This is a genomic window from Arthrobacter sp. Soil762 (assembly GCF_001428335.1).
Lineage (GTDB): Bacteria > Actinomycetota > Actinomycetes > Actinomycetales > Micrococcaceae > Arthrobacter.
Genome location: NZ_LMSG01000001.1, coordinates 399409 through 456435, shown reverse-complemented (window position 1 = coordinate 456435; position 57027 = coordinate 399409). Strand labels below are relative to the sequence as shown.

The 57027-nt window shown below is 65.3% G+C and carries 54 protein-coding genes, 2 tRNA genes and 1 riboswitch (2 of these 57 cut by a window edge); of the genes, 44 read left to right on the top strand and 12 right to left on the bottom strand.

Translation table 11 applies throughout. From position 1 onward, the window contains the following. From ASG77_RS02120 to ASG77_RS02060, 13 genes are all read left to right on the top strand, one after another. Positions 1-2406 carry the 3' portion of an Rne/Rng family ribonuclease gene (locus ASG77_RS02120; protein ID WP_056340545.1) on the top strand. Its footprint begins 873 nt before the window's first position, so 2406 of the gene's 3279 nt are visible here — the last part of the coding sequence; its start codon lies off the left edge, out of view; its stop codon occupies positions 2404-2406. Between the two features lie 101 nt (positions 2407-2507). After that, positions 2508-2605, top strand: a riboswitch (TPP riboswitch). Beyond that, positions 2588-4186, top strand: a complete 1599-nt coding sequence (gene thiD / locus ASG77_RS02115) for a bifunctional hydroxymethylpyrimidine kinase/phosphomethylpyrimidine kinase (protein ID WP_156380152.1) — start codon at positions 2588-2590, stop codon at positions 4184-4186. Its footprint overlaps the riboswitch before it by 18 nt. A 272-nt stretch (positions 4187-4458) precedes the next feature. Further along, positions 4459-4767 carry a 50S ribosomal protein L21 gene (rplU, locus tag ASG77_RS02110; protein ID WP_018773353.1) on the top strand — a complete coding sequence of 103 codons (309 nt, stop codon included), beginning with the start codon at positions 4459-4461 and terminating at the stop codon, positions 4765-4767. A 61-nt stretch (positions 4768-4828) separates the two neighbouring features. Further along, positions 4829-5092 (top strand): 50S ribosomal protein L27, encoded by a 264-nt coding sequence (gene rpmA, locus ASG77_RS02105; protein WP_056340543.1) that lies wholly within the window; start codon positions 4829-4831, stop codon positions 5090-5092. Between the two features lie 116 nt (positions 5093-5208). Continuing rightward, the gene (gene obgE / locus ASG77_RS02100) at positions 5209-6795 is read left to right on the top strand and encodes a GTPase ObgE (RefSeq protein WP_056340540.1); all 1587 of its coding nucleotides are present in this window, start codon (positions 5209-5211) and stop codon (positions 6793-6795) included. Between the two features lie 10 nt (positions 6796-6805). Next, a complete protein-coding gene (gene proB, locus ASG77_RS02095; protein WP_056341544.1) occupies positions 6806-7954 on the top strand; it encodes a glutamate 5-kinase in 1149 nt (382 codons plus the stop codon). A 26-nt stretch (positions 7955-7980) separates the two neighbouring features. Continuing rightward, positions 7981-9333, top strand: a complete 1353-nt coding sequence (locus ASG77_RS02090; protein ID WP_056340538.1) for a glutamate-5-semialdehyde dehydrogenase — start codon at positions 7981-7983, stop codon at positions 9331-9333. Positions 9334-9408: 75 nt separating this feature from the next. Then, on the top strand, positions 9409-9639 hold the full coding sequence (locus tag ASG77_RS02085; protein ID WP_056340536.1) for a hypothetical protein: 231 nt from the start codon (positions 9409-9411) through the stop codon (positions 9637-9639). Then, positions 9578-10309, top strand: a complete 732-nt coding sequence (gene nadD / locus ASG77_RS02080) for a nicotinate-nucleotide adenylyltransferase (RefSeq protein WP_256468649.1) — start codon at positions 9578-9580, stop codon at positions 10307-10309. Before ASG77_RS02085 ends, nadD begins: the two co-directional genes overlap by 62 nt. Before the next feature lie 7 nt (positions 10310-10316). After that, the gene (locus ASG77_RS02075) at positions 10317-11612 is read left to right on the top strand and encodes a hypothetical protein (protein WP_056340530.1); all 1296 of its coding nucleotides are present in this window, start codon (positions 10317-10319) and stop codon (positions 11610-11612) included. A gap of 47 nt (positions 11613-11659) precedes the next feature. Next, a complete protein-coding gene (gene rsfS / locus ASG77_RS02070) occupies positions 11660-12061 on the top strand; it encodes a ribosome silencing factor (protein WP_056340527.1) in 402 nt (133 codons plus the stop codon). Positions 12062-12161: 100 nt separating this feature from the next. Beyond that, a tRNA-Ala gene (locus tag ASG77_RS02065) sits at positions 12162-12234 on the top strand. 143 nt (positions 12235-12377) lie between these two features. Beyond that, a tRNA-Ala gene (locus tag ASG77_RS02060) sits at positions 12378-12453 on the top strand. Positions 12454-12555: 102 nt separating this feature from the next. On the opposite strand, the gene ASG77_RS02055 is transcribed toward ASG77_RS02060, so the two are convergent. Beyond that, a complete protein-coding gene (locus ASG77_RS02055; protein WP_056340524.1) occupies positions 12556-13875 on the bottom strand; it encodes an SAM-dependent methyltransferase in 1320 nt (439 codons plus the stop codon). Positions 13876-13959: 84 nt separating this feature from the next. Here ASG77_RS02055 and ASG77_RS02050 point away from each other — a divergent pair, with 84 nt between their 5' ends. From ASG77_RS02050 to ASG77_RS02020, 7 genes are all read left to right on the top strand, one after another. Continuing rightward, positions 13960-14313: a zinc ribbon domain-containing protein YjdM gene (locus ASG77_RS02050; RefSeq protein WP_082575780.1), complete on the top strand. Its 354-nt coding sequence runs from the start codon at positions 13960-13962 to the stop codon at positions 14311-14313. An 18-nt stretch (positions 14314-14331) separates the two neighbouring features. Next, positions 14332-15411, top strand: coding sequence for an FAD-dependent oxidoreductase (locus ASG77_RS02045; protein WP_056340521.1), 1080 nt, complete (start codon positions 14332-14334; stop codon positions 15409-15411). A gap of 17 nt (positions 15412-15428) precedes the next feature. Beyond that, positions 15429-16589 (top strand): class I SAM-dependent methyltransferase, encoded by a 1161-nt coding sequence (locus ASG77_RS02040; protein ID WP_056340518.1) that lies wholly within the window; start codon positions 15429-15431, stop codon positions 16587-16589. A 182-nt stretch (positions 16590-16771) separates the two neighbouring features. After that, complete coding sequence (locus ASG77_RS02035; protein WP_056340516.1) at positions 16772-17974, top strand: ROK family transcriptional regulator; 1203 nt, start codon at positions 16772-16774, stop codon at positions 17972-17974. Positions 17975-18094: 120 nt separating this feature from the next. Then, complete coding sequence (locus ASG77_RS02030) at positions 18095-19444, top strand: extracellular solute-binding protein (RefSeq protein WP_056340512.1); 1350 nt, start codon at positions 18095-18097, stop codon at positions 19442-19444. 75 nt (positions 19445-19519) lie between these two features. Further along, the gene (locus tag ASG77_RS02025) at positions 19520-20365 is read left to right on the top strand and encodes a carbohydrate ABC transporter permease (protein ID WP_442854231.1); all 846 of its coding nucleotides are present in this window, start codon (positions 19520-19522) and stop codon (positions 20363-20365) included. Further along, a complete protein-coding gene (locus tag ASG77_RS02020; protein ID WP_056340506.1) occupies positions 20362-21246 on the top strand; it encodes a carbohydrate ABC transporter permease in 885 nt (294 codons plus the stop codon). The genes ASG77_RS02025 and ASG77_RS02020 overlap by 4 nt, the downstream gene beginning before the upstream one ends. A 30-nt stretch (positions 21247-21276) precedes the next feature. Here ASG77_RS02020 and ASG77_RS02015 read toward each other — a convergent pair whose 3' ends face one another. Beyond that, a complete protein-coding gene (locus ASG77_RS02015; protein WP_056341538.1) occupies positions 21277-21480 on the bottom strand; it encodes a hypothetical protein in 204 nt (67 codons plus the stop codon). Between the two features lie 154 nt (positions 21481-21634). On the opposite strand from ASG77_RS02015, the gene ASG77_RS02010 reads away from it, so the two are divergent. The 8 genes from ASG77_RS02010 to metE all read left to right on the top strand — a co-directional run bounded on the left by ASG77_RS02010 (position 21635) and on the right by metE (position 30654). Then, positions 21635-22642, top strand: coding sequence for an AAA family ATPase (locus tag ASG77_RS02010; RefSeq protein ID WP_056340504.1), 1008 nt, complete (start codon positions 21635-21637; stop codon positions 22640-22642). A 7-nt stretch (positions 22643-22649) separates the two neighbouring features. Further along, positions 22650-23534, top strand: a complete 885-nt coding sequence (locus ASG77_RS02005; protein WP_056340501.1) for a DUF58 domain-containing protein — start codon at positions 22650-22652, stop codon at positions 23532-23534. After that, positions 23524-23994 carry a hypothetical protein gene (locus ASG77_RS02000; protein ID WP_056340498.1) on the top strand — a complete coding sequence of 157 codons (471 nt, stop codon included), beginning with the start codon at positions 23524-23526 and terminating at the stop codon, positions 23992-23994. Before ASG77_RS02005 ends, ASG77_RS02000 begins: the two co-directional genes overlap by 11 nt. Continuing rightward, complete coding sequence (locus tag ASG77_RS01995) at positions 23985-25013, top strand: vWA domain-containing protein (protein WP_056340496.1); 1029 nt, start codon at positions 23985-23987, stop codon at positions 25011-25013. The genes ASG77_RS02000 and ASG77_RS01995 overlap by 10 nt, the downstream gene beginning before the upstream one ends. Further along, on the top strand, positions 25010-26047 hold the full coding sequence (locus ASG77_RS01990) for a vWA domain-containing protein (protein ID WP_200950611.1): 1038 nt from the start codon (positions 25010-25012) through the stop codon (positions 26045-26047). The genes ASG77_RS01995 and ASG77_RS01990 overlap by 4 nt, the downstream gene beginning before the upstream one ends. Continuing rightward, positions 26044-26916: a hypothetical protein gene (locus tag ASG77_RS01985; RefSeq protein ID WP_235564240.1), complete on the top strand. Its 873-nt coding sequence runs from the start codon at positions 26044-26046 to the stop codon at positions 26914-26916. Before ASG77_RS01990 ends, ASG77_RS01985 begins: the two co-directional genes overlap by 4 nt. Before the next feature lie 376 nt (positions 26917-27292). After that, the gene (locus ASG77_RS01980; RefSeq protein ID WP_056340489.1) at positions 27293-28258 is read left to right on the top strand and encodes a methylenetetrahydrofolate reductase; all 966 of its coding nucleotides are present in this window, start codon (positions 27293-27295) and stop codon (positions 28256-28258) included. A gap of 56 nt (positions 28259-28314) precedes the next feature. Further along, positions 28315-30654: a 5-methyltetrahydropteroyltriglutamate--homocysteine S-methyltransferase gene (gene metE / locus ASG77_RS01975; RefSeq protein ID WP_056340487.1), complete on the top strand. Its 2340-nt coding sequence runs from the start codon at positions 28315-28317 to the stop codon at positions 30652-30654. A 240-nt stretch (positions 30655-30894) separates the two neighbouring features. On the opposite strand, the gene ASG77_RS01970 is transcribed toward metE, so the two are convergent. Then, positions 30895-31401 carry a DUF2004 domain-containing protein gene (locus tag ASG77_RS01970; protein ID WP_056341533.1) on the bottom strand — a complete coding sequence of 169 codons (507 nt, stop codon included), beginning with the start codon at positions 31399-31401 and terminating at the stop codon, positions 30895-30897. A gap of 45 nt (positions 31402-31446) precedes the next feature. Continuing rightward, entirely contained in the window at positions 31447-32364 is a 918-nt protein-coding gene (locus ASG77_RS01965; protein ID WP_056340483.1) for a LysR family transcriptional regulator, read from the bottom strand. A 180-nt stretch (positions 32365-32544) separates the two neighbouring features. On the opposite strand from ASG77_RS01965, the gene ASG77_RS01960 reads away from it, so the two are divergent. The 7 genes from ASG77_RS01960 (at position 32545) to nrdF (ending at position 40394) form a co-directional block, all read left to right on the top strand. Further along, positions 32545-33927: an NAD(P)/FAD-dependent oxidoreductase gene (locus tag ASG77_RS01960; RefSeq protein ID WP_235564238.1), complete on the top strand. Its 1383-nt coding sequence runs from the start codon at positions 32545-32547 to the stop codon at positions 33925-33927. Next, on the top strand, positions 33924-34655 hold the full coding sequence (locus ASG77_RS01955; protein ID WP_056340477.1) for a DUF1365 domain-containing protein: 732 nt from the start codon (positions 33924-33926) through the stop codon (positions 34653-34655). Before ASG77_RS01960 ends, ASG77_RS01955 begins: the two co-directional genes overlap by 4 nt. Continuing rightward, on the top strand, positions 34652-36025 hold the full coding sequence (locus tag ASG77_RS01950) for a class I SAM-dependent methyltransferase (protein WP_082575778.1): 1374 nt from the start codon (positions 34652-34654) through the stop codon (positions 36023-36025). Before ASG77_RS01955 ends, ASG77_RS01950 begins: the two co-directional genes overlap by 4 nt. A gap of 353 nt (positions 36026-36378) precedes the next feature. Then, the gene (gene nrdH, locus ASG77_RS01945; RefSeq protein ID WP_013601222.1) at positions 36379-36624 is read left to right on the top strand and encodes a glutaredoxin-like protein NrdH; all 246 of its coding nucleotides are present in this window, start codon (positions 36379-36381) and stop codon (positions 36622-36624) included. A gap of 56 nt (positions 36625-36680) precedes the next feature. Beyond that, entirely contained in the window at positions 36681-37154 is a 474-nt protein-coding gene (gene nrdI, locus ASG77_RS01940) for a class Ib ribonucleoside-diphosphate reductase assembly flavoprotein NrdI (RefSeq protein WP_200950610.1), read from the top strand. A gap of 53 nt (positions 37155-37207) precedes the next feature. Beyond that, entirely contained in the window at positions 37208-39328 is a 2121-nt protein-coding gene (nrdE, locus tag ASG77_RS01935) for a class 1b ribonucleoside-diphosphate reductase subunit alpha (RefSeq protein ID WP_056341526.1), read from the top strand. 91 nt (positions 39329-39419) lie between these two features. Then, the gene (gene nrdF / locus ASG77_RS01930) at positions 39420-40394 is read left to right on the top strand and encodes a class 1b ribonucleoside-diphosphate reductase subunit beta (protein WP_024368367.1); all 975 of its coding nucleotides are present in this window, start codon (positions 39420-39422) and stop codon (positions 40392-40394) included. A gap of 165 nt (positions 40395-40559) precedes the next feature. On the opposite strand, the gene ASG77_RS01925 is transcribed toward nrdF, so the two are convergent. Beyond that, complete coding sequence (locus ASG77_RS01925) at positions 40560-42086, bottom strand: HNH endonuclease signature motif containing protein (RefSeq protein ID WP_056340470.1); 1527 nt, start codon at positions 42084-42086, stop codon at positions 40560-40562. A gap of 346 nt (positions 42087-42432) precedes the next feature. Between ASG77_RS01925 and ASG77_RS01915 the strand changes: the two genes are divergently transcribed. Then, positions 42433-42681, top strand: coding sequence for a type II toxin-antitoxin system Phd/YefM family antitoxin (locus ASG77_RS01915; protein ID WP_056341524.1), 249 nt, complete (start codon positions 42433-42435; stop codon positions 42679-42681). Next, on the top strand, positions 42678-42938 hold the full coding sequence (locus ASG77_RS01910; RefSeq protein WP_056340464.1) for a type II toxin-antitoxin system RelE family toxin: 261 nt from the start codon (positions 42678-42680) through the stop codon (positions 42936-42938). The genes ASG77_RS01915 and ASG77_RS01910 overlap by 4 nt, the downstream gene beginning before the upstream one ends. Positions 42939-43150: 212 nt before the next feature. Here ASG77_RS01910 and ASG77_RS01905 read toward each other — a convergent pair whose 3' ends face one another. Then, positions 43151-44365, bottom strand: coding sequence for an aminotransferase class I/II-fold pyridoxal phosphate-dependent enzyme (locus ASG77_RS01905; RefSeq protein WP_056340460.1), 1215 nt, complete (start codon positions 44363-44365; stop codon positions 43151-43153). Positions 44366-44556: 191 nt separating this feature from the next. Between ASG77_RS01905 and ASG77_RS01900 the strand changes: the two genes are divergently transcribed. Continuing rightward, positions 44557-45294, top strand: coding sequence for a VOC family protein (locus ASG77_RS01900; RefSeq protein WP_056340458.1), 738 nt, complete (start codon positions 44557-44559; stop codon positions 45292-45294). A 26-nt stretch (positions 45295-45320) separates the two neighbouring features. Here ASG77_RS01900 and ASG77_RS01895 read toward each other — a convergent pair whose 3' ends face one another. Next, the gene (locus ASG77_RS01895) at positions 45321-46400 is read right to left on the bottom strand and encodes a PDDEXK nuclease domain-containing protein (protein ID WP_056341522.1); all 1080 of its coding nucleotides are present in this window, start codon (positions 46398-46400) and stop codon (positions 45321-45323) included. A 180-nt stretch (positions 46401-46580) separates the two neighbouring features. On the opposite strand from ASG77_RS01895, the gene ASG77_RS01890 reads away from it, so the two are divergent. Then, a complete protein-coding gene (locus ASG77_RS01890; RefSeq protein ID WP_200950607.1) occupies positions 46581-46964 on the top strand; it encodes a cupredoxin domain-containing protein in 384 nt (127 codons plus the stop codon). Positions 46965-47077: 113 nt separating this feature from the next. Continuing rightward, on the top strand, positions 47078-47365 hold the full coding sequence (locus ASG77_RS01885; protein WP_235564237.1) for a hypothetical protein: 288 nt from the start codon (positions 47078-47080) through the stop codon (positions 47363-47365). 7 nt (positions 47366-47372) lie between these two features. Here the strand turns inward: ASG77_RS01885 and ASG77_RS01880 are convergent, their stop codons facing one another. Both ASG77_RS01880 and ASG77_RS01875 read right to left on the bottom strand, forming a co-directional pair. Beyond that, a complete protein-coding gene (locus ASG77_RS01880; protein WP_056340452.1) occupies positions 47373-48902 on the bottom strand; it encodes an FAD-dependent oxidoreductase in 1530 nt (509 codons plus the stop codon). 148 nt (positions 48903-49050) lie between these two features. Next, positions 49051-49521 (bottom strand): DUF4383 domain-containing protein, encoded by a 471-nt coding sequence (locus ASG77_RS01875; protein ID WP_056340449.1) that lies wholly within the window; start codon positions 49519-49521, stop codon positions 49051-49053. Positions 49522-49726: 205 nt separating this feature from the next. Here ASG77_RS01875 and ASG77_RS01870 point away from each other — a divergent pair, with 205 nt between their 5' ends. Beyond that, on the top strand, positions 49727-50545 hold the full coding sequence (locus ASG77_RS01870; protein WP_056340446.1) for a CPBP family intramembrane glutamic endopeptidase: 819 nt from the start codon (positions 49727-49729) through the stop codon (positions 50543-50545). Positions 50546-50622: 77 nt separating this feature from the next. Here the strand turns inward: ASG77_RS01870 and ASG77_RS01865 are convergent, their stop codons facing one another. Then, positions 50623-51486: an SDR family NAD(P)-dependent oxidoreductase gene (locus ASG77_RS01865; RefSeq protein WP_235564235.1), complete on the bottom strand. Its 864-nt coding sequence runs from the start codon at positions 51484-51486 to the stop codon at positions 50623-50625. 355 nt (positions 51487-51841) lie between these two features. Continuing rightward, positions 51842-52906 (bottom strand): FAD-dependent oxidoreductase, encoded by a 1065-nt coding sequence (locus ASG77_RS01860; RefSeq protein ID WP_056340443.1) that lies wholly within the window; start codon positions 52904-52906, stop codon positions 51842-51844. 58 nt (positions 52907-52964) lie between these two features. Between ASG77_RS01860 and ASG77_RS01855 the strand changes: the two genes are divergently transcribed. Continuing rightward, positions 52965-53858, top strand: coding sequence for a ribonuclease Z (locus ASG77_RS01855; RefSeq protein ID WP_056340440.1), 894 nt, complete (start codon positions 52965-52967; stop codon positions 53856-53858). A gap of 172 nt (positions 53859-54030) precedes the next feature. Here ASG77_RS01855 and ASG77_RS01850 read toward each other — a convergent pair whose 3' ends face one another. Continuing rightward, positions 54031-54528 carry a MarR family winged helix-turn-helix transcriptional regulator gene (locus ASG77_RS01850; protein WP_056340437.1) on the bottom strand — a complete coding sequence of 166 codons (498 nt, stop codon included), beginning with the start codon at positions 54526-54528 and terminating at the stop codon, positions 54031-54033. Positions 54529-54661: 133 nt separating this feature from the next. Here ASG77_RS01850 and ribA point away from each other — a divergent pair, with 133 nt between their 5' ends. After that, positions 54662-56530, top strand: a complete 1869-nt coding sequence (ribA, locus tag ASG77_RS01845) for a GTP cyclohydrolase II RibA (protein ID WP_056340434.1) — start codon at positions 54662-54664, stop codon at positions 56528-56530. 72 nt (positions 56531-56602) lie between these two features. After that, positions 56603-57027: the beginning of a dienelactone hydrolase family protein gene (locus ASG77_RS01840; protein WP_056340432.1), read on the top strand. The gene runs 553 nt beyond the window's last position; 425 of the gene's 978 nt are visible here — the first part of the coding sequence; it begins with the start codon at positions 56603-56605; the stop codon falls past the right edge of the window.

Below are 57027 nucleotides of genomic sequence, written 5' to 3'. Positions count from 1 at the left end.
GCCGATGAGGGCGTGACGTCCCGCCGTCGTCGTCGCCGCCGCCGTGGCGACCAGGATCTGGAACTGACCGGAGGCGAAGGCGACGACCCGCCCAACACGGTGACCCGCGTCCGCGCACCGCGCGCCGCGACCGAAGCGCCGGTCAACAACCGCGTCACGTCCGTCAAGGGCTCCACCCGCCTCGAAGCCAAGAAGCAGCGCCGCCGCGAGTCCCGCGACACCGGCCGCCGCCGCACCGTCATCACCGAGGCCGAGTTCCTGGCCCGCCGTGAATCCGTCGACCGGCAGATGATTGTCCGCCAGCGCGACGACAGAATCCAGATCGGCGTCCTCGAAGACGGCGTCCTGGCCGAGCACTTTGTCTCCAAGACCCAGCAGGACTCCCTGATCGGCAACGTTTACCTCGGCAAGGTGCAGAACGTCCTGCCGTCCATGGAAGCGGCGTTTGTTGACATCGGACGCGGCCGCAACGCCGTCCTGTACGCCGGTGAAGTGAACTGGGAAGCCGTTAACCTCGAAGGCAAGCAGCGCCGGATCGAAAATGCGCTCAAGTCCGGCGACACCGTCCTGGTCCAGGTCACCAAGGATCCCGTGGGCCACAAGGGTGCACGCCTGACCAGCCAGATCTCGCTGCCCGGCCGCTACCTGGTCTATGTGCCCGGAGGCTCCATGACCGGAATCTCCCGCAAACTGCCCGACGTCGAGCGAAACCGCCTCAAGCGCATCCTCAAGGACCGCCTCCCGGAGCACGCCGGCGTCATCGTCCGCACCGCTGCCGAAGGCGCCTCGGAAGAGGAGCTCACGCACGACATCAACCGGCTGCGCGCGCAGTGGGAGGGCATCGAAAGCCAGTCCACGTCCACCAAGATCCTTGCGCCGGAGCTGCTCTACGGCGAACCTGACCTCACCATCAAGGTGGTCCGTGATGTCTTCAACGAGGACTTCTCCAAGCTGATCGTCTCCGGTGAAGAGGCCTGGGACACCATCGAGGCCTACGTCACCTACGTGGCCCCGGATCTCGTGGGCCGCCTGGAAAAGTGGACCAAGGACCAGGACATCTTCGCTGCGTGGCGGATCGATGAGCAGATCCACAAGGCCCTGGAACGCAAGGTCTTCCTGCCTTCGGGCGGCTCGCTGGTGATCGACCGCACCGAAGCCATGACCGTGGTGGACGTCAATACCGGCAAGTTCACCGGCAGCGGCGGCAACCTCGAGGAAACCGTCACCAAGAACAACCTCGAGGCAGCTGAAGAAGTGGTCCGGCAGCTCCGGCTCCGCGACATCGGCGGCATCATCGTCATCGACTTCATCGACATGGTCCTCGAATCCAACCGCGACCTTGTCCTGCGCCGCATGGTGGAATGCCTGGGCCGCGACCGGACCAAGCACCAGGTGGCCGAAGTGACCTCGCTGGGCCTCGTGCAGATGACGCGCAAGCGCATGGGCACCGGGCTCCTGGAAGTCTTCGGCGAGCAGTGTGAAACCTGTGCAGGCCGCGGAATCGTCACCCACGACGACCCCGTGGAACACCGCCGCGCCAACACGGTAGCCGCTGAGCACCACGTGCAGCGGGTTGACAGCCGCCCGGAACCCCAGCGCACCGACAGCGTGCGGACTGACAGCCAGCGCCCGGACAGCCAGCCGGGTGGCCGCACTGACCGGAAGCGCCGCCGCGGACGGGGCGGCCAGGCGCTGGAAACAGCACCGGCAGCTCCGGTGCAGATCCACACGGTCCACCCGGAAGCCAGCGATGCCGAGCGCCATGCGAAGGCGGAGGCCACGCGGGCAGCGCTTGCGAACATTGCGGCCGCAGCCCACGCTGCGCATCTGCATGACGACGAGGTGGCTCACGCATCAGCTGCCGCGGGACGGCAGCCTGCGGCTCCGGTGCCGGCTCCGGTTGGGCAGTCCGAAACGGACTCCAACGGCCGCCCGGCCGCAGTGCTGACATTCGGCGGCGAGCAGGTGGTGCTTCCGTTCGTTGCGCACCACGATGACCAGCCGCACGCACCTGCCCTGACACTTGACCGCCTCGCGGAGGCCTTCGCCCACCTTGGTGAGCCGGCTCCTGTAGCGGAAAGCACGCCGCCGGCAGTCCAGGCAACTGAAAGCCGGGCGGCCGAACCTGCCCGCCAGCAGCAGCCAGCCGCGGCGGAGAAGGATTACTCCGACCACACCGAGGAGCCCCGCGCCCGCCGTCCCCGGCGGAACCGGAGTGCCAGCCGTGCCCAGGGCGCAGCCAACGCCACGTCCGTAGAACATCACGAAGCCGCTCCGGTGGCTGCCGCCGGACACACCCACGCCGCCAAGGCGCCGGAGCCCGTCAAGGCTCCTGTGGCCGACAAACCGGTTGCCGCCAACGCGCCCATCATCCTGGGCGTAGGAGTTCCGGCCTCGGAGCTCTGACCAAGCAGTAGGGCAAGCCAAGACAACGGCGCCCGGACGTGCCTGTGAATCACAGGCTGCGTCCGGGCGTCCGGCGTTAAGTCCCGGGGAACGCTAGGCTGGTGACTGACACGGGGTGCCGCGCAGAGAGCCGGCTGAGATCCACACCCGTTGAACCTGTCCGGTTAGCACCGGCGAAGGGATGTCTCCTTTGGCTTCAACTTCTGTCCTTCCCCCTGCAACATCCGCGGCGGCTCTGCCGGAAACCACAGCAACCCGGGCTGAGATCCGGCCCGCATCAGGCCGCTCTTCTGCGGTCCGGGTGCTGCGTGACGTTCCGCGGGTGCTGTCCATTGCCGGATCGGACCCTTCAGGGGGCGCGGGCGTCCAGGCCGACCTCAAAAGCATTGCTGCCCTTGGCGGCTACGGCATGGCGGCCATCACCGCGCTGACGGTCCAAAACACCCAGGGGGTCCAGGCGGTTCACGTCCCGCCTGCGTCCTTCCTGGGCCAGCAGCTCGATGCCATCAGCGATGACATCACCATCGATGCGGTCAAGATCGGCATGCTGGGCGACGCTGCGGTGATAGGCGTGGTCCGCGACTGGCTGGAAAAGGTGCGTCCCGCCGTCGTCGTTCTTGATCCGGTGATGGTGGCCACGAGCGGCGACCGGCTGCTGCAGGAGTCTGCCGAGGCGGCCCTGCGGGAGCTGCTCCCGCTCGCGGACCTGATCACCCCCAACCTGGCCGAACTGGCCATCCTGGTGGGGGAGCCGCAGGCGAGGGAATGGCACGACGCGCTCGGGCAGGGGCAGCGGTTGTCCGCCGCGACCGGTGCCACCGTCCTGGTCAAGGGCGGCCATCTCGACGGCGGTGCGTGCCCGGATGCCCTGGTCAACGCTGCCGGGCTGCTCGCCCAGGAGGTGGTGGAAGTGAGCGGGGACAGGATCCCCACGCGCAACAGCCACGGCACCGGCTGCTCGCTGTCGTCGGCCATGGCCACGGCTCACGCCCGGCTGGGGGATTGGGAAGCCGCATTACGGCAAGTGAAACCCTGGCTGGTGGGCGCGCTGCAGGCCGCTGACCAACTTGAGGTGGGCGCGGGCAACGGCCCCATCAACCACTTCCACCACATGCAACAGGTTCCGGCAGCCGGCGAGTTCGCAGAGACGCTGCGCCGGGCGTCGGAGCCGGATCTTGCAGCCATCTACGGACTGGATTTCATCCGCGACCTGGCGGCCGGCACATTGGCTGAGGAACAGTTCGCCTATTACCTCGCCCAGGACGCCATCTACCTCAACGGCTATTCGCGGGTCCTCGCCCGGGCCAGCGCGCTGGCGCCCACGGAAGCCGCCCAGCTGTTCTGGGCAAAGTCGGCCCAGCAATGCCTCGAGGTCGAGTCCGAACTGCACCGCACGTGGCTAAGCACCAGGACAGTGGACTCCGTCCTGGGACCTGTCACCAAGTCCTACGTGGACCACCTGCTGGCTGCCTCGGCCTCCGGCAGCTACGGTGTCCTCGTGGCGGCCGTGCTGCCGTGCTTCTGGCTGTATGCCGAAGTGGGACAGACTCTCCACGCGGAGTTCCTGGCTGCCGGCGCCCCTGCAGCGCATCCTTATGCCGACTGGCTGCGGGCCTATGCTGACGAGGATTTCGCGCAGGCCACCCGTGACGCCATCGCTGTGGCTGACGACGCCGGCCGGAGCGCTTCCGCGGATGAACGGGCGGCGATGCTGGTGGCGTTCAGGCAGTCGTGCCGGTTCGAAGTGGAATTCTTCGACGCGCCGCGAATTCATTCCTGACAGTTTGAGGCCCGCGTGGCCTGTACGATAGTCAGGCACGGTTTCGGATTGTCAGTGCAGTATCCGCTTGTGGGTCCTATCACAGACAACCTGCCGTAACCAGCCTCATTTGCGGCCGAAGGCAAAATTAGCGTATTCTAGATCTTCGGTGCTTACGCCAACACTTGGGTTACGACCCCACGGCGTTGAGGCACAGCGAGAACCCAGCCGATTATGGAATCGGGTTCAGCACGCAAATTTAGTAATAAACGTCGAGAGAAGTGAGTTCCCAAGTGGTGTACGCGATTGTCCGCGCAGGCGGCCGCCAAGAGAAGGTTTCCGTTGGAGACTTCGTTACCCTGAACCGCGTCCCCGGTGGAGCCGGCAGCACTTTTGAGTTGCCCGCACTGCTCCTGGTAGACGGTGACAAAGTCACCTCTGCTGCTGCGGACCTGGCCAAGGTAACGGTTACGGCTGAGATCCTCGAAGACCTCCGTGGTCCGAAGATCGTCATCCAGAAGTTCAAGAACAAGACCGGTTACAAGAAGCGCCAGGGTCACCGTCAGGAATTGACCAAGGTCAAGATCACGGGTATCAAGTAACTCTTCGTTACTGTTCAGGTTCTTCAGCAGATTCCCCAGAATTTAAAGGCAGGCATTTCAAATGGCACATAAAAAAGGCGCGAGTTCCACTCGCAACGGTCGTGACTCCAACGCCCAGTACCTCGGCGTCAAGCGCTTCGGCGGCCAGGTAGTTTCCGCAGGCGAGATCATCGTTCGCCAGCGTGGCACCCACTTCCACCCGGGCGCCGGCGTTGGGCGTGGCGGCGACGACACCCTGTTCGCACTGGCCCCGGGAGCCGTCCAGTTCGGCACCCGCCGCGGTCGCCGCGTTGTCAACATCGTTGCTGCTGCAGCTGCAGAGTAACAAATAGTTCTGAAACGGTGGAGCGGGCCATTTGGTCCGCTCCACTATTCTTTTAACCGCATTACAATCGTCTTGGCGCCCTTGGGCGTCCAGGAAACAGCACTGAGGAGATCCACGTGGCGAGCTTTGTAGACCGGGTAGTACTGCACGTATCCGGCGGTACCGGCGGCCACGGCTGTGTCTCCGTCCACCGGGAGAAGTTCATCCCACTGGGCGGACCCGACGGCGGTAACGGCGGCGACGGCGGCAACGTCATCCTGCGCGTTGACCACCAGACCACTACCTTGCTCGACTACCACCACTCCCCGCACCGCCACGCCACCAACGGCGGGTCCGGGATGGGCGACTGGCGCGGCGGCAAGAATGGCGAGACCCTCATCCTGCCTGTGCCCGACGGCACCGTGGTCAAATCCAAGGACGGCACCGTCCTGGCAGACCTGGTCGGCGAAGGAGCAGAATACGTGGCGGCCGCCGGCGGCCAGGGCGGCCTGGGTAACGCTTCGCTGTCCTCGCAGAAGCGCCGTGCCCCGGGCTTCGCCCTGCTGGGCATCGAGGGTGACGCCCGTGACGTTGTGCTGGAACTGAAGTCCATCGCGGATATCGCGCTGGTGGGTTTCCCCTCTGCCGGCAAATCCAGCCTGATCGCGGCCATGTCCGCTGCGCGGCCCAAGATCGCCGACTACCCCTTCACCACGCTGATCCCGAACCTGGGTGTTGTCCAGTCGGGCGATGTCCGCTTCACCATTGCAGACGTTCCGGGCCTCATCGAGGGTGCCAGCGAAGGCAAGGGCCTTGGCCACCACTTCCTGCGCCACGTGGAGCGCTGCGCCGCCCTGGTGCACGTACTGGACTGCGGCACGCTGGAATCGGACCGTGACCCGTTGGCAGACCTGGCCATCATCGAGGCCGAGCTGGAAAAGTACTCCGTAGACATGAGCTTCGCGGGTGCCGACGGCGAAGTGGTTCCGCTGAACCACCGTCCGCGCCTGGTCGCCTTGAACAAGGTGGACCTTCCGGACGGCAAGGACATGGCTGAATTTGTCCGCCCGGAACTCGAGTCACGCGGCTACCGGGTCTTCGAGATCTCGGCCACCAGCCACGAGGGTCTCCGCCAGCTGGGCTTCGCCATGGCGGAAATCGTGCAGGCCGCCCGTGCCGCCCTCGCGGCCGCCCCGCCCAAGGTCCAGCCGCCCATTCTGCGGCCCCGCGCCGTCAACGAAGCAGGCTTCAAGATCCGCCGCGAGGAAAAGAACCTCGAACCGCTCTTCCGCGTCCTTGGCGACAAGCCTGTCCGCTGGGTCAAGCAGACCGACTTCACCAACGAGGAAGCCATCGGCTACCTCGCCGACCGCCTGGCCAAGCTCGGCGTCGAAAACGAACTGTTCAAGCAGGGCGCCAAGCCGGGCGACGCAGTCGTGATCGGCGAAGATGACGGCGTTGTCTTCGACTGGGAGCCCACCATGATGGCCGGCGCCGAAATGCTCGCATCACCGCGTGGCACGGATATCCGTTTCGCGGACGTCGGCGACCGCCCCACCCGCGGGCAGAAGCGTGACGAGCAGCAGGAACGCAAGGATGCCAAGGCCGCCGCCCGCGCCGAACTCGAAGCCGAGCGCAAGGCCGGGATCTGGACCGAGTCGGTCAGCGGCCGCCGCGCTGCCAAGCCGGTCAAGGAGAGTGGACTGGGCGTTGAAGATGAGTGAGGCCACTGAAATGACCGAAAATTCCGCAGTAATCATCGAGGAACCCAAAGACGACCGCAGTGTGCTCGCCCGGGCCCGCCGGATCGTTGTGAAAGTAGGGTCCTCGTCGCTGACCAGCATCAAGGGCGGCATCTCGGAAGAGTCCCTGACCGCCCTCTCAGATGTCTTGGCCGCCAAACATAATGCGGGCACGGAAATTATCCTGGTTTCCTCGGGAGCCATTTCCGCAGGGCTTGCGCCCCTCGGCCTGGTGAAGCGTCCGCGTGACCTCGCGACCCAGCAGGCTGCCGCCAGCGTGGGCCAGGGCCTGCTCATGGCGCGCTACACGCATGCATTCGGCGCCCACGGTGTCACAGTCAGCCAGGTGCTGCTGACTGCAGATGACCTCATGCGTCGCAGCCACCACGCGAACGCGTTCCGGGCACTGAACCGCCTCCTCAACCTCGGCGTAGTGCCGGTGGTCAATGAAAACGACACGGTCGCTACGCACAAGATCCGTTTCGGCGACAACGACAGGCTCTCAGCGCTCGTGGCCCATCTGGTCCGCGCCGACGCCCTGTTGCTGCTGTCCGACGTCGACTCGATATACGACGGCCCGCCCGCCAAGGGCGCCAAGCGCATCTCCCAGGTGGACGGCCCCGAAGATCTTGAGGCAGTGACGATCGGGAAGCCGGGCAAGGCAGGCGTAGGCACCGGCGGAATGCAGACTAAAGTCGAGGCTGCCATCATGGCCGCCGATTCTGGCATCCCGGCGCTGGTCACCTCCACCGCGAACGCCGCAGCCGCCCTGTCCGGTGAGGACGTGGGGACCTGGTTCACCGTCAACAGTGGCCGGAAGTCCGTGCGGATGATGTGGCTCGCCCATCTGGCGCATGTCCAGGGCCGGCTCTTTCTTGACGACGGCGCCGTGCATGCTGTGCGGGACAATCGCAACTCGCTGCTCCCCGCCGGAATTTCATCGGTGGACGGCACCTTCGAAGCCGGCGATGCCGTCGAGATGGTGGCCGGCGACGGTACCGTCATCGCGCGCGGTTTGGTCAATTACTCTTCCGAAGAGCTTCCCCAGATGCTGGGCCGCTCCACAGTGGAACTGGGCGAGTCCCTGGGCCGCGGATTCGACCGTGAGGTTGTCCATATCGATGACCTGGTTCTGGTCTGAGCGGTCCGCTCGCTTAGACTGGAAGGATGACTGAGGCACTGATTTCCCAAGCCCCTGGCAATTCCAACGCTTCGAATGCGGTTCATTCCGGGCCGGAACAGGGGAGTACACCCACTCCGGCGGAGGTTGAGGCAGCCGTCCACATCATCGCTGACCGCTCACGGCAGGCTGCCCGCCAGATGTCCGGGGCCAACCGCGCCCTGAAGGACAGGGGCCTCCGGGCAATCGGTGCTGCACTGCTGGCCCGGAAGGACCAGATCCTGGCCGCCAACGCCAAGGATGTTGCCGCCGGCAAGGCCAACGGCACCTCGGCGGCCATGCTGGACCGGCTGACGCTTACTGACGCCCGCATTACCGGGCTCGTTGACGCCCTGGAAAACCTTGCCAACCTGCCCGACCCGGTAGGCAACGTGGTCCGCGGCCAGACGCTGCCCAACGGTCTCCGCCTGCGCCAAATCAACGTGCCCATGGGTGTCGTCGCAGCCATTTACGAGGCCCGGCCCAACGTCACTGTTGACATCGCCGGTCTCGCGCTCAAGAGCGGCAACGCCGTTATCCTCCGCGGCGGCACCGCCGCTGCCGCCACTAACGACGCCTTGGTCCACGTTCTCCGCGAAGCCCTGGACGGCGTGGGGCTTCCCGCCGATGCCGTGCAGACAGTGGACCAGTACGGACGGGAAGGCGCGAATGCGCTGATGCGGGCCCGCGGCCGGGTTGATGTCCTGATTCCGCGCGGGGGCCGGGACCTGATCCAGTCCGTGGTGTTGAACGCCGCCGTGCCGGTCATCGAGACCGGCGAGGGCAACGTGCATATCTTCATCGACGAATCCGCCAGTGAGGACATGGCGGTGGAGATCCTGCTGAATGCCAAGACCCAGCGGCCCAGTGTCTGCAACACCGTGGAGACGCTGCTGGTCCATTCGCGGTCCACCGTGCTGCCCGCCGTCGCCGCCGCGCTGCGCGGCGCCGGGGTCACCCTCCACGCCGACGAGCGCATCCGTGCGGCGCTGCCTACATCTGTTGAGTCCGTGCCGGCAACGGATGAGGATTGGGGAACCGAGTACATGGACCTGGACCTCGCCGTCGCAATGGTGGACAGCCTGGATGACGCCGTCAAGCACATCCGGACCTGGTCCACGGGCCACACCGAAGCGATCCTCACCAACGACCTCGCCAACGCGGAGCGGTTCATTGCGGAGATTGATTCGGCGGCGGTCATTGTCAACGCGTCCACGCGGTTTACCGACGGCGGCGAGTTGGGCCTGGGTGCCGAGGTTGGCATCTCCACGCAGAAGCTGCACGCCCGCGGCCCGATGGGACTGACCGAACTCACCACGACCAAGTGGATCGTGCAGGGCGAGGGCCAGGTCCGCGGGTAGCAACGCGGTATTATAGACAGAAGTCCGGAACGGCGGGACAATCCGCTGCCACATCCTTGAACCTTAGGGGAGAAAATGCTGCTCCAGCAGATTGCCATGACCGTTGCCGAAGGCGGAGAACACGCACCCGCTCCGATCTGGGCTGAGCCGTGGGTCTTCGGCGTATCCATTTTCGCCATCCTGCTGGTGATGATGTTCGTTACGCTCTCCTACTCGAACCTGGGCAACCGGCACACCGTAACGGATGAGCACGCCGATCCGCACCGCCAGCACCCCAACAAGCACGACCACGGCCAAGGCCACTGAAATTTCCCGTGTTCTGCACCGTGACGGTGCGCAAAGGCGGCTGCGGCTGGGCGTGATGGGCGGGACGTTTGATCCCATCCACCACGGCCACCTTGTTGCAGCCAGCGAAGTGGCCGCCAAATTCGGCCTGGATGAAGTGGTCTTTGTCCCCACCGGGCAGCCGTGGCAAAAGTCGCACAAGCAGGTCAGTGAGCCTGAACACCGCTACCTCATGACGGTGATCGCCACGGCATCGAACCCCCGCTTCACCGTCAGCAGGGTGGATATTGACCGGCCCGGTCGCACGTATACCATTGATACCTTGCGGGATCTCCGGACCCAACGTCCGGATGCGGATCTGTTCTTCATTACCGGTGCAGATGCGCTGGCGCAGATTCTGTCCTGGAAGGACATCGACGAGCTGTGGTCACTGGCCCATTTTGTCGGTGTGACCCGGCCGGGACATGTGCTTGATGGCATGGGCCGCAAGGACGTCAGCCTCCTTGAGGTGCCTGCCATGGCCATCTCGTCCACGGACTGCCGTGTCCGTGTAGCCGGGAACAACCCCGTCTGGTACCTCGTGCCGGACGGAGTGGTCCAATACATCGCCAAATATGGTCTGTACGCCGAGGGATCAGATCCCGAGGACGTCCGAACTACCGAAACAGACGAGCCAGCCAGTACTGAATGAGTCCTCAATGAGTCAGGAAAAGCCCCCCGTCCGCAGCCGCCGCGAATTGCGGCAGGCCAGAGATGAGAACACGGCTCCCGGGTCCAGCGGCCCGGGCCAGGTTTCGCCTGCCTCAAAACAACGGCGCGCGGCTGACGCCGCGGTGGATTCCGTCCCCGAGCAGTCCCAAGCGCAGCGGTCCTCGCAGATCCGGGCCCGCGACCGCGCGGCGCTGCGTGCCATCAAGGAACTCGAGGAGAAAGAGGGCCAGCTGTCCGCAGGAGGCCCTCCCACCCGCAGGCAGTTGCGTCTCCAGCAACTGAAGGAACAGGCCGTCACCTCGGCCAATCCCATCATTCCTGCTCCCATGGGGCAGCCCTTGCCAGGCCAACCTGCGGCGAGCCAATCCGGGCCGAGCCAACCTAAGCCAGGCCAAGCCAAGCCAGCCCCAGCGAAGCCAGGTCACGACACTGGTGTATCCGCCGATACCGGGCCCGCCGCGCCGGCGAACAGTGCAGGTGTTCCGGCTGGCATGAGCGTGGAGCAGGCACTCGCAGCCCGCACGCTTATTGCCGAGCAGGCCAAGAACCAGCTGGCCAAGATGGAACACATCGCCTCGCTGGACCCCGAAGCAGTCGATCCGGACATCCTTGCGGAACAGATCGCCTTGGCCGAGCGCGCTGCGGTGCTGAACCGCCGGGCGATGGCCAAGCGGAAGCTGGCCGAGCAGGCCGCCCCTGCACAGCCAGTATCAGTACCCACGCAGGCTGCCAATACGCAGGCCGCGGCCACCCAATCCGTTCCCCAGACGGGCCCGGCCACCGCCGACAACCTGGCCATGGTCACGCCGCTGGAATTCGTGCAGGTACCCGGCGTCGACCATCCTGTGATGAAACCCCCGGCTACCTCCTACGTGCCGTTGGCGACCCAGGCCGGGCCTAAGGTCCGGCCTGGCGGCAAGGGCCGCCGGCCGTCCGCTACGTCCAATGAGCCGGCCGCGGGTTCTGCGCAGGCGGCCGCTTCGGGCCGTTCCCGGGTGATCGCCCGTGCGGAAGCTGCTGCCAGGGCCGCCGCGGCACCGAAGCGCGTGGTCCCCGTCCAGCCCGTCGTGGCCGATACACCAGCGGGGGAGCCGGATGATCTGTTCGATGACCTGCCGCGCATCCCGGCACGGTCAGCGCACGGGCTGGAGCCGCTGGATGCGGCAACGGCCGGCCTGGCCCGTGCGAAGCGGCTCAGGCTTATGCAGGTCCTCGTCCTGGCTTTTGGGATCGTGGCCCTTATTTCCGGCGTTATCCTCATCGTCAGCGGCATCTCCAGCTGACCAGGCAACGCCCTTTTACGAAGCTTTTGAAAACTACAAGGAGTCCCATGACTGCAACAGATTCATCCATCGCCATTGCCCGCCAAGCCGCCAAGGCAGCCGCGGACAAGATTGCCCACGACATTGTGGCCCTCGATGTCAGCGAACGGCTGGCACTGGCAGACGTCTTCCTCATCGCATCCGCCCCGAGCGAGCGCCAGGTCAACGCCATCGTTGACGGCATCGAAGAAGAACTTTCCAAGCAGGACCTCCGTCCGGTACGCCGCGAAGGCCGCTCCGGCGGGCGCTGGGTACTTCTGGATTACTCGGACATCGTCATCCACGTCCAGCATGAAGAGGACCGCGTTTTCTACGCCCTGGAGCGCCTGTGGAAGGACTGCCCGGTAGTTGACCTGCAGCTGGGCGAAGACGCTTCAGCCAAGGCGACGGCGGCCTCCGACTCCGAATAGCAGGCCTTGCTGGCCCGAATATGCCCGATTTGGAATTTTCGGAAAAGCTGGTCTAAGATATTTGAGTTGCTCCGGGGAGACCGCGGAGTAACGAAGGTCCGGGGCTGTGGCGCAGCTGGTAGCGCACCTGCATGGCATGCAGGGGGTCAGGGGTTCGAGTCCCCTCAGCTCCACCGGATAATCCGCCGGAATCGAAAGATTCCGGCGGATTTTTTTATTGCAGGAAAATGCGCCTCCCGATTGGCGCAGCGCGCAGATTTCTATTAAGCTGATCAGGTTGCTTCGGGCGGTCTGAACGGCGGAGGAGCACAGGTTTGGGGCTGTGGCGCAGCTGGTAGCGCACCTGCATGGCATGCAGGGGGTCAGGGGTTCGAGTCCCCTCAGCTCCACCAAACAGGACGCAGGTCCGCAAAAAAATGAGCCACCCGGTCGGGTGGCTCATTTTTTGTCTCCCAAGCAGGGAGCCGGAGAAGTGGGCGCCGAGTAGTGAGCGCCTAGACCCATTCACTCCGGCGCAGCGGCGGCCCGTCCCCGCCGGCACGCTGGACGAGGATCTGGTTGACGCCCGTGATCCCGGTTTCAAAGCCCAGGGCACTTGAGGCCATGTAGAGCCGCCACACCCGCGCCCGGCCCAGGCTGGTGAGCCGGACGGCTTCGTCCCAGTTCTCTTCGAGCCTGCGCACCCACGCCCGCAGGGTCAGCGCATAGTGCTGGCGCAGGGCCTCCACGTCCAGCACCTCGAACCCGCCGGATTCCAGCGCACTGACCATCTCGCCCAGGCTGATCATCTCGCCGTCCGGAAAGACATAGCGCGGAATGAACGAATCCGGGTCCGGCTTCGTGGGGCCGGCGTTCCAGGAGATGGCGTGGTTGAGCAGCCGGCCGCCGGGACGGAGCAGGCCGTGCAGCACGTCGACATAGTGGGGTGTCTGTTCCCGGCCCACATGTTCGGACATGCCGATGGAGCTGATGGCGTCGAACGGCCCGTCGGCGATATCCCGGTAATCCTGGACCCGGATGTCGATGTTTTCGGTCAGCCCGGCGTCGGCAGCACGTTTGCGCGCCAGCACGGCCTGTTCGGTGGAGAGCGTCACGCCCACCACCGAGACGCCGTAATGCTGCGCCGCGTGCAACGCGAAGCTGCCCCAGCCGCACCCCACGTCCAGTACCCTCATCCCGGGCTTCAGCCCAAGCTTCCGGCAGACGAGATCCAGCTTGGCCTTCTGCGCGTCATCCAGTCCCGCCGGAAGGCCCCGGCCGGCAGGGGTGCCGCCGCCGTCGGGTCCATCCGCCCACACAGCGCACGAGTAAACCATTGAGGGTCCCAGCACGAGGGCATAAAACTCGTTGCCGACGTCGTAATGGTGCGAGATGGCCGCGGCGTCGCGCTTCCGGGTGTGGAGCCGGCCCTTCCGCGTGACCTTGGCCTCCTCCGGCGGCGGAGCAGGGTTGGGACCCAGCGCGCCCAGCCGGACCGCCGTGCTGACCAGCGTGGCCAGTTCACGCGGAGTCAGGGGCCGGAAGGGGCCGGGCTCGGAAAACTTGCCCACCGAGCTGAGCGCCGTGACGGCTGCAAAGATGTCGCCGGGGGCATCGATGTCCCCGGCGACGTAGGCGCGGCTGAGCCCGAGCTGCCCCGGCGACCACAGGATCCGGCGCAGGGCGCGGCGTGACCTGAATTCGAGGACCGGGGCCTCGGGCGGCCCCGCCTCGGACCCGTCCCACGCCCGCAGCCTCAGCGGTATCTCCGTCGTCCCCAGGACGATGCCCAGTGCGTTCGCCAGCAGCGACGCTGCCCCTTTTTCTGTTTTCATGGTTCTCGCCTTTCGTCCGCCTAGGCCCAACAGTACGACGCCGGCGCGCGCCTGTCAGCGCAGTGGCGCGATTATCATGGGGGAGTGAATGAGACATTGCCACCGTGCCCCGAATGCTCCAGCGCCTACACCTACGAGATGGGTGCGCTCCTGGTCTGCCCGGAATGCGGCCACGAGTGGTCCGCCCAGGCGGCGGAGGCCACGGCAGAGGCCGGGCCGAGGGTCATCAAGGATGCAGTGGGCAACATCCTCGCCGACGGCGACACGGTCACGGTGATCAAGGACCTGAAAATCAAGGGCAGCTCCGGTGTCATCAAGGTAGGCACCAAGGTCCGCGGAATCAGGCTCATGGACGGTGTGGGCGACCACGACATCGACTGCAAAGTGGACGGCGTGGGGCCGATGCAGCTCAAATCCTCCGTGGTGAAGAAGGTCTAGCCGGAACCGGTCAGGGGCATGGACTACGGAACCACCGACGTTGTGGTCATCGGCGCGGGCCAGGCGGGACTTTCTGCCGCCTACCACCTGCAGCGCCGGGCGCTGGCCTACAGGGTCCTCGACGCGGAGGACGGTCCGGGCGGCGCCTGGCGCCACCGCTGGAAGAGCCTGGTGATGGCCACGGTCAACGGCATCAGTGACCTTCCCGGCATCGCGAAGCCTGACGTGGATCCCACGGAACCCAGCTCGGAGTTCCTGAGCCGGTACTTCGCCGGCTACGAGCGGGACCTCGGAATTGAGGTCCTGCGCCCGGTCAAGGTCACCTCCGTCGCCAGGGAAGACGCTGATCCGGCAGGGCGCCTGCGGATCAGCACCGACGGCGGCGACTGGTCAGCGAAGGCCGTCATCAACGCAACCGGTACGTGGACCCGGCCGTTCTGGCCCATCTACCCGGGCCGATCCACGTTCCGGGGCCGGCAACTGCACGTGGCCGATTACGTCTCCGCCGAGGAGTTCCGCGGCCTGCACGTCATCGTGGTGGGAGGCGGAATTTCCGCCGTCGGGTTGCTGGACGAGGTCTCGCAGGTGACCAGCACCAGCTGGTTCACCCGGCGGGAACCCGACTGGCGTGACGCGGCATTCGACGCCCAGGCCGGCCACAACGCCGTCGCCCTCGTGGAGGAACGCGTGCGGCAGGGCCTGCCGCCGCAAAGCGTGGTGGCCGTGACCGGCCTCATCTGGACCCCTGCGCTACGGGCGGCAGCGCAACGCGGTGCGCTGGACCGTCGTCCCATGTTCACCGCCATAGAGCCCGACGGCGTCCGGCTCGCCGACGGGAGCCTGCTCCGTGCCGACGTCATTCTGTGGGCCACCGGATTCCGTGCCGAGCTCGAACACCTGGCGCCGCTGCATCTGCGGGGACCCGGCGGCGGCATCGCCATGGAAGGGACCCAGGTGGCAGCTGAACCACGCGTCCATCTGGTGGGGTACGGGCCGTCGTCGTCCACCATCGGCGCCAACAGGGCGGGCCGGGCGGCCGTCACCGCAATCCTCAAACTGCCCGCGCTTGTACCAACCGCATCAACAACCAGTACATGACCAGACGGCAGGAACCAGTGGCACAGAACACTCTTGAGGACATCTTCGGCACGCTCCGGCGCCACCCGGATGTCGAAGCCCCGAACCTCCAGGCCTGGGACGCCACGGACAGGCTGCTGCTCGAAGCCGCCGCAGCGCGCACGGATCCGGATACGCTGCTGGCTGTGATCGGCGACCGCTACGGTGCTCTCACCCTGGGTGCGCTTGGCACCCTGGGAGTCCGCCGGGTCCGTGTGCACGAGGATCTCATCACGGGGGAGCGCGCCCTGCGGAACAACGCTGCGGCTGTGGGGCTCGCAGCGGCGGATCCCGGAGCCACTGACGCCACTGGGTTCGAACAATTGCCGCTGGGGGAGGAGCTGCTGTCCGGCGCGGAGCTGGTGCTGCTTCAACTGCCGCGCACGCTGGCGGAGCTTGAGGAAATCGCAGCCGCCGTGGCGCGTTATGCCGCCCCTGACGTGGTGCTGCTCGCCGGCGGGCGGATCAAACACATGTCCCTGGGAATGAACGCGGTCCTGGAACGCCACTTCGAGACGGTCCAGCCGCAGCTGGCGCGGCAGAAGTCCCGGATCATCCTGGCCAGCGGCGCCCGGCAAACTGAGACGCACGAGTGGAGTCCCGCCGTCGAACGCCTTGCCGAGCTGGACCTGGACGTTGCTGCGCACGGTGCCGTCTTTGCCGGGGCGAAACTGGACATCGGGACCAGGTTCCTCCTGACCTTCCTGCCGGAGATGCCTGAAGCCGGGCACGCCATCGATCTGGGCTGTGGCACCGGCATCCTCGCCGCCATGTACGCCCGCCAGAACCCGGCATCAAGGGTCACGGCCACGGACCGGTCCGCCGCCGCGGTCGCATCCGCCCGGGCCACGGCGCAGGCCAACGGCCTCGAGGAGCGGATTACCGCCCTCCAGGATGACGCGATGAGCACGCTCCCTGCCGGAAGCGCCGAGCTGGTCCTGCTGAATCCGCCCTTCCACCTGGGCGCCAGTGTGCATGCCGGAGCGGGCATCAAACTGTTCGAGGCGGCAGCGAGGGTCCTGGCTCCGGGCGGTGAGCTGTGGACGGTGTTCAACCGGCACCTGCAGTACCTCCCGGCGCTGGAGCGGCTGGTGGGTCCCACCACTGTGAGGGGCGGCAATCCGAAGTTCACGGTGGCGGTCAGCACCAGACGGCCGTAGGCGCGCCAGCACGGCAAGGTGGCGCCCCCGGCCGCGGCGCGGCCCCACCTTCCGGCTCTGGGCGTTGATCAGGAGGTAACGTACCATTCAGACATCATGAATACGCGGCCGAAAACCTAGGGGAGACCGTGCAAGAAATCCGCCAGTCCTCGGCGCCACGGCGCGGGACCAATCTTCCGCGCATGGGCGACTTTAACCTCACGGTCATCCTGGATGCCATCCGCCGGTCATCCGGGGGGCTCAGCCGCGTGGAGCTCGCCCAGATTGTGGGCCTTTCGCCGCAGACCATCTCCAACATCTCCCGCCGCCTGCTGGACCAGCACCTTATCGTCGAAGCCGGTAAAGAAGGCAGCGGCCCCGGCAAGCCGCGCACCATGCTTCGCCTCAACCCGGGTGGCATGTATGCCATCGGCGTCCACCTGGACCCCGCCGTTACGACGTTCGTTGTCCTCGATCTTGTGGGCGCCGTTGTACAGCATTCACGGATTAGGACACCCGGCGGGAATGATCCTGCCGCCGTCATTTCCACCATGGCCACCGAGATCGAGCAGCTCGTTGCGGAGTCCGGCGTGGACACCAGCCGGATCGCCGGCCTCGGCCTGGCCGCTCCGGGACCCATCGACCTGGACAACGGCACCGTGGTGGACCCGCCGCTGCTGCCGGGCTGGGACCGCGTGGAACTCCGGGACGCCCTGGCCAAAGCCACCGGCTATTCCGTCCTGGTGGATAAGGACGTCACCAGCGCCGCCGTCGCCGAGACATGGGCCGGCGGGCCCAGCGGCTCGGGCAGCTTCATCTTTATGTACATGGGCACGGGTATCGGCTGCGGCATCGTCCTCAACGATGAGGTGGTCCGTGGAACGTCAGGAAACGCCGGCGAGATCGGCCACATCGTGGTGGACCCCGATGGCCCGGTCTGCGACTGCGGACTGCGCGGCTGCGTTAAGTCCTCCGCCATCCCGCAGGTGCTCGTGGCGGAGGCCGTTGCCGCCGGCATCCTGGACGGCTCCGGAAAGCACACCAGCGGAGCCGAAGTGCAGCAGAGCTTCTCCCAGCTGTGCGACCTTGCCGATGCCGGCGACGCCAAGGCCCTGGCGATCATCGACAAGTCAGCCGTGCTGGTGGCCCGGGCCGTCTCCGTGGTCACCAATACGCTGGATGTGGAGCGGGTTGTGTTCGGCGGGCCTTTCTGGAGCCGGATCGCCGACCGCTACCTGGAGAAGATCCCGGCGCTGGTGGACGCCAACAGTGCGGCCCGCCTGATCCACACCATCGAGGTTGTCGGCACGGGAGTCGGTGAGGACGTCGGCGCCGTTGGCGCTGCCTGCCTGGTCCTGGAGCATACACTGGCGCCCCGGGCGCAGCGGCTTCTCCTGGAAGTCTGAACCGGACGTCTGAACAGGGGCTCCTTGCCACGGGCCGGAGCCCCGTCTAGCATGTGGATATCGCCGCGGCTGGGGCCCGCAGGTACAGGGGACGGCAGCCATTGACTGAATGGAGCACCAATGCGCCGGGCCCTCAAAATCACCTCACTCATCGCTGCAGCGGGCTTTGTGCTGACTGCGTGTTCCCCCGCCGCCCCCGAAGCGGAGACCAAAACGCTGAAGGTGGTCTATCAAAAGACCGATTCCTTCACTGCCCTGGACACGCTCTTCCAGTCGGCCAAGCAGGAGTTTGAGGCCGCCAACCAGGGCGTCACTGTTGCCCTGGAGCCCATCCAGGCGAACGACGACGACTACGGCACCAAGCTTGCCCTCGCTGTCCGTTCGCCCTCCACCGCCCCGGACGTCTTCTATGAGGACACCTTCAAGGTGCGTTCCGACGTCGACGCCGGGTACCTCCTGAAACTGGACAGCCACCTTGAGGGGTGGAAGGACTGGGATACCTTCGATGATGGCGCCAAGGCAGCCGGCCTGGGGGACGACGGCGGCACATACGCGGTCCCGCTGGGCACCGACACCCGAGCTATCTGGTACAACAAAAAGGTGCTCGCCGCCGCGGGCGTCAGCGTCCCGTGGGAGCCCCGCACCTGGCAGGACATCCTGGACACCGCCCGGAAAATCAAGGCCAGTGATCCCACCGTGGTGCCGTTCAACATGTATGCCGGCAAGGCCACCGGTGAAGGCACCGTAATGCAGAGCTTCTACGAACTGCTCTACGGAACGGAATCCGAACTCTACGATGCCGACGCCAAAAAGTGGGTAGTCGGTGCCCCGGGGTTCACCGACTCGTTGGCGTTCCTCAAGACCCTCTACGACGAAAAACTGGCCGTCTCCCCGGCGGAGGCCCTCGACGCGAATGTGTGGAAGAAGGTCTTCGGCGAATGGCTTCCGCAGGGCAAAATGGGCGCAACCGTGGAAGGTTCCTACACGCCGTCGTTCTGGCAGAAGGGCGGCAGCTACGAGTGGGCCGAGTACGGCCAGGACATGGGCGTCACGGCGTTCCCCACCCAGAACGGCCAGGCACCCGGCGGCGTCAGCATGTCCGGCGGCTGGACCCTTGCCGTAGGGGCGGAGACCAAAAACCCGGACCTCGCGTTTGAGTTCCTCGCCACGGCGCTGAACCAGAAGAACTCCCTGGCCTTCAACATCGCCAGCTCCCAGATCGCCGTGCGGAAGGACGTCGCCGCCGATGCCGGCTACCAGGCGGCCAACCCGTTTGTGAAGGACGTGTCCGAGCTGGTGGCCGTCACGCACTACCGTCCCGCAACCGCCGACTACCCTCGGATCTCCGCGGCCGTCCAAGAGGCCACGGAAGCTGTGATTACCGGGGCGAAATCCCCGGAGCAGGCGGCCGCCGACTATGACACGGCGGTGAAGGGCATCGTGGGTGAGGCCAAGACCGTCGCCGAGTAACCTGTGGCGGTTTCCCTCAGGCGTGACCGGTCCGGCCACCGGCGGCGTCACTCCGGACTCCGGCGCCAGGCACGGCTGATCCCCGTACTCCCGGCAGTGGTTCTCCTGCTCGTGTTTTTGGCCGGTCCCGTGCTGTGGGCCTTCCACGCGTCATTCACCAATGCCGCCCTGACCGGCCGCAATGCCCGCAGTCCCGGTTGGATCGGGTTCGACAACTACGCCAGGCTCCTGTCGGACCCCATGCTGCCGCTCTCGCTGGGCCTGACTGTCCTGTTCGTGGGCGGCTCTGCCATCCTGGGCCAGAACCTGCTGGGGCTCACCCTCGCGGTGCTGATGCGGCGGGCCCGCCGGACGGTGGCTGCCGTTGTCGGTACTGCGGTGGTGGCTGCGTGGGTGCTCCCCGAGATCGTGGCCGCCTTCGCCGCCTACGCCTATTTCAGCCGGGACGGGACCCTGAACCAGCTGCTGGGCGGGCTGGGGCTCGGGCAGACCGACTGGCTGTATTCGTTCCCGATGGTCGCCATCCTGCTTGCCAACATCTGGCGTGGCACTGCGTTCTCCATGCTCGTCTACCGCGCCGCGCTCAATGACATCCCCGGTGAGGTCACGGAGGCCGCGCTGATGGACGGTGCCCGTGGCTGGCAGCGGCTGGCCTTCATCACCATCCCCATGATCCGCGGCAGTATCGCCACCAACCTCATGCTCATCACCCTGCAGACGCTGGCGGTGTTCACCCTCATCTGGGTGATGACAGCGGGCGGCCCCGCCAACGCCAGCACCACGCTACCGGTGCTGGCGTATCTGGAAGCCTTCAAGTTCGGCGACATCGGCTACGGCACGGCGGTGGCGTCGGTGCTGATCCTCATTGGCGTGGTGTTCGGTGCCGCCTACGTCCGGCTCCTGCGGGAGAGCAAACCATGACGACGACGGCGGGGACCTCCGCGCTGGGCCAGCTGCGGTCCGGGACGGGCGCGGTTTCCCGTGCCCGGCAGCGTGCCCGGATACCGGCGGATGTGTCCCTGATCCTGATCGGCGCCTGCTTTGTCCTGCCGCTGCTCTGGCTCGTGTTTGCGTCCCTTGATGCCTCCGCCGGACACGAGGCAAGGCTCCCGGGCAGGGTCTCCCTGGATAACTTTGCCGCCATCATGACACCGGGGCTGCTGTTCCAGCCGCTTTGGAACAGCATGGTGCTGTCCGCCGGCACGGCCGCCGTGAACCTCGTGGCAGCAGTACTGGCTGCCTACCCACTGTCCCGCTACCAGTCCAGGTTCAACAAGCCGTTTATGTACACCGTCCTGTTTGGAACCTGCCTTCCCATCACGGCCATCATGGTGCCGGTGTATGGGTTGTTTGTGCAGCTTCAACTGCTGGATTCGATGCCCGCCACGATCTTTTTTATGGCCACCACCACGTTGCCCATGGCCATCTGGATGACGAAGAACTTTATGGACGCAGTCCCGGTGTCGTTGGAGGAAGCGGCCTGGGTGGACGGTGCGTCAGGATTAACGGCGCTGCGGACCATCGTCCTGCCCCTGATGCGGCAGGGGCTTGGCGTGGTGTTCATTTTTGTGTTCATCCAGGCTTGGGGGAACTTCTTCGTCCCGTTCGTCCTGCTCCTGTCCGAAGCCCGGCAGCCGGCGGCGGTGTCGATCTTCAGCTTCTTCGGACAGCACGGCGCAGTGGCGTACGGCCAGCTGGCCGCCTTCTCCATCCTGTATTCAGTCCCGGTGCTGGCCCTGTACGTCATTGTGGCCAAGGGCGCGGGGAGTTCCTTCGCGCTCTCGGGTGCAGTGAAGGGCTAGCTACGCCGGGCTATGGTGCGCGCCGGAACCTCAGTCGATGTCCTCGACCACCACGCCGAAGGGGATGCTGTCATCGAGGTGGGCCTGGTGGCCGGTAGGACCCGCGTTGTAGGTAACCCGGACACCATGGGATTTGTCGGCAGCGGACTGCTGCAGAACAGGCTTGACGGCAAGGATGAACCGCTCGCTCTTGTCGGCGAGAAACTCTTTGTAACTGGCTGGAAGCTCACTCATGGCAAAAGGATAGACCTGCAGAGCCGCGATGGGGAGGGGTCCCCATTGCGGCCGGGCCGGGAGGTGCTTGGATAGGATGGCGGACGGAGTGCAGCCGCACGGCAGCACACCCGGGCTAACATCCGTAGACCACCAGCCATCAGGGGGAAATCCATTGCTTCAGACCAGTGCGCCCGCACGAATCGAACCGGCGGAACTGGCCCGTGCACAGCAGGTGGTGGCGAACATTTCCCGCACCTTCGATGCCAAAGTGGTGGGCCAGGCACGGCTGCGTGAATCCCTGCTGGTGGGCCTGATGACCGGTGGGCACATCCTGCTGGAAAGCGTTCCGGGCCTGGCGAAGACCACCGCCGCCCAGACCGTGGCCGAAGCAGTCAGCGCAGAGTTCCGCCGGATCCAGTGCACGCCGGACCTGCTGCCCAGCGACATCGTGGGCACGCAGATCTACGACGCCGCCAAGGGCACCTTCGTCACCCAGCTGGGGCCGGTGCACGCCAACATCGTCCTGCTTGACGAGATCAACCGCTCCAGCGCCAAGACCCAGAGCGCCATGCTGGAGGCCATGCAGGAGCGGCAGACCTCCATCGGGGGAGAGGAATACCGGCTGCCGTCCCCGTTTATGGTGCTGGCCACCCAGAACCCCATCGAGCACGAAGGCACGTACCAGCTGCCGGAGGCGCAGATGGACCGCTTCATGCTCAAGGACGTGCTGGACTACCCCACGCCGGCCGAGGAAACGGAAATCATCCGCCGGATCGACGCCGGGGTCTTCAGCGCCGAACAGAAGCCGGCGGCCGCCGCCTCTTTGGACGCCGTCATCGGCGTGCAGGAGCTGGTGAAGCGGATCTATATCGACCCGGCCGTCATCAACTACATCGTGGGGCTGGTGTTTGTCACCCGGAACGCCGGGCAGTACATCGACCAGCGGCTCGCCGGCTTCATCGAGTTCGGCGCCAGCCCGCGCGCCAGCATTGCCTTCAGCCAGGCCACCCGGGCAGTGGCACTGATCAACGGCAGGGACCACGTGATCCCGGAGGACGTGAAGTCCCTCGCCCACCGAGTGCTCCGGCACCGCCTCATCCTGGGGTTCGACGCCGTTGCCGAGCAGGTGCCGGTGGAGACGATCATCGACGCGGTCGTAGCCTCCGTCCAGACTCCCTGAGCCAGCAGTGACCAGTCTCCTGCAGCGCGTGAAGTCGAAGATGGCCATCTTCGCCCACCGGAAAGCCCGCGGCATGCTCGACGGCGAATACGGATCCGTTTTCCGCGGCCGCAGCCTGGACTTTGATGACCTGCGCGCCTATATCCCCGGGGACGACGTCCGCGACATCGACTGGAAGGCTTCCGCCCGCTTCGGATCGCCGCTCATCAAGCGGTATGTCGCCATACGGCGCCAGACCGTCCTGCTGATTGCCGATACAGGACGGGGCATGGCTGCCGAGTCCCGCGACGGCGAAACCAAGAAGGACATCGCCGTGATGGCATTCGGTGTGGTGGGTTACCTGGCGCACCGGCACGGCGACGTAGTGGGCCTGGTCTGCGGAGACGCCAACGGGACCCGCTCCATTCCCGCCAAAGCCGGTGAGCCGCATCTGGAACGGCTCCTGCGCGAGGTTGACTCATCCACCTCCCTGGACTCTGGCCACAGCAGGATCGAGGGCCAGCTGGAATACGTGGCCCGCAACGTCAATGGCCGGTTCCTGCTGTTTGTGGTGTCCGACGAACATGCCGCCGGCCCCGACACCGAACAGCTGCTGCGCCGGCTGCGTGCCCAGCATGAGGTCCTCTGGCTCACCATCCGGGACGCTGACCTCGCCGGGGAAGGACACTCCGGCCAGGACGCCTTCAGCGTGGCAGACTCGTCGATGCTGCCAGCACAGCTGGCAGCATCCCCGGCAGTCGCGGCGGCCTATGCCAAGGCAACAGGGGAACGGGATGCGGCCCGGCAGGCCATGCTCCGCCGCGCCGGCATTACCCAAGGCCACGTGACCGGCAGCAGTGCGGTCATGACGGAACTCTTCGCCCTCCTGGAAAGGCACCGGCGTGCCGGCTGACCCGGGCATCTACGGACCCCTCCAGTACAGCCAGGCGTGGCTGTGGACCGGGCTCGCCCTACTGGCAGCGGTCCTGGGCTGGTACGCGTTCGTTTTCCTGAGCACGCGCAAACCGAAGGTGCCGGAGCAGGCGCCCCGGTTCGCGCCGCCGTCGGACCTTGCGGGCCTCAAGGTGGCCTACCTGCAAAAGATCGACGCCGTCACAGCCGACGCCGCCGCCGGGCTGCTGACCGCACGGGAGTCGCACCAGCAACTGAGCCTGCTGGTCCGCCGGTTCGCCCGCGACGTCACCGGCGTCGACGCCCCCAGGATGACCCTTGCGGAGCTGCACGGGCACCCGCTGCCCCCCGTGGCCGAGGCCGTCCGCAAGATTTACCCGGGCGAGTTCGGCCTGGAACCGCTGCCGCCGGTCGCGGAATCGGCCGCGACTGCCCGCCAGGCGGTGCGGCAATGGAACTGATGTTCTGGTGGCTGGTCCCTCCGGCGCTGGTCATCGCGGCCCTGGCAGGATTGCGCGCCTTCCGCCAGGACCGACACGCAAACGCTCGACGGCGGCCGGTGGCCAATGCGGACCGCCTCACGGCGTTGCCCGAATACCAGGGGGCCCTCCGGCGGCACCGCCGCTGGCTGGTTGTGGCCGCTCTCGCGGCCACAACCCTGCTGGTCTCTGCGGTGGCCGCGGCGGCGCGTCCAGTGGAACTGACCACCATCCAGCCGGAGCAGCGCAACCGGGACATCATGCTGTGCCTGGACACGTCGGGATCCATGAGCAGCGCCGATGCGGCTGTGGTGCAGGTGTTTGCCGAACTTGCGAAGGAGTTCGACGGCGAACGGATCGGCCTCACCGTCTTCGACAGCAGCGCCATCCAGGTCTTCCCGCTCACCGACGACTACGCGTACGTCCAGGAACAGCTCACGCTCGCCAAAGACGCGTTCGACGGAAACCCAGGCAGCGCGGGGTTCCTGGACGGTACCTGGAATGGCCGCGGATCGTCGCTGATCGGTGACGGCCTGGCGTCCTGTGTCAACGGGTTCCCGGACACCGCCGCGGATGCCCGCAGAGCGGAGACCGGCACCACGGAGACCGGCGGTCAGCGGCGCTCGCGGTCCATCGTCCTGGCAACGGACAACTACCTGTCCGGCGATCCCATCTTCACCCTGGAACAGGCGTCCGCCCTGGCCAAGGAGCGCGATGTGCGCGTTTATGCCCTGAACCCCGGGGACTTTGACTACGGACCCGGCCCCGGCCAGCCCGGAGCCAGGTTGCGCACAGCGGCCGAAGCCAGCGGTGGGGCGTACCACCAACTGGACAGCCCGGATGCCGTGGCGGACATCGTCCATTCCGTGCAGGAAAACGAAGCCACGGCAATGAAGGGCGCGCCCCGGGCCGTCGTCTCGGACCGGCCCGAGCTGCCGCTCGCGCTGGCACTCCTGTCCGGCCTGGTACTGGCGGGCGCGTCGTGGAGGCTCCGGCCATGACACTGCAACCGATCCTGCCCTGGTGGGTTATGGCCCCGCTCATCGCCGCAGTTGTGCTCTTTCTGGTTTGGCGACTGGTCCAGGCGACGCGGGAGCGCTCGGCCGGTATGCGCCGCGACTGGCTGTTCAGGAGCGCCCTGGTGCTGCTGCTCCTGGCCGCGGCGCTCCGGCCGGGTGTTCCCGGCGGAAGCTCCCAAGCCGCGGCGGCGGATGTCAACGTCTTTTTTGTGGTGGACACCAGCAGCAGCATCGCTGCCGAAGACTACGGCGACGGCTCGCCCCGGCTGGACGGGGTGCGGCAGGACATCATGGCCATCGCGGGTGAACTGGCCGGGGCCCGCTTTTCGCTCCTGACGTTCGACAGCAACGCCATTGTCCGGATGCCCCTCACCACCGACGCCACCGCCCTGGACACCAGCGTGTCCGTCCTGCAGCCGCAGGTCACGGCATTTTCGAAGGGCAGCAGCGTCACCGCTGCCGGGACCTTGCTGGCGGAGCGGCTGCGCGCCGCGCGGGACAGCCATCCCGAACGGCCGCGCCTGGTCTACTACCTGGGCGACGGGGAACAGACCAGCGCCAAGGCGCCGGCGGCGAGAAGGCTCGACGGCGGCCTGGTGGACGGCGGCGCGGTGCTCGGCTACGGCACGGCGGACGGCGGCCGGATGAAGGAAAACACGGGGCAGGGTTCGGGGCAGGGTTCGGGGCAGGACGCCGGCGCAGGCTACATCCAGGACCGGTCGTCCGGAACCGGCAAGGATGCCATATCGGTCATCGACGAAGGCCGCCTGCAGGGGATTGCCGGTCAGCTGGGGGTGCCCTACGTCCACCGTTCGGCCGGTGACCCGGTGGCGCCGATGATGCAGGCCGCTGATCCAGGGGACTTCCAACCGGCGCCAGCGGACGGCGTCGGTGGCGGACGGACGGAGCTGTACTGGCTCCTCGCCGCCGGGGCGTTCCTGCTGGCACTCCGCGAAACCGTCCTGGTGCTGCGCCAGTGGCTGCAGCTCCGGCCCGGAGCGGGAGTTCGAACATGACGCGGCCATCGCCCACGCCGGCACCCCAGGAACCCGCACCCCAGGAACCGGCACCCCAGGAACCGGCACCCCAGGAACCGGCACCCCAGGAACCGGCACCCCAGGAACCGGCACCGCCGGTAACCTCAGGGGACCGGCGGGAGCGCCGCCGTCGGCTGGTGTGGTGGTCTGCGCTGCCCGCACTCCTGGTCCTCTGCCTGTCCGCCAAGTTGCTCAGCGTGGGCATTCTCGCCGACACTGCTGCCCAATCCTTCGCGGCCGGGGACTCCGGAGGAGTGGCGGATGCTGCCGCCGGACTACGGACCGCCAATTTCATCGAACCGCACAAGGCGCCGTTCGCCGAGGGTGACGGCCTGTTCCTCGCCGGGGACTTCGCTGCCGCCCGCCAACGCTTCGAGGAAGCACTGTCCCTGGCGGGCACGGCCGACGAGTGCGTCATCCGGGTCAACCTGGCCCTCACCATCGAACGCCTCGGTGACGCCGCGGCCAAAACAGAAGATCCGACGGCGGCGGCCCGGCTGTTCGCCGAAGGCGTTGCGGTAGTGGAGGCTGCTCCGGAGGGCTGCTTTGCCTCCGGCGCGGATGCCGGCGCGGATGCCAGCGCCGAATCCGGCGCGGGGGAGCAACTGAAACAGGCGGCGGAGCGCCTCCAGCAAAAGGCCGATGCAGCGGCTGCGGACAACACCACCCCGCAACCGCCGGAAGGGCCTGGGCAGGAAGAGCCTCCGGCGGATCCGGGCCAGCAGAGCCAGCTTGAGCAGCTCAGGGACAGCGCCAGGGAAGCCCAAAGCGAGCGGAATTCCGGGCAGGAGCGGGACGAGTACCTCCGGGACGACGGCTTCGGGCCGGGTGTTGACCGGCCCTGGTAACAGGCCAAGGCAGCGGCGGGTCTGCAGTATGCCCCGATAAAACCGTTGACCAATATGGCGAAGAAAATTCTGCACCAATGCGAAACACGCCGTAAAGCTGCGTCTTAATTCGGCGGCGGACTTGAAGGGTGCCCCGCGGGCTCCTAGAGTTCTATACAAGTTACCCAGGTAACGTGTCAGCGATCCTCCGATTCTGGAGGGTGTGGGTGCCCCCATGTGGGCCTGACATTTGCTCACGGACAACTTCATTACAGGCGTAACAGTCGCGGCTGCGTCCCTGTGGAGTTTTCCGTGTTCCCAAACTCAAATTCATTCCCGGCTTCACCGTCACATTTGCTGACCGGTAGCCGGCAATGGCCCAAAGCCAAGGACGCAAATGTCACCGCCAAGCCTTATTGAAACGCATCCGAACCTCACCGAGACTGCCCCCGTGGCGCTCTCGTACGAGCTCTTCCCGCCCCGCTCGCCGGCCGCGGCCGAGTCGCTCTGGACCACCATCCGGGAACTGGAAACCACCGAGCCGGACTATGTCTCCGTTACTTACGGTGCCAGTGGCTCGAACCGGGACACCGCCGTCGAACTCATCAACAGGCTCCTCCTGGAAACCACGCTCCGGCCCCTCGCCCACCTCACCTGCGTGGGCAACACGCCGGAGGAACTGGCGGAGATCATCGGCGACCTCCTGGACACCGGCGTCCGCGGCATCCTGGCCCTCCGGGGCGACCAGCCCAAGGACGGTGCACCACTCGCCGCAGGGTCACTGCGGTATGCGCAGGACCTGATCGAACTCATCCGGCGGGTTGAACAGCGGCGGTCGGCCCTGCTGTGTGCAGGCAAGATCGCCGTGGGCGTCGCCGCGTACCCCACCCGGCACCCGGAATCACCCAGTGAAGCCCACGACGTCGAGGTGCTGCTCGCCAAGCAGCGCTCCGGCGCCGACTTTGCCATCACCCAGGTCTTCTTCCATACCGAGCAGTACGCGAACCTCATCAGCCGCGCACGCCGGGCCGGGGTCACCATCCCCATCATCCCTGGCGTTATGCCACTCACCAGCCTGCGCCGGGTCACACGGCTCGGCGAACTGACCGGCGTTGAACCGGCACCGGAACTCCTGGCCCGCCTGGCCGCCGCGGACAGCGACGGCGAACGACTCCGGATCGGTGTCCGGGCCACGGTGGACCTGGCCAACGCGGCCCTCGAAGCCGGTGCGCCGGGCATCCACATCTACACCTTCAACGAACACCAGAGCGCGCTGGAGGTGCTGGACAAACTGGCACTTCCGCGCCAGTCCCGTTCAGTTGGCCGCCGCAGCGCCACCCTCCGGCGCCAGCTCGCCAGCTGACCTTCCAACATCCGCCAGACCATTCACAGTTTCCACTAACACTCAAGGAATCTCCCATGACTGAACAGAACACCCCCGCCACTCCGTTCCCGGCCGCGTCACTCCTCGGCTACCCGCGCATCGGCCGCCGCCGCGAGCTCAAAAAGGCCATCGAAGCCTACTGGGCCGGCAAGATCGACGCTGCTGCCCTGGACGCCGCCGCCAAGGGCATCCAGCTGACCATCGCCAAGCGCCTGCAGGAACTGGGCCTCACCGAAGCCGCCGCTGTTCCGGGAACGTTCTCCTACTACGACCAGGTCCTGGACGCCACCGCCCACCTCGGCGCTGTCCCGGCCCGCTTCGGCAAGCTCCTCAACGCCGAAGGCCAGCTGGACATCGACGGCTACTTCACCCTGGCCCGCGGCACCAAGGACCAGCAGCCGCTGGAAATGACCAAGTGGTTCGACACGAACTACCACTACCTCGTTCCGGAGATCGGCCCGGAGACCGAGTTCACCCTCGCCTCCAACCGCATCGTTGAGGAATTCGAGTTTGCCCTGGCCAACGGCATCGAGACCCGCCCGTACATCGTTGGCCCGGTCACCTACCTGCTGCTCTCCAAGGCTTCGGATGAAGCCCCCGCAGGCTTCGCTCCGCTGTCCCGCCTCGAAGACGTCCTGCCGGTCTACGTGCAGCTGCTCGAGAAGCTCGCCGCCGCAGGCGCCAGCTGGATCCAGCTGGACGAGCCCGCCCTGGTTGTTGACCAGGACACCCCGGCCGCCGAAATCGAAGCAGCCGTTGCCCGCGCTTACGAAGTCCTCTCCGGTGCGGCCAAGCGCCCGCAGATCCTTGTCTCCACCCCGTACGGCGCCCTCGATGGCCAGCTGGGCACACTTGCCGCCACCAACATCGACGCCCTGCACATCGACACCTTCAAGGGCGCGGTCCCGTCCGCAGCGGCCCTGGCCGGCCTCGGCAACAAGACCCTGGTTGCCGGCGTCGTGGACGGCCACAACATCTGGCGCAACGACCTCGCCGTCGCCGCCGCCAAGCTGGACGAACTGAAGGCTGCCGCCGGCCGGATCGCCGTCAGCACCTCCACCTCCACCCAGCACGTCCCGCACGACGTCACCGAAGAAAGCCAGCTCTCCGAGGAGCTGCGCAGCTGGCTCGCGTTCGCCGACCAGAAAGCCGTGGAAGTCAAAACCCTCGCGTCCTACCTGGCCGACCCGGCATCCGCCAAGGCAGCCATCGACGAGGCATCCGCAGTCATCGCAGCCCGCGCCATCGCCGAAGGCGTCCGCCGCGACGACGTCCGGGCCCGCACCGAGGCCCTGACCGCAGCGGACTTCAACCGCTCCGCCTACGCAGTCCGCGAAGCCGCCCAGGAAAAGGCTCTGCACCTCCCGCCGCTGCCCACCACCACCATCGGGTCCTTCCCGCAGACGTCCGAGATCCGCTCGGCGCGTGCCCGCAACAACAAGGGCGACCTCACCAACGAGCAGTACGAGCAGCTCATGAAGGACGAGATCAAGCGCGTCGTTGAGCTGCAGGAAGAGCTCGGCTACGACGTCCTGGTGCACGGCGAGCCTGAGCGCAACGACATGGTCCAGTACTTCGCCGAGAACCTCGAAGGCTTCGACGTCACGGTCCACGGCTGGGTCCAGTCCTACGGCTCGCGCTGCACCCGCCCGTCCATCCTCTGGGGCGACGTCACCCGCAGCGCCCCCATCACGGTGGCCTGGGCTGAGTACGCCCAGTCGCTGACCAGCAAGCCGATGAAGGGCATGCTCACCGGTCCGGTCACCATCCTGGCCTGGTCCTTCGTCCGCGACGACCAGCCGCTGGGCGAGACCGCCAACCAGGTTGGCCTGGCCCTCCGCGACGAAATCGCGGACCTTGAGGCTGCCGGCATCAAGGTCATCCAGGTGGACGAGCCCGCACTGCGCGAACTCCTGCCGCTGCGCAAGGCCGACCACGCCACCTACCTGAAGTGGTCAGTGGATTCCTTCCGCCTGGCCACCGCCGGTGCGGCCGACGCCACGCAGATCCACACCCACCTCTGCTACTCGGAGTTCGGCGTGATCATCGACGCCATTGACGGCCTCGACGCAGACGTCACGTCCATCGAAGCGGCACGGTCGCGCATGGAGGTTGTCCATGACCTCGAGTCCCACGGCTTCGGCCGCGGCGTTGGTCCGGGCGTCTACGACATCCACTCGCCGCGTGTTCCGGGCGAAGCGGAGGTCACGGAACTCCTGGCCACCGCCGTCAAGCACGTCCCGTCCCGCCAGCTCTGGGTCAACCCGGACTGCGGCCTGAAGACCCGCGGCTACGCCGAGACCGAAGAGTCCCTGCGCAACCTGGTCAGGGCCACCAAGACGGTCCGCGCCGGCCTGCTGCAGTCCGCGAAGTAACAACGGTCTGACTAAGAGAGCTCGCAGAGGCTTAAGGGCTAGTGCGGCCTGCCGCGCTGGCTCTTGAGAAGCGAGCGAACGGGCGGCCGGTCACCGAAAGGTGACCGGCCGCCGTCGTGCTTTAATCATCGATTGCTGCGTAGCGGCCCTTTTCAAGGCTCAAAAGGGCCTGGGCCCACGCCGGCAGGGTTCCCTAGCCGAGCTTGCGAGGCTAGGGGCCGGTGGGGAGGAGCAATCGATTCAGGACTCCCAGAGGATTTCGTCGTCCACCACGCCGTCTTCGTCGGCGGCTACCACCAGGACCTCGTCCGTGAAGTGTGAGCCCAAGGTGAAGTCCATGACGAAGTAGCGCTCGGGCTGGCCGGGGAAGATGCCCACGTGGCCGAGTTTGAGGGCTTTGAGGAAGACGTCGTTGGTGAGCTGGCTGCGTTCCTCCACGCCGAAGACTTTCTGCAGGTGCTCGTCCTTGAGGGCGCTGCAGTGGAAGTGGAGGTACTCCTGGGGGCTGGTGCCTTCCTGCTCCAGTTCCTCCGCGATCATCTGCCGCACCTCATCCACCAGCTCGGGGAGGAACCGCAGCCGGTAGTCCACCTTGTGCATGGCCGCTTCGTCAAAGTGGTCGTGTGCGTTGATGTTCAGGTCGAGTTCCAGTACCTGGCCACCCAGCTCATGTTTGGCGGCGATGTTGTGATCCCTGCCGTGGTTGAGCTCGATTTCTCCAAAGTGCTGGCTCGCTACCCTGTTCATACCTTCAACATAGACCCCAAGTGCCGCGCTTTCCAGCATTCCGGGCTAATTGCCTGAGGACCCCGCAGCAGCCATGGTCTCGGCGAGCAGGTCCACAAACAGCTGCACCCGGGCGGTCTTCTTCTCGTTGATGAGCAGGGCAAACACGTTCCGGGCCAGCCGGATCTCGGGAACGTCCAGCACTACAACGCCGGCCGGCCGGTTCCGCAATGCGAGCTCGGGCACCAGCGCCGCGCCCAGTCCGGCGGCCGCCATTTCGAGGCTGGCATGGAAGTCGTCGCTGTGGGCCACCACGCGCGGATGCAGGTTGCAGCTGGCAAAGAGCCGTTCGATCACCACGGCGTCGGGGCTCCCGGGGTGGTGCATGATCCAGGGCAGCTCGGACAGATGGTCAGCGGCCACCTTGGCGTCCGTGCGGAAACCCCAGCCCGCGGGGAGCACCACGCGGAAGTTGTCATCGCCGATCCACTGCCGGTTAATGGTGTGCGGCCAGGCGAGCCCGGACTGGCCCACTTGGAAAACGAGCGCCACATCCAGCTCTCCGCCGGTGCGCAGTCCCTGGATGGTCTGGGCCGGTTCGGCCACCGTTACTTTGAGATCGATGCCCAGGTCCTTCCACGCCGGATTCTTCAGGATGCGCGGGAGGACGTAGGTTGCCAAGCTGGGGAAGATTCCCAGCCGCAGCTCCTGGCTGGTGCTGCTGTGTGTCTTCGAGGCCGCCGCCATGAGGGCTTCGATGTCCGTCAGCACCTTCGCGGCGTGCCGGGTCATCACTACCGCCGCTTCCGTGGCGACCACGCTGCGGGCAGAACGCTGGAACAGGACCACGCCCGTCTCGCGTTCCAGGGCGGACATCTGTTGCGAGACAGCCGACGCCGTGTAGCCCAGGCGTGCCGCTGCGGCCGCGAACGAGCCCAGCCGGGTGACTTCCAGGAGGGTCTTCAGATGTACGGGATTTACCAACGCTGTCCTTCGGTCAGGGCCGCCTTGGCACTGCGGTGTGCCGGGGATGGAACGCCCGCTTCATTCTGGCACAAAGATTTGCGGCAAACTCAGTCATCCACCGGCCCCGCGGTGTCGAACTGCCCCTAGAGAGTTTGCACCGAGCAAGCGCACATGCAGTCCGAGCAGGGGAGCAGAACAGTGTCTTTGGCAGGGAACTCGACCTTCAAGCCGCAGGGACGGCGCATCGCGGTCGTGGGCAGCGGAGTGGCCGGCCTGACGGCCGCGTATGTCCTGAACCGGCAGGACAACGTCACCCTTTTCGAGGCGGACAGCAGGCTGGGCGGCCACGCCCACACCCACAATGTCGCGCAGCCCGATGGATCCGTCCTCGGCATCGACACCGGCTTTATCGTCCACAACGAGCGGACCTATCCCACCCTGCTGCGGCTGTTCGCCGAGCTGGGGGTGGAGACGCAGGACTCCGAAATGAGCATGTCCGTCCGCTGTGACGGCTGCGGCCTGGAGTACGCCGGGGCCCGTGGGGGCGGCCGCGGCATCATCGCCCGCCCGTCCAGCCTGCTGCGCGGGCGCTACCTGCTGATGCTGCTGGAGGTCATGCGCTTCTACCGCAGGGCCCGCGCTCTGATTGAGTCAGCTCCAGCGCCCGACGCCGGCCCTGGTGCGGGCGGCGCGGAGCTGACCCTCGGTGACTTCCTGGCAAAGGAACGCTTCAGCAAGTACTTCATCTCCCATTTCATGACGCCGGTGGTCAGCGCGGTGTGGTCGTGCGATCCCACCACGGCACTGTCCTATCCGGCGCGCTACCTTTTCACGTTCCTGGGCCACCACGGCATGCTGGGCGTCAAGGGTTCGCCGCAGTGGCGGACCGTCACCGGCGGTTCGGGGCAGTACGTGGAGAAACTCGCCGCGACGCTCCCGGACATCAGGCTTAGCAGTCCGGTCACCGCTATCCGGCGCCACGCCCTCGGCGTGGAAGTGGACACCGATCACGGAGTGGAGGATTTCGAGGCCGTGGTCATTGCCACGCACCCGGCCCAGGCCCTGGGGTTCCTCGCGGACGCCACCCCGGCCGAAAAGGAAGCCCTGGGGCAGATGCCGTACTCCGTCAACCACACCGTTTTCCACCGGGACCCGGCCGTCCTGCCCGCCGCGGACAATGCCAGTGCGTCCTGGAACTACCGTCTCCCGGACTGCGAAGCCCGCCCGGACAAGGTCCTGGTCAGCTACGACCTCACCCGGTTGCAGCGCCTGGAGCCGGGTGATGGCCTGCCGTACCTGGTGAGCCTGGGGGAGTCCGAGCTCATCGCGGAGGACCGGGTGCTGGAACATTTGGTCTACGAACACCCCCAGTACACCCCCGAATCTTTGCGGGCACAGCAGCGCATTGCGGCCCTGAGTGACGACCGCATCGCCTACGCCGGCGCCTACCTGGGCTGGGGGTTCCATGAGGACGGCGCCCTGGCCGGTGTCCGTGCCGCCGCGAGCCTGGGACGCACCTGGGATAAGCCCGCCACTCAGGCACGCGAGCCCGAACTGCTCCCAGCCTCGGAGGGCGCATGAGCTCGACGGCAGCCATCTACCGCACGTCCATTTCGCACGTGCGCCAGACGCCGCTGAAGAATGCGTTCACCTACCGGAGCTACAGCTGGTTTGTGGACGTGGACCGGCTCCCGGTTCTGCCCCGGCTCATGCGGCCGCTGGCTGTCTTCCGGGCCGCCGACCACCTGGGTGATCCCGACGCCACCATCCGCAGCAACGTGGAACGGTTCCTGCGGACCCGGGGGACAGAGCCCGACGGCGGGGCCATCCGGATGCTGACCAGCGCCCGGGTTTTCGGCCACGTCTTCAACCCGCTCACCCTCTTCTGGTGCTACCGGATGTCCGGGGAGCTGCAGTGCGTCATTGCCGAGGTCCACAACACCTACGGCGAACGCCACTGCTACCTGCTGGAAACGGATCCTTCCGGCCGGGCCCGCGTGCCCAAGGCCTTCTACGTGTCTCCGTTCAATGACGTTGACGGGCAGTACCGGATGAAGCTGCCCGCACCGGAGCAGCGGCTGTCCGTCTCCATCGTCCTGGAGCGGGAAGGACAGCGGCCGTTCGCAGCGACCATGGACGGGGACCGTCGCCCGGCCACCGTCGGGAACATCCTGGCAGCGGCCGTTGCCGTCCCGGCCGCGCCGCTGCTGGTATCCGCGCTGATCCGGATCCAGGGCATCAAACTCTGGGCTCGACGCCTGCCAGTCATCAAAAAACCACATCACCCCCCACAGGAGGCAGTCCAATGACCATGACCGATGAAAACGGAACAGCCGCGACTGCGGAGGTTTCCGCCGCGAAGTCAGCCGCACGGCACCCGGTGACAGGGAATCCTGCTGCCGGGGTACCGGTGTCGCCGGCCACCATCGATCCGGAAGTGTGGCCCGGTGTTGCCCACGCGCCGTCGGGCACTAAAGCGCTGGTGGCGGGCAAAGCCGCCGGCCTGCTGTTCAAGGCGGCCGTACGGCGGCTGCCCCTGCGTGTTGCCTACCCGGACGGTTCGGTGCTGGGCACCGGCGGCCCGGACGCACCGGTGATGACCATGCTCAGGCCGGCAGCGTTCGAAGTGCGGATCGGTGACAACGGCCTGATCGGGCTGGGCGAGTCCTTTATGGCGGGGGACTGGGAAGCATCAGACCTCGCCGGGGTGCTGGAGGTCTTCGCCGCTTCCGTGGACACGCTGATCCCCGCACCGCTGCAGAGGCTGCGGACCCTGTACCTGCCGCGGACGCCGCGGCAGGAACGCAACGAAGAGCACAACACGCGCAGCAACATCTCGCGGCACTACGACCTCTCCAACGAGCTCTTCTCCAACTTCCTGGACACCACCATGAGTTACTCCTCGGCGCTCTTCCCGCTAAGCGACGGTGCACTGGATTCGGTCCCGTGGGACGCCTTGGCGGAAGCCCAGCAGGCCAAGATCGACAGGCTGCTGGACAAGGCCGGCGTCGGATCCGGCACGCGGCTGCTGGAGATCGGCACCGGCTGGGGTGAGCTGGCCCTCCGGGCAGCAGCCCGCGGTGCCACCGTCTACAGCGTGACGCTCTCCAGTGAGCAGCGGGCGCTGGCGCAGGAACGGATTGCAGCCGCCGGCTACGCAGACCAGGTGACCGTGGCGCTCCAGGACTACCGCGCCGTGGAAGGCGAGTTCGATGCCGTTGTGTCAGTGGAAATGGTCGAGGCGGTTGGCTATGAGTACTGGCCCATCTACTTCCAGACCATCGACCGCGTGCTGGCCCCGGGCGGGAAGGTGGCCATCCAGGCCATCACCATGCCGCACGGCCGCATGCTGGCCACGCGCAACGCGTACACCTGGGTGCACAAGTACATCTTCCCCGGCGGCTTCCTGCCATCCGTGCGGGCCATCGAAAGTGTGACCCAGCAGCACACCACACTCCGGGTGCGGGAGCGGATGGGCCTGGGCGATCACTACGCCGCGACCCTCCGCCTCTGGGAGGAACAGTTCATCGCGCGCTCGCAGGAGGTGGGCGGGCTGGGGTTCGACGCCGTTTTCCAGCGGATGTGGCTGTTCTACCTGTGCTATTCACGGGCGGGTTTCCAGTCCGGCTACCTGGACGTGCAGCAGATTGTCCTGGACCGCCGGGAGGCTCAGCTGTAGCTGGTTAGGTTCATCACGTCGCAGGGGCCCCGAAGGTTTCTTCAGGGCCCCTTTTGCGTGCCCGGCACTAGATGTGGTGGTCCGCCCACTAGGCGCGACACGCCGCCAAACACGCGACACGCTGGGGGTTAATTGTGGCTAAGTACTCCACAGGGTGTGGATTTCGTCCGCAAAAATGGCGGGATTCCGGACATTTTGAGGGCGCTTGCCTGTGGATTAAAAGTGCATTAAATGACATACTTGTAATACATCATCTTGGGGTTCCGAAGAGCCGTCTGCACTACATGTAGTATCGACGTACAGCTTGGGCAGGACAAAGACGAGCGAAGATTTCGATAAAGGGGACAGGGACAATGACCGTTACGGTTTACACCAAACCTGCGTGTGTACAGTGCAACGCAACCTACCGTGCGCTGGACAAAAAGGGCATCACTTACCAGAGCGTTGACATCTCCCAGGACGCCGAGGCCCTTGAGCGCCTGAAGGCGCTGGGCTACATGCAGGCACCTGTTGTAGTCACGGACCAGGACCACTGGTCAGGCTTCCGCCCGGACAAGATCGAGGAACTGGCACTGTCTGCCGTTTCCTCCGTGGCCTAAGGCCCTACACTTTCGCCAGCCGGCAACTTTCAATCCGCACACATGAGGTGACTCCCGTGTCAGCACTGGCAGTAGCCAGGGCCCAGGTGGCCCCGTTGGCGCCTGTCACCACACAGAGCCAGCTCATCTACTTTTCCTCCACCTCCGAGAACACCAGCCGCTTTGTCGCGAAGCTCGGATGTGAGCTGGCACGGATCCCGCTCCATGCAAAGGATGCACCCCTTCTCGCCACCCGGCCTTACGTCCTGGTAGTGCCGACGTACGGGGGCACCGGGGGAGAGGGCTCCGTGCCCAAGCAGGTGATCCGCTTTCTGAACGACCCGCAGAACAGGCAACTGATCCGTGGGGTTATCGGTGCAGGCAACACAAACTTCGGGGACAACTACTGCATGGCCGCGGACATTATTGCCGCCAAGTGCAACGTCCCCCGGCTTTACAGATTTGAACTAATGGGCACGCCAGAAGACGTCGCCCGAGTACACAATGGATTGGACACGTTTTGGACACGACTGTCGCAGACACAGAAGTAACCAGGGCCGAAGGCCAGGGCGCCCGCGCAGGCGCCGCCGTCGAAAAGCCCGAGATGCCGGCCGCCTATAAGGGGCTGGGCTATCACGAGCTCAACGCCATGCTGAACCTGTACGGTCCGAACGGCGAGATCCAGTTCGAGGCCGACCGCGAGGCTGCACACCAGTACTTCCTGCAGCACGTGAACAACAACACCGTTTTTTTCCATGACCTGGAAGAGAAGCTCGACTACCTGGTGAAAAACCAGTACTACGAGCGCGAAACCCTCGACCAGTACACGATGAACTTCATCCGCGAGCTCTACAACCGCGCGTACAAGAAGAAGTTCCGCTTCGAGACCTTCCTGGGCGCGTTCAAGTTCTACACGTCCTACACGCTGAAGACGTTCGACGGCAATCGATTCCTGGAGCGCTACGAGGACCGCGTCTGCATGGTGGCCCTCCACCTGGCCCGCGGCGACGAGAAGCTCGCCCTGCAGATGGTGGACGAGATCATCGAAGGCCGCTTCCAGCCGGCCACGCCCACGTTCCTGAACGCCGGCAAGAAGCAGCGCGGCGAGCTGGTCTCCTGCTTCCTGCTCCGCATCGAAGACAACATGGAATCGATCGGCCGGTCCATCAACTCGGCGCTGCAGCTGTCCAAGCGCGGCGGCGGTGTGGCGTTCGCGCTGACCAACATCCGCGAAGTGGGCGCCCCGATCAAGCAGATCGAGAACCAGTCCTCCGGCGTCATCCCCGTGATGAAGCTCCTCGAGGACAGCTTCTCCTACGCCAACCAGCTCGGTGCCCGCCAGGGTGCCGGCGCCGTCTACCTGCACGCGCACCACCCGGACATCTACCGCTTCCTGGACACCAAGCGCGAGAACGCGGATGAGAAGATCCGCATCAAGACCCTCTCGCTGGGCGTTGTCATCCCGGACATCACGTTCGAGCTGGCCAAAAAGGACGAGGACATGTACCTGTTCTCCCCGTACGACGTCGAGCGCGTCTACGGCATGCCGTTCTCCGACGTCTCGGTCACCGAGAAGTACTACGAGATGGTGGACGATTCCCGGATCAAGAAGACCAAGATCAAGGCGCGCGAGTTCTTCCAGACCCTCGCCGAGATCCAGTTCGAATCCGGCTACCCGTACATCATGTTCGAGGACACCGTGAACCGGGAAAACCCGATCGACGGCAAAATCATCATGTCCAACCTGTGCTCGGAGATCCTCCAGGTTTCGCAGCCCACCACGTACCACGATGACCTGTCCTACGACCAGACCGGCAAGGACATCTCCTGCAACCTGGGTTCGCTGAACATCGCCAAGGCCATGGACAGCCCGGACTTCGGCCTGACCATCGAGACGGCCATCCGGTCCCTCTCGGCGGTCTCGGACATGTCCAACATCACCTCCGTGCCGTCCATCGCCCGCGGCAACGACCAGTCCCACGCCATCGGCCTGGGCCAGATGAACCTGCACGGCTACCTGGCCCGCGAGCGGGTCCACTACGGTTCCGAAGAGGGCCTGGACTTCACCAACATCTACTTCTACTCGGTGGTGTACCACGCGGTCCGCGCCTCCAACCTGCTGTCCATCCAGACCGGACAGACCTTCGGCGGCTTCGAGAAGTCCAAGTACGCCTCGGGCGAGTTCTTCGACAAGTACACGGAGCAGGAGTGGGTGCCGCAGACCGAGAAGGTTGCGGAGCTGTTCAAGAACATCCACATCCCCACCCAGGATGACTGGCGTGAGCTGAAGGCTTCCGTCATGGAACACGGCATCTACAACCAGAACCTGCAGGCTGTGCCGCCGACGGGCTCGATCTCCTACATCAACAACTCCACCTCCTCGATCCACCCGGTGGCGTCCAAGATCGAGATCCGCAAGGAAGGCAAGCTGGGCCGCGTGTACTACCCGGCGCCGTACCTGACGAACGACAACCTGGAGTACTACCAGGACGCGTACGAGCTCGGCTACGAGAAGGTCATCGACACCTACGCCGCAGCCACCCAGCACGTGGACCAGGGCCTGTCCCTGACGCTGTTCTTCAAGGACACCGCCACCACGCGCGACATCAACCGGGCCCAGATCTACGCCTGGAAGAAGGGCATCAAGACCATCTACTACATCCGTCTCCGCCAGCTCGCGCTGGAGGGAACCGAAGTGGACGGCTGCGTCAGTTGCATGCTTTAATCTTCAACTAAATCTGGACAGTACGACGGCGGGCGCCCGCCCGCCGTCGTACGCTTAACTTCAAAGAACAACCCAACTTTTAGGGGATGACATGACCGAGAAGGTCAAGCTGCTTAGCCACGTCGAAGCGATCAACTGGAACCGCATCCAGGACGACAAGGACGTAGACGTCTGGAACCGCCTGGTCAACAACTTCTGGCTGCCGGAGAAGATCCCGCTGTCCAACGACGTCCAGTCGTGGGCCACGCTGACCCCGGACGAGCAGCAGCTCACCATGCGCGTGTTCACCGGTCTGACGCTGCTGGACACCATCCAGGGCACCGTCGGCGCCGTGTCGTTGATTCCGGACGCGATCACCCCGCACGAGGAAGCCGTCTACACGAACATTGCGTTCATGGAGTCCGTGCACGCCAAGAGCTACTCCTCGATCTTCTCCACGCTGGCCTCCACCAAGGAGATCGACGAGGCCTTCCGCTGGTCCACCGAGAACGTGAACCTTCAGAAGAAGGCCCAGATCGTCATGGACTACTACCAGGGCGACGATCCGCTGAAGCGCAAGGTGGCCTCCACGCTGCTGGAGTCCTTCCTGTTCTACTCGGGCTTCTACCTGCCCATGTACTGGTCCTCACGGGCCAAGCTGACGAACACGGCCGACCTGATCCGTTTGATCATCCGCGACGAAGCCGTCCACGGCTACTACATCGGCTACAAGTTCCAGAAGGGCCTTGAGGGCCTGTCCGAGGAGCGCAAGCAGGAGATCAAGGACTACACGTTCGAACTGCTCTTCGAGCTGTATGAGAACGAGGTCCAGTACACGCACGACCTCTACGACTCCGTCGGCCTCGCCGAGGACGTCAAGAAGTTCCTGCACTACAACGCTAACAAGGCACTGATGAACTTGGGCTACGAGGCCATGTTCCCGGCTTCCGTCACCGACGTGAACCCGGCCATCCTCTCGGCCCTGTCCCCGAACGCCGACGAGAACCACGACTTCTTCTCCGGGTCCGGTTCGTCGTACGTCATTGGTAAGGCTGTCAATACTGAGGATGATGACTGGGACTTCTAGGACAAAAACAGGCAATTTCCAGGACCTGACAACAAGGGACACCGCACGCTTTGTGCGGTGCCCCTTGTGCGTTGGGGGCAGATCGAGTGGATCCGGTGCCCGGGACAGGCGGTGGCGCAGCGGAGCCCACGGGACGGTGGAGGCCCGGCAGGTTCGTCCGGCAGCTCATCTTGCGCTGAGGTACGCCCGAAGGCAGTCTTCTCCCGCCGATGGCGGCATCTGAACATAGTCCACGGTCCCCCGCGAGGCGGTGGACGTTGGTGCACAAGGCCCAGAGTATTGTCCCTCGCCGGCCCGCGGCCCCAGTGAAGGGGGCCAGTGGGGCGGTTCCCAGTCCTGGTGTTCGCTTTTGTATTTGCGCCCTGATGGTGACACCCAGCCGGGCGGCTCATTCTTTGTTGCCGGCGTCGGTTTCCAGCCGCTGGCGTGTTTGAGACTGTGGTGCCGGCGACATGGCTGTCCAAGGTTGCTGATCCCGGTGGTTCCGCCGTGATGCCAGGCCAGGAGGTGGTCTGCCTCGTTGTCCAGGGAATGGTTGCTGCAGCCGGGGAATGGGCATTTGCCGTCGCGCATCCGTAGCCAGTTCCGCATGGCCTTCGTGAGCCGGTAACTCGTGCGGCCGATTTCCAAAGGTGCCCCATCCCGCGGATCGACGAGCACCCGGTGGAACGAGTCAGCTCCGTTGGCCACCAGTTCCCTTGCCATGGAGGCTGGGATGGGTCCGTACCCGTCGAGCATCGACGGCTCCTCGGTCACCCCGAGCAGGGAGAAGATGGGGACGGTGATCAGGACCTCCGCCCGGGGCGTGGGGATATCGGCAAGACCGGGTGCCCCCGCCCTAGCCGCAGTCCCGATGCTGTTGCGGCAGCGGGTGCAGCCGCTGTCGCTTCGAAGGGCTGCCGTGGCGAAGACGTCTGCCCTCAGCTGCGTGAGCGTCCGGTCCTCCTCGGGACCCTGCAGGCCCCGCGCGATGGCGGTAATGCGGTTCCAGATCGCAGCCGCCTGGTCCGCGGGCAGGTAGGCGGACATCCGCGCCATGCCGTCCTGCTCCGGAGTATATTCCAGGCACCTGTCCTCGACGCCCTTAGCGTGGCGTTTTTCGATGCTGTCCGGGTGGTGGCGTTCCCGCCAGGTCCGGGCCTTCCGCCGGAACCTGTAGGCGGGCATCTCGCCGGCCGGGCAACCGCAGGCAGGACTGGGCGCGTCAGCTTCGAGGAAGTGGGCTTCCAGTGCCTTGGCTGCGTCGCGGTCAAGGGTGGCGGTTTCGTCCACGATCACCCTGGCGTGCTGCCACGAAACCGTTCCCGCCTGAAGGGCTGCCAGGGTGCGTGGCAGAGATGTTGCCAGAGCGCAGGATTGCTCCAGCAGCGCGCCTGCGGCCCGGCCGCCGATGGCCAGTACGCAGCCCACTTCGGCAGCAATTGCCATTTCCTGCGCCTGGACAGGCATGTCCGGAGGTACCGCCGACCGCGCCGAGTCCGCATATGTAGCGGCTGCCTCCGCCTTCAATGCCGCGATCCGAGCCTCAGCCCGTGCGATCCCGGCAAGGATGTCCAAGCATCCGTCAGCAACGACAGCCAGAGGGTCGGAGTCCGAGGGCGACCCGCAATCAGATTCAGCCACCTCGTCGCGAAGCATGGCAACAGCGGCGTCTATCGCCTCAAACGCCTTTGCCACCGCTTCGCTTGCCATGTACTCATTATGGAAAGGAGGTCTGACATTTTGCGTGGGCGCAATCTCGCTGCTGGGCCAAGATCCCCGGCTATCCAAAAAGACTTGCGTTACGCGGCCGACTGGGCGCGGCGGTGATCCGATGACGAGCAAATCATTTACAGGACATAAATCGAGGAGCGCAGCTTGGTCGTACATCGTCGCGTACGGTCCAGTCGGTCAGGCCGTCCACGGCCATTACATCGGCTTAAAGTTCCCGAAGGGCTTCGAAGGCCTCTCTGAGGGGCGCAAGCAGGAGATTGAGAAGTGGAACTTCTAGTTTCTTGGGTATATGTACATCTGAAACTCAGAGATGTACATTTGCTGCATGTCGACCATCAACATCACGGACGCGCGATCACACTTGCCGGAGCTCATCGAAAGGGCCGAGTCTGAGCCGGTATTTATTGAACGCCGCGGACATCGGGCAGCGGTTCTACTATCGCCAGAGCGATATGAGCAGATGCTTGCTGCTTTGGAAGAAGTCGAGGACATTGCGGCGTTCGATGCAGCAATGGCGGAAGAAGGCGAGAACATTCCCTGGGTACAAGTGAAGGCGGATCTGGGCTGGGCATGAGCCCCTACCGGATTGAGCTAAGACCTGCGGCCATCCGCGCACTTAAGAAAATTCACCCCGAGGACAAAGAACGCATTCAAGGTGCGATCGCGCTCCTCGGCCAAGACCCGCGGCCGCCCAAAGCAATTGCCTTGAGCGGCCGTCCGGGTTACCGGGTCCGTGTAGGTGACTATCGGATCATCTACACGATCCAGGACGACGTTTTGCTCGTGGTTCTTGTCACCGTAGGGCATCGACGCGACGTCTACGATAAGTAACCGTCCACCTTTCCTCCCGGTCAGGACATCGATGGCCGCTGTCGGTTTGCCCTTTCCACGCCCCGGATGATGAGTTCCCCGGCTAGTCCCAACCCAATAAGGGCCGCTGATGCAGGAAGCGGCGCGGATCCAGATCCCGGGGTAACCGGAACTTCAGCGGGACGCCGGGGGAGTCCTGTCGGCTACAGCCGGCAGGGCTCCTTCAGCATGAATCACGGGCGGCTTTCCTTCATCGCCGCTTCGAATGCCGGCAAGCTGCGTTCGATCATGTCCTCGTTGGCTGTCAGGGAGAGCCGGAAGAAGCCAGGCGTCTCGAACAGCACGCCCGGCAACACGAAGACGTCCCGGCGGGCAAGTGACGTGGCGAACGCCTCGTCGTCCGAAATGGGGGACGTGACATACAGGTAGAACGTGCCCTCCGGCCCCCGGACGAGGTACTCCATGCCGCCGCGCACATCGACGAGACGGTCCCGGCGCCGCTGCAACTGGCCGACGTCGATGGTGAACTTCTCCAGTTCGGGAAGCGCGTGCTGCAGCAGGGCGTTCGGATACACCCAGCCCATCGCCACCTGCAGGCCCGTGATAGCCGGCTCCATCTCATCCCGCTGCGGCATGGTGGGCGGCAACGCCAGGTAGCCGACGCGCTCGCCTGGGGAGAGATGGGTCTTGCCGTAGGAGTAGGCCAGGAGCGTGTGCGGGTAGAACTCCACAGGGCTGTGGAACCGCAAGCCGTCGAAAACGATCCGGTTGTAGGCCTCGTCCGAGATGAGGTAAATCCGCCGTCCAATCCTCGCCGAGGCCGCCTCCAGCAATTCGGCCAGCCTGACCAGCAATTCGGGGGGATAAATCCGCCCCGTGGGATTGTTGGGCGAGTTGACGATCACTGCCCGGGTGCGTTCCGTGATGGCGGCCTCGATCGCGTCGAGGTCAAGGTCGAACGTGGTTGTGTTGATTTTCACCTTCACCGGTACGAGCCCGGCTTCAAGGATCAGCGGCTCGTATAGGAACCAGGGCGGCAGGCTGTAAATGATCTCGTCGCCGGGATCGGCGACGGTCTTCAGCGCAAGGGCGATGGCAGCGAAGCCACCGGTGGTGAGGTAGATATCCTCCGTCCGGAAGGGCACATCCAGCAGCCTGTGAAGGGATTGAGCGGCTGCTTCCCGGGCGGCCTCGCCGTTGGTCTGGTAGGCGAACCACTGATCATTCTGAGGAGCCAGCGCGTCCCGCAGCGTATTGACGTAGCGGTCGGCCGGCATCTGGTGCGGATTGCCGAAGGTGAAGTCGCAGCCCGGCACCTGCCCGTACCCGCGGGCACTGTACTCCCGGATGTAGGCGTTAACCCGCTGAAAGGAGGGGATCGACGCCAGCCGTGCAGCGCGATCAGATACTGCGGAGGTTGTCTGGGATGTGGGTGTCGGATCGTTCATGTCAGCGCTCCTGTGCAGGGCAGCCCGGCGGGGCGGCAGTCGGATGGGCAGCGCGCTGCCGAGCCAGCGGAGGCTGTTGTAAGAGCCATTGTTGACTCGACGACGCGTTGGAGTAAAGACTCCGCGATAATGGCCCGAACTAGGGAGTGCCTCCCGTACCGGTTATTGCCCTGGGTATAGGGTCGGGTGCTATGGCGCTGCGACTTGTTCAGGTGAATTTCAAGGCTCGGGATGACTCGGCCCTCGGCCGGTTTTGGGCGGAGGCGCTCGGCTGGGGTGTTTCCAGCGAGGGACCCGGTGTGACCAATGTTGAGCCCGTGGGCTTCGCCTGGCCGGACCCTGCCGCTGTCTGCGTCGATGTCGTCACGGTCCCGGACCCCGAGACAGTGAAGTACCGCGCGCACCTCGATTTAGCCACCACTTCTGAGGCCCATCACGCGGAGCTGGTCGCGCGGCTGTTGGAGCTCGGTGCCACGCCCGCGGATGTGGGCCAGGGTGATGTGCCGTGGACGGTCCTGGCCGACCCGGAGGGCAATGTGTTCTGTGTGCTGGAGCCGCGACCGATCTACCGGGACACCGGGCCGATCGCCACGGTGGTGGTCAACTGCGCGGATCCGCGGGCCATGGCCCGGTTCTGGGGTGAGGCTACGGACTGGACCCTGCACGAGGTGAATGACGATCATGCGAGGCTGCGTTCTGCCAAGGGTGTCGGGCCGTATCTGGAATTACTTCGCACCTCTGGCGTGGAGACTGTGTGGAACCGTGTCCATCTCGACCTGATGCCGTATCCGGGTGATGATCAAGCGGCAGAAGTGGCCAGGCTTCGGGCGCTGGGCGCCACTGACGCCGACGTCGGCCAGGGCGATGTGTCATGGGTGTGCCTCGCCGACCCGGAGGGCAACGAGTTCTGCATCCTCACTCCGGGCTGACGCAGAGCCTTACATAGTGATTCCGGCTAATTCACCGGATCTCCTTGTGAAAAATCCTGCGAAAGCTCGGCTTCAATTTCGCTGATGCTGGGCAGCGTGGCAGCGAATTCTTCAGGCAAGGACGCCACAATCTCGGATTCCCATTCGGCGATACCGATCGGTTTCGAGAAGCCCCGCAGAGAGTACTCGGCCACGACATTGTTCTTCGTTTTGCACAGCAGCAGTCCGATGGTCGGCTCGTCGTCAGCATGACCCAGGAGGTCGTCAACAGCGGACATGTACATGTTGATCTGGCCGAGATACTCCGGCTTGAAGGCGGTGGCTTTCAACTCCACCACGACGAAGCAACGGAGCTTGAAGTTATAGAAGAGCAGATCGGCGAAAAACTCGTCGTCGCCGATAGTCAACCGGACTTGCCGGCCGACAAAGGCAAACCCTTGGCCGAGTTCCAACAGGAACTTTTCGACGTGCACCACGAGCTGCCCCTCAAGCTCACGCTCATTCCGCTTGCCTGTCATGGACACGAAGTCGAAGACGTATGGGTCCTTGAATGATTGCTGGGCAAGATCCGAGTCCGACGGCGGCAATGTCGCTTTGAAGTTGGTGATCGCCTTGCCGGAGCGTTCGTGGAGTTTCGTCTCGATATGGTGTGCCATTACGTTACGAGACCAGCCATTCTCGACGGCGGCAGCTGCGTACCAGAGCCGTGTTTCGGGGTCGTTGAGCTTATGGATCAGCGCGAGGTGGTGGTACCAGGGCAATTGTGCAAGCGGCGCTTGCACAATTGCCTCGGTTGGCCATGTTTCAGCGAAGGCCCGCATGTATTTCAGGTTTCGCGGCGAGAATCCGGTTGCTTCGGGAAACTGCCGCTTGAGATCAACTGAGAGCCGGTCGACGATTCGGGCGCCCCAGCCTTCGAGACTTTGGCGTTCCAGAATGTCCCGCCCGATCGCCAGATAACTGTGCAGCATTTCCTGGTTCGCAGCGGCGATCGCCTTGGAACGGCCAGCCCTGACTTTGCCCGTGACGGACGCCAGCAAGTCCGGGTACCAATCCGGCATGCTGGACGCCGTGGGCGCTGATTCAAACGATGCTGCTGTGGACATGTGGAGGAGCGGTCCCTTCGTGGCGGTCATGTCCCCTGAACCTATCTGCGGGCTCTGACATTCACCGCCGTCGGCCGCCTTTCACCGAACCGCAGGCGCCATTTCCGTCTGATGCGCGCACAATGATAGGGACAGGCAGGGCCTGGCCGGCCCTGGTTTCCGGAGTCGAGGACGGTCACTGTGAGAGCGATTCAGGCGAAGGCCACAGTGCTGCTGATGGCGGCGCTCCTTGTGGGCGGTTGCGGCTCCGGCGCCGGAAGTCCCGCGGCGTCCCCCGGGCCGGGGACAGCGACGACGGGAGCGGTCACCCCTGGAGCGCCTGTTATCACCATCAAGGACTTCGAGTATGGCGCGCCGCTGACCGTCGCGCCGGGCGCCCTTGTCACGGTCACCAACATGGATTCAGCGGGCCATACCGTCACCGCAGACCAGGGCCAGGCATTTGACGTGGATGTGCGGGGAAGCGGCGGCACGGCCACGTTCACGGCGCCCTCGGCAACCGGGTCCTACCCCTACTTCTGCACCTATCACCCCAATATGCGCGGGACGCTGATAGTCAAATGAACATGGCACTGAGGGTACTGACGGCACTGGCATTGTTCATCGATGCCGGGGTCCATATTTATCTGGCCCCCGGCTACTAGGCGGCTTCGCCTGGCGGAATCGGACAAGGCAACTTGTTCTATCTCGAATCGGCTGCGGCAGTGCTGACGGCGCTGTGGGTTCTGTTCCGAGAAAGCAGAGCCTCTTTTGCCCTGGCCTTGGTGGTGGCGCTGAGCGCATTCGTGGCCGTGGTGTTGTACCGGTATGTGGATATCCCGGCCTTTGGACCCTTCCCCGCGATGTATGAGCCGGTGTGGTTTTTTGAGAAGTCGCTCAGCGCGGTCGCAGAAGGAGTGGGAGCACTCCTGGCCGCTGTGGGCCTGGTGCGTACCGCCCCCAAGCGACGGTCCGTGAGCAGATAGTGGGCCGTCAGGGCATCGGCGCAGATGGGAGGTTCTTGGCGGCTGGCCCTTGGATGACGGTGCCCTCGGTGGTGAATCTGGAGCCGTGGCACGGGCAGTCCCACGTGGCGTCGGAGGTGTTGAAGCCGACGGTGCAGCCCAGGTGGGTACAGGTTGCGGAGACGGCGTGGACCTGCCCGTCCGCGTCTTTGTAGACGGCGGTGCTCTCGCCGTTGACTGTGATGACTGTCCCCTCTCCCGGCGACAGGTCCGAGTGGCCGGGCGGGCGGCGGAGCTTGCTGGCCAGGACAGCTGACACGGTTTTGAAGTTCTCCTCCGCGAACCGTTTCGCGCTGGCCGCCGGGGTGAACCGGTTGCTGTTGAACACCGAGGCCCAGGGGTTTTCCCGGCCGCTGAGTGTGTCGGCAAGGATGAGGGCGGCAGCGGTTCCATTGGACAGGCCCCATTTGCGCAGGCCGGTGATCACGTACACGTGTTTGGCGGTGGGGGACATGAGTCCGGCGTAGGGCAGCCCGTCGAGCGGGATGCCGTCCTGTGTTGACCATCGGTACGCGATCTTGTCCACACCGAGGCGGTCGTGGGCGAAGGTGGCGAGTCTGCGGTAACGCGCGGCTATGTCGCCGGACTCGGACACGCGGTGGCCTTCGCCGCCGGTGAGCACGTAGTTTGTGCCGTTGACGCTGGTGGTCAGAATGGATCGCATCGGTTCGTCGGCGCTGATGAACGTGGCGTCCAGCGGTGGTCTGTCCACGCGTCCGGCTACGAGGTAGGAGCGGTGCGGATGAGACCGAAGGTAGAACAGGCCCTGGCCGCCCCAGGGCACATTCGTAGCGACGATGATGCCGCGGGCCCGGACGGTGCCGTGTTCGGTATCGACCACGGCTGGGGAACCATCGTGGACCTGCTGCGCCCGGGTCTCCTCGAAGACGAAGCTGCCCTCACCGTTGACCGCGCGGGCGAGACCCTGGAGGTATTTCACGGCATGGATTTGCGCCTGTCCGTCGAATCGGACCGCACCCTTGACCGGGAAGGGGAGCGGCACGTCGGTGGTGAAAGCGGCGGGCAGGCCGAGGCGGGCGGCAAGGTTGGCTTCGGCGCGCACGAGGCTGAGCGCGTCGTCGGATTCGGCGTAGGTGTAGTTGGCGACGCGGCGGAAGTCACAGTCGATGGCTTCGGCGGCCACGAGTTGCGCGACGTGTTCGACTGCGGCCTGGTTGGCCTCCCCGTAGATACGCGCGGTGTCGTTGCCGTGTCGGCGCGCAAGTTCCGTGTAGGCAAGGCGGTGAAGGGAGGTGACCTTGCCGGTGGTGTGGCCGGTGACGCCGGTTCCGACGCGGGCGGTCTCGATGACCGCGACGGTCCGGCCGGTGCGTTTGAGTGCCAACGCGGCGGTCAGCCCGGCGACGCCAGCCCCGATAACCGCGACGTCCACCTCCAGATCCCCGCGCAGGACAGGATAATCGGTGGTTCCGGCGGTAGCGACCCAGAGGGAGCGGGGTTCACCTTCCGGCCGTCCACCGTTCGATGCGTCATTCACTGCGTCACCTCAGGATCACCCGGTACTGCTCGGCTGTGTTAAGGCTGCGTCAGCAGCAAGCCGACGCCGAGGGACTGACGGCGACCGTCCCGAGGATTTTCTACTCCAGGGGACGGCCGCCGTCGTCGGTTTCCCACAAACCGTGGCGCTAGGAGGTGCTTCCTTTCGTCTTCTCCATGGCATCCCTGCCCAGCCAGAGGCCCAGGCCGATCATGCCGAGTCCCAGAACCAGGTGCAGCCAGTTGTCAGCAGTGTTGAACGGGACGAAGTTGGCAGCCGCGTTCGTGTCGATGACCAGGCCGTAGATCCACAGGACCAGGTACACGATGCCGCCGCCGAGCAGGAACCAGCGCGCCATCGGGTTTGTCCGGGCCATTGCGATGCCGGCCACACCGAACAGCAAATGCACGATGTTGTGCAGCACTGACACTTGGAAGACGCCAAGGAGCATGGCCCCGGACTCATGTCCCGCGAAGGTCATGGCGCCGTAATTGGTGGTGATTCCCGGGATGAACCCGAGGACTCCAACCAGCAGGAAAACTGCACCGATACCGATGGCGGTGTTGTGAAGTGTCAACCCCATCATGTGGTGTTGGGCAGGGTGCGACGCGGTAGTCATTTTGTCTCCCTTTCACGCTGGTTGCCGGCTCTTCAAGTGGAGAGCCGGCCTTGCGGCGAGGAGTCGCAGGAATCCTGCCGACGCCCACATCGTACTCCGGAAAACCGCGTGTGGGCAGGGGTAACAGTCCTTTGGGGCCCTCACCCAGGCGTTGACCGCCGCGGCCATCTTTCCCAGACGTCGCCGTCGCTGACATGCTGGTAGCGTGACTTCGATTTTGACCGAACCACCCCGTACCGCACTCACCTGGAAACTGGTGCCAGCGGTCCTGCTCTCGGTGTCCGGAGTGCTGCTATTCGGCGTCGAGAATGACCTCATGGGCTACGGCGTGCTTGCATTGAGCTTGGTCACGGCCGCAATCATCGACCGCGAATTCCTACGGCACCTCGCGCTGATTGCGGCGGGAATGGTGATCATCAGCCTGGTTCCGCTGAACGCTGATTTGAGCATCCCGCACATTGCCCTGATGGGTGGAGCCCTTGCGTTGGCCGTGCTGCTGCCGTGGCTGGTGTCCCGTTTCGTCTACTGCGAGAGGATCATCAAGTTTCCGGTGAACACGGGCCGCAAGTGGCCGTTGAGCGCAAAGCTGTACCTGATCGCTGTTGTGGCCCTCGGCTACCTCATCCTGCCGGTCTACCTGATCCGCACGGACGTGTATCAGAACTGGCCGGACGCGTCCGACCCCACTATCTTCTGGCGGCTGTTTCTCGGCGTGAATGCGGTTGGAATCTGGGACGAGCTGTTCTTCATCTGCACCACGTTCACGCTGCTCCGGCGGCACTTCCCGGACTGCCTCGCCAACATCCTGCAGGCCGTGGTCTTCTCGTCCTTTCTCTGGGAGATCGGCTACATGGCCTGGGGACCGCTTCTTACGTTCCCGTTCGCGCTGCTGCAGGGATACACCTTCAAGCTGACCAAGTCGTTCACCTATGTTGTGACGGTGCACTTAGTCTTCGACTTCGTGCTGTTCCTCGCACTGGTGCACGCGCACAACCGCGACTGGCTGCCGATCTTCTTGTATTGAGGCCACGTGCATGATCTGGGCGCACAGGCCTTCGTGAAGGCTTTCGATCCGCAGCCTGGCCCGCAGGTCTGCATCTTTCACATGGCCCTCATCCCGGCCAGATGCGCGCACGCGTCCCACAAGCGCCTCCGGGCTTCGGGGTCCGATCCCATTCCGGGCGTCGGGAGCTCCTTGCGCTTGGCCCACAGCTTTCCGGAGACTCCCGCTGTTTCGCGTGACGTGGCGAGCCAGAGCGGTGTATCCGCCGCCTTTTCTGCCGGTGCTCCGAACGTGTTCGTGATCCAGCGGAAAGGGCCCCCGACGTCCTGCAGCAGCGTCGTGTTCTTGACCAGCCCCGGATGGACGGCATTGGCGACCACGCTTGAGCCGCGGAGCCGCTCAGCAAACTCCTGCGTGAGCAGAACCCGGGCCAGCATTGTGGGCGGCGTCGAGCGAAGGTAGCTGTACTTGCCGCTTGACGTCTGGAGGTCGTCGAAGTCCAGCCTGGCATTGCCATACCGGGACGCGATGTTGACGATACGGGAATTACCGGGTGGTGCGGCTGCGCGGCGCGTGAGCGCGTCCAGCAGCAGGTTGGTCAGGAGGAAGTAGGCCATCACGTTGGTGGCGAAGGTCAGGTCAATTCCATCGCGCGTTACCTGGCGCTCCTTGCGGAACACCCCCGCTGCGTTGACCAGCACGTCGAGCCGGTCGTGGCGGGACATGAAGTCAGCCGCCGCCGCATGGATCGACGGCTGGTCAGAGAGGTCACAGACCAGCGGTTCGAGCATGGCGCCCGGAACCAGTCGGCGGATGCGCTCCATCGCCTCGCTCGCCCGGGTTGCTGATCGCCCCACCACGACCACCAATGCACCCTCTCGTGCAAGGCCGGTTGCCACAGCGCCACCCAAGCCGCCGGCGGCGCCCGTCACCAGTGCCACGGTTCCATCCATGGATGCCATCGCCTCGCCTCCTGACGCGTTGCCATCTTGTCGTAACGATGAGGCCGCCGTGGAGCCTGGGATTCCCGGCGCCATCCCTCGACCAGTCAAAATCGCAACACACGCCAGCCGGATTGACCAGACAACTTCCTTACACCACCCGCCGTAGCGGCCTTTCGCCCAACCGCACCGTGAGTTCCTGGCCCCAGGATGCTGTCAGCCGGCGCTGAGGGTCCGCCGGCGCCGGCAAGGCACGCCCTCCGAGTCCTGCCCGCCATCAAGGCGTGCAGTCACGGTGGCAAGCCCCTCGCTTTTCAGCCGCTCCGACCCGGCCGGGGAAGCCCGGCGGCTCATGCGCCCGCGTGACTGACGCCCACTAGCGACGGGGGAGCGTGGGATCCCGCCGTGGCCGTGGCTTCACCAGCCGGCCGACGGTACCAACCGCGGCGTTGCGGATTCCCGAGCCGGTATCCATCATGGCGAATTGACCCATCAGGTGCGAGGCCAGGACCAGCCGCCGCGTTCGAGCCCTGCGCTCGTGATCGAACAGGGCAAGACCAGCCTTGACAGACGTGGCCTGCGCCATGGACCGTCCCAGGGTGGCTCCATCAACGATGGCCTCGCAGGCGCCACGTCCAAGGAACGGCGCCATTGCGTGGGCGGCGTCGCCCACCAACACTGTGTTTCCGGTGATGAACCGTCGTAGCTTCGGCGCCTCGAAAAGGCCATGATGCAGGACGGTGTTTTCTTCGATCCTGTCAATCAGCTCCCGCACGCCGCGATGCCAGTACCCGAATTGGTCCACTATGTGCACCAGATGTGGTCCTTCAAACGTCTGGCTGGCGCGGATGCATGCATACCAGTTGGTCGCATCAGGACCTGCCGGCGTGATGCCGAACAGTGCCCCGGGGGCCCAGGTCTCGCCGTATCCGGCCACGGCGCCCTTGACGGTGCCCCGCCATGCGACGGCTCCAAGGGAACGGGCGTGGAACCGGTCACCGAACATCCGCTGCCGGGTGCGGCTGAACGTGCCGTCTGCGCCGACCACCAGCTCCGCATCGTCCAGCTGTCCGGGGTCGATGACCTGCGTGTTGAAGGTGATATCAATGTCCCGGGCAAGCGCGGCGAGCAACGCGGGCCGGGAGACCAGGTTCACGTCGGCGCCCCCGGGGGCTGTCAGCAATGTCCGCCCCGCCGGCGTCCAGAGCCGGGTTCGTGCGCTGGCGGCGATATGTGCCCAGCCGTCAGTGCGGCTTGGGGCGTCAATACCAATGTCGGCGAGGGCCTTCATCGCGGCCGGCCACATGCCCAGCATGGTGCCCGAGGTCGGCAGGGCCGCAGCCTGCTCCAAAACAGTCACTGACCAGCCGTGACGCTTCAGCGCACGTGCCGTGCTCAGGCCGCCGATTCCCGCACCGATGATGACAGCTGAATGTCCCACGCCTCAAGGGTACCGACCCCACGCACGCAAGGCCGCCGGACCTGCGAGGATTGCTCTCATGCGTGAAGTTGTCGTCCTCGGCACAGCCTCCCAAGTCCCGACGCGGACCCGCAACCAGAACGGGTACCTGTTGCGGTGGGACGGCGAGGGCCTGCTTTTCGATCCCGGCGAAGGGACCCAGCGGCAGATGATCCGTGCCGGCGTGTCGGCCTCCCAGATTACGCGCATTTGCCTCACCCACATGCACGGTGACCACTGCTTCGGGCTACCCGGCGTGCTGTCGCGCATGGCTCTGGACGGCGTGAGCCATCTGGTCCATCTGCACTATCCCGCTTCGGGTGAGGATGTGGTCCGCGCGCTCGTAGCCATCAGCACACCGGGGATTGACCTGAAGCTTCACCCGCATGGTGGTGCGGGAACGATCTCACCTGGCCTTGAGGTCCGGCCGCTGCGGCACCGCATAGAGACCTATGGCTACAGGCTGACTGAACCCGACGGTCGCAGTCTCCTCCCGGAAAGGCTGGTGGCGGCAGGCATTTCGGGTCCGGCCGTCGGACGCCTACAGCGCGACGGAAGCCTAGCAGGCGTACGACTGGAGGACGTGAGCGTTCCCCGTCCCGGCCAGCGCTTCGCCTTTGTCATGGACACGGCACTGTGTGCCGGTGCCGAGGAACTGGCCGACGGCGTCGATCTCCTCGTGGCTGAGTCCACCTTCAGCGACGACGACGCCGATCTCGCCAAGGAGTACGGTCACCTCACTGCGGGGCAGGCGGGAGGGTTGGCGGCCAGCGCCGCCGTCGAAACGCTTGTCCTCACACACTTCTCGTCGCGATATGGCGACGACGTTGCGGCGCTCGCCGAGCAGGCCAGGGCCCGTGCCGGCGAGGCGGCCGTGGTAGCGGCAAATGACCTGGACCGGATCGCTATTCCCAAACGGCGGCACAGGTCCTAAGCCAAGTCAGGACGTGGATATGCCCTCGACAGGGCGTGAGCACTGGACGCTCGCACCGAAGGAAACCGCGCCGCCTCGTGGTGCGGAACTCAGCTTCTGGTAAATCCGCGGCTGATGCAGTGGAAGGTCGAAAAGACCGTTTACGCCTGACCGTCCGAAAGCGTCTTGCTCCTCAGAGCGGGGCGCTTTCGCGCAGGCAGCGGTCCTCTGGGTCAATGGCGCCCATGATGCGTTTTCCTATGCTCCCCAGCTGGCGCGACTGCGCCTTCGTGAGGGGATCAAACACGAGCGCCCGGACTGCTTCCACGTGCCCCGGAGCGGTTTGGGTGATTTTCGCCCAGCCCTCGTCGGTGAGCGTTGCCAGTGTGATGCGTCCGTCGGAAGGATCCGTGGAGCGATGCACCCAGCCCCGCTTCTCCAGCCGGCTCACAACCTGGGACAGTCGGGAGAGCCCAGACTCGGTGAAACCCGCGAGGTCGCTCATCCGGCGTGTGCGGGCCGGAGCTTCAGACAGGCCGGCAAGGACCATGTACTCGAAGTGGCTTATCCCGGCGTCCTGCTGCAGCTGGGCGTCCAGGGCTGCGGGAAGCTTCATGATCACAGCGACCAGCGTCAGCCAGGCTTCGCGTTCCTCGCTGTTCAGCCATCGCGGTTCTTCGGCACGTTCCATAGCGGGAGTCTACGCTTTTACTTTACGAATGAAGTTTTGTGTCGCTCAAATCACTTGCATCGTGAAGTAATAGACGATAGCTTTTACTTCAACATTCAAGTACTTCCTGTCCCGACCGTCCTGAGGAGCCCAGATGACCGTTATGTCCGAGACCGTCGCGCGGCCATTCGAACAACCGGCCGCCGTCCGCAGCCAGGTCACCGTTCCGCTGCGCTTTCCTGACGGCTTCACGGCCACCGCCGAGATCATGACGTTCCATGGACTGGCCGACGGCAAGGAGCACCTGCTGCTCGCGCTCGGCGAATGGGAGCAGACGCTCCTGGACCAGGGCGCGGAAGGTACAGCGCCTTTGGTCCGGCTGCACAGTGAATGCCTCACGGGCGACGTGTTCGGCAGCGAGCGCTGCGACTGCGGACCCCAGCTGCGCGAGGCAGTCGAGGAGATTGCCGCCGTCGGGGGCTTCCTGCTGTACGTCCGGCAGGAGGGGCGCGGCATCGGCCTGTACTCCAAGCTCGACGCCTATGCCCTGCAGGACACCGGACTCGACACCTACGAAGCCAACGTTGCCCTGGGCCGCGGCGAGGACGAGCGGGACTACAGCGCCGCCGCCCAGATGCTCGGCGCGCTTGGCGCCGGCCGGATCCGCCTCCTCACCAACAACCCGGACAAAGTGGCGCAGCTGACCGCCCTCGGCGTTGACGTCTCGGAGCAGGTCCCCACCGGGGTGCACCTGTCGGAGGCCAATCACCGCTACCTGGCCGCGAAGCGCAGCCATACAGCGCACACCATCGACCTTCCGGCGGAGATCCACTCTCGGGAGACCCTGCCGGCAGAGATCATTCCATCCCATGACGAGCTGCTGGCCCGTGTGGATGCCCTCGTTCCCCGGCTGCGGGAGCGTGCCGCGGAAACCGAGGAGATCCGCCGCATTCCGGAAGCCACCATGGCTGAACTGAAGGCGGCGGGCGTGTTCCAGATGCTTGCGCCGAAGGCCGTGGGCGGCTTCGGCATGGGGCTGGAAACCTACGTGGAGGTTGTTCGCCGCCTTGCCCAGGGCTGTGTCTCCACGGCCTGGAGCGTCGGGCACCTGGTGGAACATGTCTGGATGCTGGCCCGCTGGCCGCAGGAAGCCCAGGACCAAGTCTTCGCCACCGGGCCGGCGCCCTTGGCTGCCGCCACCGGCGCCCCTCCCGGTAAAGCAGAGAAGGTCCCCGGCGGTTACACCGTCGCGGGCCGCTGGAGCTTCGCTTCCGGCATCATGCACTCCGAGTGGGCACTCCTGGCCGTGCAGCACGGTGACGTCCGCCTGCAGTGCCTGGTCCCGGTGTCCGATCTTGAACTCCTGGACGTCTGGCACACGGCCGGCCTGCGGGGGACCGGGAGCAACGATCTCCGGACTGAGAATCTCTTTGTCCCGGCGCACCGCGCCCTGGAGTGGAATCTCCTGGCCGCCGCTGACAACCCAGGCAGCCGCATCCACCCGGATCCGAACATCCACATCCCCATGGCCACATTCCTGAACATGGTGGCCCCGGCTGCCGCATTGGGCGCCGCTGAGCACGCCTTGGAGGTGTTCCAGGACCTGATGATGGTGCGCAAGGTCAAGCAGACAACGCAGGCGCGGCAGGCGGATTCGCCACTCGCTCAGGCCCGGTTCTCGCAGGCCTACGGGCAGGTGGCCACCGCGCGGCTGCACTGGCAGGAAGCCGTCAGGGTGGTGGCCGCTTCCAACGGCCGGCGGCCTGTCGCTTTCACCGATGAGGAGCGGGCGCGGTACCGGCTGTCGCTGGGTCTCAGCGGCGCGGCGTCGGCCGAGGCTGTCCGCCTCATCCTGACGGCATCCGGCGGGAGTGTGCACCGGCTGACGCACCCGCTGCAGCGGATCCAGCGCGATGTGAACGTTCTGCTCAACCACGCCTCGCTGACCATGGATCCCATTCTGGAGCAGGCTGGCCGCGGACTGCTGGACCTCGGGTTTTCCATCCCGGCCGGGCAGTTCTAACCGAGGTTCGGGACCCCTTGCAGGACTGCCGCCTTCGGAGAAGGATATGAGCCTCACTCGAGGAGGCCAGCCATGGTCCAGCTTGGAAAGTTTGAACGGTACCTGATCGAGGAATTCTTCGACGACTACCGCGCCGGCGCAATGACGCACCGCACCTTCACCCGCCGGGTCGCATTCATCACGGGAAGCATGGCGGCGGCATCGGGCGCGATGCTGCTCGTCGGATGCACACCCGAGGAAGTCCCACGCAGCACGGACCCTATGCCCACACCCACGCCGTCATCGTCGACGGCGGGCCCCGGCACCGCTTCTGCCGGTGCTGTCCCGGGAGCCAAAAGTCCGCTCTCCGTCCCGGAGGGCACCGCGGGGCTTACGACGGCGACCGTGCGGTTCCTGGCCGAAGGAACCGGGATCAGTGGGTACCTCGCCCGGCCCGAATCCGGAGCAGCCGGCCCTGCCGTGCTGGTCTGCCACGAGAACCGCGGCCTGACCCCGCA

What these genes read in the sequence shown, in the direction of transcription:
- thiD (WP_156380152.1), top strand. Translation starts at nt 2,588, where the DNA reads ATGTCTCCTTTGGCTTCAACTTCTGTCCTTCCCCCTGCAACATCCGCG.
- rpmA (WP_056340543.1), top strand. Translation starts at nt 4,829, where the DNA reads ATGGCACATAAAAAAGGCGCGAGTTCCACTCGCAACGGTCGTGACTCC.
- proB (WP_056341544.1), top strand. Translation starts at nt 6,806, where the DNA reads ATGACCGAAAATTCCGCAGTAATCATCGAGGAACCCAAAGACGACCGC.
- ASG77_RS02090 (WP_056340538.1), top strand. Translation starts at nt 7,981, where the DNA reads ATGACTGAGGCACTGATTTCCCAAGCCCCTGGCAATTCCAACGCTTCG.
- ASG77_RS02085 (WP_056340536.1), top strand. Translation starts at nt 9,409, where the DNA reads ATGCTGCTCCAGCAGATTGCCATGACCGTTGCCGAAGGCGGAGAACAC.
- nadD (WP_256468649.1), top strand. Translation starts at nt 9,578, where the DNA reads ATGAGCACGCCGATCCGCACCGCCAGCACCCCAACAAGCACGACCACG.
- ASG77_RS02075 (WP_056340530.1), top strand. Translation starts at nt 10,317, where the DNA reads ATGAGTCAGGAAAAGCCCCCCGTCCGCAGCCGCCGCGAATTGCGGCAG.
- rsfS (WP_056340527.1), top strand. Translation starts at nt 11,660, where the DNA reads ATGACTGCAACAGATTCATCCATCGCCATTGCCCGCCAAGCCGCCAAG.
- ASG77_RS02055 (WP_056340524.1), bottom strand. Translation starts at nt 13,875, where the DNA reads ATGAAAACAGAAAAAGGGGCAGCGTCGCTGCTGGCGAACGCACTGGGC.
- ASG77_RS02045 (WP_056340521.1), top strand. Translation starts at nt 14,332, where the DNA reads ATGGACTACGGAACCACCGACGTTGTGGTCATCGGCGCGGGCCAGGCG.
- ASG77_RS02035 (WP_056340516.1), top strand. Translation starts at nt 16,772, where the DNA reads ATGGGCGACTTTAACCTCACGGTCATCCTGGATGCCATCCGCCGGTCA.
- ASG77_RS02030 (WP_056340512.1), top strand. Translation starts at nt 18,095, where the DNA reads ATGCGCCGGGCCCTCAAAATCACCTCACTCATCGCTGCAGCGGGCTTT.
- ASG77_RS02020 (WP_056340506.1), top strand. Translation starts at nt 20,362, where the DNA reads ATGACGACGACGGCGGGGACCTCCGCGCTGGGCCAGCTGCGGTCCGGG.
- ASG77_RS02015 (WP_056341538.1), bottom strand. Translation starts at nt 21,480, where the DNA reads ATGAGTGAGCTTCCAGCCAGTTACAAAGAGTTTCTCGCCGACAAGAGC.
- ASG77_RS01995 (WP_056340496.1), top strand. Translation starts at nt 23,985, where the DNA reads ATGGAACTGATGTTCTGGTGGCTGGTCCCTCCGGCGCTGGTCATCGCG.
- ASG77_RS01990 (WP_200950611.1), top strand. Translation starts at nt 25,010, where the DNA reads ATGACACTGCAACCGATCCTGCCCTGGTGGGTTATGGCCCCGCTCATC.
- ASG77_RS01985 (WP_235564240.1), top strand. Translation starts at nt 26,044, where the DNA reads ATGACGCGGCCATCGCCCACGCCGGCACCCCAGGAACCCGCACCCCAG.
- ASG77_RS01980 (WP_056340489.1), top strand. Translation starts at nt 27,293, where the DNA reads ATGTCACCGCCAAGCCTTATTGAAACGCATCCGAACCTCACCGAGACT.
- metE (WP_056340487.1), top strand. Translation starts at nt 28,315, where the DNA reads ATGACTGAACAGAACACCCCCGCCACTCCGTTCCCGGCCGCGTCACTC.
- ASG77_RS01970 (WP_056341533.1), bottom strand. Translation starts at nt 31,401, where the DNA reads ATGAACAGGGTAGCGAGCCAGCACTTTGGAGAAATCGAGCTCAACCAC.
- ASG77_RS01955 (WP_056340477.1), top strand. Translation starts at nt 33,924, where the DNA reads ATGAGCTCGACGGCAGCCATCTACCGCACGTCCATTTCGCACGTGCGC.
- ASG77_RS01950 (WP_082575778.1), top strand. Translation starts at nt 34,652, where the DNA reads ATGACCATGACCGATGAAAACGGAACAGCCGCGACTGCGGAGGTTTCC.
- nrdH (WP_013601222.1), top strand. Translation starts at nt 36,379, where the DNA reads ATGACCGTTACGGTTTACACCAAACCTGCGTGTGTACAGTGCAACGCA.
- nrdE (WP_056341526.1), top strand. Translation starts at nt 37,208, where the DNA reads ATGCCGGCCGCCTATAAGGGGCTGGGCTATCACGAGCTCAACGCCATG.
- nrdF (WP_024368367.1), top strand. Translation starts at nt 39,420, where the DNA reads ATGACCGAGAAGGTCAAGCTGCTTAGCCACGTCGAAGCGATCAACTGG.
- ASG77_RS01925 (WP_056340470.1), bottom strand. Translation starts at nt 42,086, where the DNA reads ATGGCAAGCGAAGCGGTGGCAAAGGCGTTTGAGGCGATAGACGCCGCT.
- ASG77_RS01915 (WP_056341524.1), top strand. Translation starts at nt 42,433, where the DNA reads ATGTCGACCATCAACATCACGGACGCGCGATCACACTTGCCGGAGCTC.
- ASG77_RS01910 (WP_056340464.1), top strand. Translation starts at nt 42,678, where the DNA reads ATGAGCCCCTACCGGATTGAGCTAAGACCTGCGGCCATCCGCGCACTT.
- ASG77_RS01905 (WP_056340460.1), bottom strand. Translation starts at nt 44,365, where the DNA reads ATGAACGATCCGACACCCACATCCCAGACAACCTCCGCAGTATCTGAT.
- ASG77_RS01900 (WP_056340458.1), top strand. Translation starts at nt 44,557, where the DNA reads ATGGCGCTGCGACTTGTTCAGGTGAATTTCAAGGCTCGGGATGACTCG.
- ASG77_RS01895 (WP_056341522.1), bottom strand. Translation starts at nt 46,400, where the DNA reads ATGTCCACAGCAGCATCGTTTGAATCAGCGCCCACGGCGTCCAGCATG.
- ASG77_RS01875 (WP_056340449.1), bottom strand. Translation starts at nt 49,521, where the DNA reads ATGACTACCGCGTCGCACCCTGCCCAACACCACATGATGGGGTTGACA.
- ASG77_RS01865 (WP_235564235.1), bottom strand. Translation starts at nt 51,486, where the DNA reads ATGGCATCCATGGATGGAACCGTGGCACTGGTGACGGGCGCCGCCGGC.
- ASG77_RS01855 (WP_056340440.1), top strand. Translation starts at nt 52,965, where the DNA reads ATGCGTGAAGTTGTCGTCCTCGGCACAGCCTCCCAAGTCCCGACGCGG.
- ASG77_RS01850 (WP_056340437.1), bottom strand. Translation starts at nt 54,528, where the DNA reads ATGGAACGTGCCGAAGAACCGCGATGGCTGAACAGCGAGGAACGCGAA.
- ribA (WP_056340434.1), top strand. Translation starts at nt 54,662, where the DNA reads ATGACCGTTATGTCCGAGACCGTCGCGCGGCCATTCGAACAACCGGCC.